The organism is Nostoc sp. UIC 10890, from assembly GCF_054786515.1.
This window is the reverse complement of record NZ_JBSGKF010000009.1, coordinates 1-42,771: the sequence shown is the minus strand read 5'-3', so window position 1 is coordinate 42,771 and position 42,771 is coordinate 1. Positions and strand designations below refer to the sequence as shown.

Sequence of the window (42,771 nt, the reverse complement as noted above, 5' to 3'; positions counted from 1 at the left end):
CGTACATACTTCCCGATGTTGATTGCTGAATCAGAATCATCACCAGAAGATGCCTTAGAACACGTCGCTGAAGTTGCCACAATCTTTACTAATACTGCACTGCGGCGAGTTTTTAACTTCTGCACGCCGATAGTTTTGGCTGACTTGCTGATGATTATCTTGCGTTGTTTACCTACTGAAGTTTACTCAGACTTTGCCCCAATGCAAGCCGTAACTAACCCGACAGTGACCTGATAAAATTTATCAGAAATCATTTCTACCGACCTACCAGTAGTAAAAGATTCTCACAATCATGATTGTCTACTTAATCATTGAGTGAGCGTCTCGTTCACTATGCCTTGAAACGCCCCACCAGAGCTTTGTACAGCATGAGTGCATTAGGATTACTGCTTTCTATGGTAAAGAGCAAGGTGCTTTGAAGGCGAGTTAGGGTGCAAGTACTAAAGTAGGATAAATGTCAGGTAGGAAATTTTTATTTAATTTCTTTTCTTTTATTAAACTTTAAGATTGCATTTTTATAAGCTGTATCAATGAACTCAAAAGCTTTAATTAGGTTTTCTCCTTGCGGATTGTTGATAGCTACCCATCCCAGCCAACCATATATAGGATGCGGGGTTAGTACATTTAACTGAGAAAAATCCCAGTCTCCATCAATTATCTTGCCTTTAGCGGGTCTTTTTGGTCTTTGCCCAAATAATTTAAGATATTCTTGATCTCCAATACCGATACTAAGTCTAAAAACCGCATCTCTATTAAGATTTGAACTTTTATCATTTGGCCCATCTACTTCTTTAATTGTTGCAAAGTAAACCCCTCTGGGTAACTTCATCTCAGGGTTATAAAAGAAAGTTGTTTCTAAGTAGGCTTCTGTTACATTCAGTCCTTGATACTTACAACTAATATATTTTCTAATTTCGTCTTTAGTCATACTGATTTTCATATTTAATTTTCATTTTATTATTAATATACTTTTGTTCTTATTTCAAAGATTTCCTATCTTTAAATGCTAAAGCTTTGAGAATTGTAATGCTTCTAGGGCTGGGCTACGGAAAGAAAAAATATTACTCCTGCTATTAGATAGTCTTAATAGCGGTAGTAATAAAAATTTGGCTGACTTAGACGACGATGAAAAGTGGTTAGCCCGTAAATACTTCCCGATGTTGATCACTGAATCGGAGTCATCACCAGATCACCTGTTAGAGTCAGTGGCAGAAGTTGCCCAAGTTGTTGGTACTAGGGCGATGCGCCGGGTTTTGCATTTTTGTGACATAAGAGTGAGGGTTGACCTGCCGATGACTTTCTTTCGTTGTTTGCCCACCGAAGTTTACTCAAATGAATCCATTCTAAGAGCCGTTGCCTCAATGCAACAGAGTTGTAACTTGACAGTGACGTTATAAAATTTATCGGTTTTCAATTACTACTGAACTAATTAGTAACAAAATACAGTCCAGTAACCAACTACAATTCTGGTTATATTAGACGAGACTGTTCAAAATTTTTTTGTTCTTGATTATCGAGCAAGCAGATTATCTATATGTCTGAACTTACAGACGGACTTGAATATATTTTAGATTGGTTAGAATCTACAAATCTGGAATTTTTTGATTGTTATAACCCCGGTTTAACTCGGCAGCAGATTGAGAAAATAGTCAAAGATTTACCCTTTAAGTTATCTGAGGAAATCTATGAACTTTATCAATGGCGAAATGGAATAGCCGACCTTGGTTTTAACAATTATTATCCCCCAGTCGAATTTCTATTTCCCAATCAGTTATTTAGTAGTTTGCCCACTTCATTCAGTACTTTACAAGGCTCTGTTTCAAATTATTATGATTTCTGGCAGTTTGAGCAATCAATCATGATGAATAAGCCATTTGATGATTATAAAGGCTGGGATCAGACATGGTTTCCTATTGCTTTGTTTGAGAACAAAAGAATACTATATGTAGTTGGCGATATTGAGCCATCCCCAGTTTATTTTATTGATTTCATTTTTATTGAGAATCCATTAAGAGTCTATAAAAGTCTCACAAGTATGATATCTGTAATTGCAGAATGTTGTGAGTTGGGTTTATATCAACTCATACCAGATGAATCTGGAGAAGAAGATGACATGATAATACGAATAGATGAAGAAAAGCTGGAACTTGAAAAAGAGATATATCAAAAATATAACTCCTAATTACACGGAGTCAGCACCTGGAGAATTTTACTCTGTTGTTTAGAAATTTGACTATTCCATAACGATTTAATTAGGTGGGCTATATGTCTTTTTCTGGCGACGGCTGCTTTTCTTCACTTCACCTAATAAATACTTAATCCGACCACCACTCAAGTTAATGCCCAGTCCTTTCAACATCTCTGACACTTCATCGTAAGTATAGCCATACTTATCAGAGGTCAGCTTCTCAATATACCGTCTCATTTTCCGAACAGCTTCTCTGTCTGAGATATCCTCTCGCTCTTTCGGCTTCTGTTCCTTAAGCGCTTTGATAGCCTCATCAATTTTCTCTTTCGTAATTACTTCTAAATTCTGATGTTCACTCATGGTTATCTCGTGAATCCCGATTAACTGATAATTATCGGCTATTTGAAATAATTTGCAGCAATTTATTTTCAAAATGCTAAAAAAATCGGCGATTGCGGCTACGCCGAATTACTTTTTCGTATTACGGCTACGCCTTATATTTTTTAGCGTGGCAGCTTCGCTGGTCTTCTTATTCAAGCTAATGCTAAAAAATCTGACTATTACAGCTACGCTGAATCTAGACTTTTACTTAAAACAGCTACGCTGAATTATTTTTTAGTATTCCGGCTACGCCGGACTATTATATTGTGTGCCAGCTTCGCTGAATCAGAGAATTTTCATATAGCGGCTACGCCGTTTCTATCTCCTCTATTGTGGCTACGCCGAACCAGAATTTACCGACTGCTTGATTTGATAAAATTCCGGCTACGCCGTTGCTATCCTCCCTTGTAAGTTGTAGGATGATCAGCAGCACGGCTACGCCTTTGTATTCCCGCCTTCAGCCCCCTGCTGTGTCCTCCGTACCTACGTAGCACTTGACACCTCGCTCTCCCCGAAAATGGGCTAGAAGCAAGCCGTGCCTTTTGCCTACGGCAAACCTCGCTCCGCTCGGACGACAGGCTTGCCAAAGTGGGAAGCATCCCCCTTTGGATACCCCCTCTCATACCTCCCTCGGTTATGCGCCCAAAACTGTCAAAAAACCTGCTTCGTACTAAGACATTAGAAGCTCGTGTTAACGCAATCGAACACGAGATGATTAAGCTCAAAGCACAAGACGCGGGACTAAGCATAGCTGAATTAACTAGACGCAGTGTTTTACTAAAACCACTGCCCAAACGACTGAGCAAAATAACTCTAGCTACTTATAGAGAATTAGTACGCATTGGCAACAATATTAATCAACTTAGCAGAGCTACTAACACAGCTATTAAAATGGGACTGCGACCACCCGCAGATTCAGAACAATTAAAACAACTACAAAACCTCTTACAACAGATAGGGCGGGAACTGTCCCAAATTGAAACTGAAATTACTGATGAGGATGACGTTGACGACAACGAAGATCCAGAAGACTGGGAGTAAAAATGATTGGCAACCAAACCAAGGGTAAAAGCTTTCGTGGACTCCTTGACTATCTTGAAAACAAAGAGGAGTCATCCTTAATTGGCGGCAATATGTTTGGCACAAATGCCAGAGAACTGGCTAGAGAATTTCGACTGTCTCGACAACTTAACCCAGAAGCAGAAAAAGTAGTTCATCATGTTTCGCTCTCACTAAGCCCAGGCGAACAGCTAGACAATGATACTTGGTGCGAGATTGCCGACAAGTATATGTCAGAAATGGGCTACACAGCTAACCAATATGCCATCTACCGCCACAGCGATCGCAACCACGACCACATTCACATTTGCGCTAGTAGAATCAGTTTGGATGACGGCAGGATTACCCGCGATAGCTGGGAGTATGTGCGCTCTGAAAAAATCATTCGCCAGCTAGAACTAGAATATGGGTTACAGCAAGCGAATAGTAGTAAAGAGAAACTGAGCCGCGCTCCGAGTTCCGGGCAACAGCAACGATTTGAGAGAGAACAATTGGAGTATGAGCAGGGTAAAAGAAACACGCCGCCACAACAGCCAATCAAAACTCAACTAATTGAATTAATCGACCGCGCCACAGTAGATAAACCGACCATGCCCCAACTGATTGAACGATTGCAACTGTTGGGTGTGGAAGTGCGTCATGGGCTAACACGCAACGGTAAGAGTAAAGGCATCTCGTATTCCTGGAATGACCAGAAATTTAGCGGTACTTCCTTGGGGCCTGCCTACACCTTCCCAGGATTGCAGAAGCATTTTGAAATTGACTACCAGCCAGAACGTGATGATGAACCTATTAATGAATTGCTGCTCAAACCTGCTAAACCACTCCCAATTGAGCAGTTAGAAAAGTTTCTTCAAGAGATTGAACGCAAACAGCGACAGCCTCAGTTCACCCCACCACCAGAGGATAAAGTTGTTTGGCAAGTATTGCACAAGTATTTGAACGAGAAACGCTACATACCAGATTATATTTCGCAAGGATTACATGGTAATCAGTTGCTTTACATGGATGAGCAACGAAATATTTTGTTTATCAAGCGTGATTTAGATGGTGAAAAAACTGGCGCATTAGTTTGGTCAAAGCCTAGAGAAAATCATCGCACTGTGGAGTACGACCAAAACACTTCTACAGCAAATGGTTGGTTTTATCTGAGATTGGGAGGGCAACCAACGGACAAGGTAGAAAATGTCTTTTTGTGTTCTACACCAATTGATGCGATGTCAGCAGCCACCTACCTGATCTCAAGTTGCAAGGGGCTACCACCAACTAGAACCATGTTGATAGTAGCTGATGACCCGAATAACCTACCTATGGAATTTCTTAAGAGTTTCAATAGGGTTGTCGTAGCATTCAATAATGATGAACAAGGGAATCTTGCGGCTAGTGCAGTATTAGAATTGTTGCCACAGGGTAAAAGGCTCAAAACCCATAATCCTGATTGGAGTCAGGAACTAGAAGCTCATCTCAGGGAGGAGCAACAAAAGCTCAGACAGCAAGACCGTGGTTTTAGCTTGTGAGCCACGCCGAGTAGACCGAACTCGTGACCGCTACGCTCTCGGAGTCGGTGGCTCTTACGGGCAGAAAGATTACTGGTTGGGACAACTAGATCCTGCAAGCCCGCAAGAGCCACTCCGCTGACGCCGACTCCGAGCCACGAGTTCTTAAATCTGGAATCCAGATGCTTTAAACTTGGCGCAACTAAGAAAACACCTAAGAAAAAATCTGATTACTTAGCTTAAAAACTGTATTGATCAGGCTTTCAGCATCCACGACAGCGTAACTTCCTTGCTCCGTCGCGGTTTCCCAAATTCATTAATGTACAAAAAACCGGATTTATTTAAACTTTCGGTTGCGGATAATAATATCGCTCAAAGTTTAGTTGCTCGATTTTCACTAAAGTATATCTTTAGAAAGTTTTATTTAAAGTGTAGTTAGATAAGTTGATTATTATCAGGGTTCAATTAATCCTTACTTAAAAAATAACCAGTATAAAATTATTCAACATAAAAAATCTTTAAAATTGACGGATCACACAGGGGGGAGCATGACAAGTGAATCCACTGTTAAACTCACTATTACCTTAAACGAACCGGACTCAGACGAAGAGAGACTTGACCAGATAACGCGAAATCTGCTGCGAGAAATCAAAGAATTCGATGGTGTCGAACAAGCTGGTTTAGCAGTAGTTGGAGAAATACCAGAAGGTGCTAAGAGTATTGGAAGCATTCTCGTAGGTATTCTAAATGCTGAGGTGAGTTTAACAAGTTTCAAAACTTTCGTGGGGTTTTTGTGGGAGCGTCTTGCAGGCAACCCCGTGGAACTAGAAGTTGAAGCTAACGGTAAAAAACTGAAAGTAAAAGCTGGTAGCCGACAAGAATTATTAGTAGCAATTCAGGCAGCAGAACAATTTGTAGCAGGCTATAAGGTTATTTATGGTAAAGGTGGCGCTGCTGATAGGGGTGAGTGATTACGGTTCGGGTTTGACTCCTCTCCCAGGAGCAGTAAAAGACGTAGAGGCATTACAGCGAGTTTTGCAACACCCAGAAATAAGCGGTTTTGATGACGTGAAAACGTTAATCAATCCCGAACCACTGGTTATGCAGGAAGCCATTCAGACTTTATTTGCAGATAATCGCACAAAAGATGACCTCGTGCTATTTTTTTTCTCCGGTCATGGAATTAAAGATCAGAGAGGTGAACTTTACTTTGCAACTCGCATAACTCGCAAAAATCCTCACGGTGAACTTATCAAAGCAACAGCCGTTCCAGCCCGTTTTGTGCAGGAGATGATGAGCGATAGTCGCTCAAAGCGAGAGGTGGTGATTCTTGATTGTTGCTTTAGTGGGGCTTTTCCTGTGGGCTGGACTGCAAAAGATGATGGTTCTGTGGATATCCAGACTCAACTAGGCGGTGAAGGGCGTGCTATCCTCACATCTTCTAATTCAACCCAGTATTCTTTTGAGCAACAGGGGTCAGATTTCTCGATTTACACCCATTACCTAATTGAAGGGATTGAGACTGGTGCAGCAGATTTAGATAATGATGGCGAAATTTTGGTTGAGGAATTGCATGAGTACGCCAAAAAGAGAGTCCGAGAGGCTTCTCCTGCCATGAAACCAGAAATCTATGCCGTTAAGGAAGGCTACAAGATTCTGCTGTTCAATACACCATATCCAGACGATCCAAAACTTAGATATCGAAAAGAAGTTGAACGTTGTGCAAGACAGGACAATATTTCGATTGTTGGTCGCAGAATATTAGACGATCTAGCAGATACTTTAGGACTACTGCCTGAAGAAACTGCTGCAATTGAAGCTGAAGTTCTTAAACCTTACCGACAATACAAGAAAAAATTGACGATATATGAGCAGGCGTTAGTTGATGCAATTCAAAGGGAGCATTTTCCTCTCAGTCAAAGTACTCGTGATGAGTTAAAACATTTTCAGCAAGTTTTGGGTCTGAGAAAAGAAGATATAGCTCCAATTGAAGCTAAAGTTGAGCCTTGTATAATCAGGATCACTAGGAATGCTCCTAATTTTGCCTCTTTAATTAGAAAACCCAAAATCCTTATCGGAGCAGGTATTAGCACTGTTCTAATATTGTATTTTCTGGTTAATACAATTTTCAACGTAATCACACCTTCTGAATTATACAAAAAGGGATTAAATAAGTCTAATCAAGGAGACTGTAAAGGTGCGCTAGCAGATTACAACCAAGCGTTAAGGCAAGATCCTAATTACACGCTTGCTCTGATTGAGCGGGGTTATTGTCGCGCTCAAGTTGCAGATTATAAAGGAGCAATTGAGGATCTTGACAAGTATATTCGAGTCAATTCCAATGATTCTAGAGCATACCTTAACCGTGGTTTTGCTCATGCTAGTTTAGGTAACTATGAGCAGGCAATCGCTGATTACAACAAAGCCATTGAAATTAATCCCCAAAACGCCCTAGCCTATAATAATCGGGGACTTGCTTATGCCAATTTAGGTAACTATGAGCAGGCAATCGCCGATTATAACAAAGCCATTGAATATAATAATGACCCCCTTACATGGCCTTACAACAATCGAGGCTGGGGATACTACAAACAAAATAATTATGAACAAGCGATCGCTGATTTGAATAAAGCGATTGAAATTGATCCGAACTATGCGCCCGCCTATTACAACCGGGGTGTTGTTCGCTCTAGTCAAGGAGATAGGCAAGGAGCAATTGAGGATTATCAAAAAGCAGCATATTTATATCAGAAACAAGGACAGACAAGCTACTCTCAAGATGTATTGAATCAAATTGAAAAACTTCAAATACTCCCTAGCAGTCCTACAGTTTCCACCCCATCTACCACGATGACAGCAAAGGAATTATACGATAGGGGACTCGATAAATCTAATAAAGGAGACTATAAAGGCGCAATCGATGATTTTACCCAATCGCTACAACTCGATCCCAATTATGTACTTGCCTACTTCCAACGTGGCTATGCCCTTAATGAAATTGAAGACTACAAAGGAGCAATAGAGAATTACAACCAGTATCTTCAGCTTAACCCCAACGATGCTGCTGCCTACAATAACAGATGCCTTGTATACAATAACTTAGATAAGTATCAGCAGGCAATTTCCGATTGTAACAAGGCGATCCGTATCAATCCCAACAATGCCAATGCTTTCTACAATCGAGGTAATACCCGTTCTAAATTAGGAGAGAAGCAGGCAGCAATACAGGATTTTCAAAAAGCTGCACAACTGTATCAAAAACAACGTAAGACAAAAGATTACCAAGATGCATTAAGTCGGATCAAAAAGCTTCAGCAGTAGTCAAAGCGGTTCCGGGGGTGAAATGAACAGTGATTCCGAAAGTTACGCTAAGGAATTGATGCGCCTGTAAGGGGATAAAATTTATTGCTACCCTGCCTTTTTTAGCATCCTCAATTCCTTTTAAGTCTTTTAGTTCCAAGGCTGTCAAGTAAAAAGGTTCTTCTCCTATTTTTTCAGACACCTCTAAACCAAAATCAGGTAGAAAACCGGATGGCAGCAGCACATCATTTTTTTTATTGGCAATTTGTATTGTCTGGTTTACAGTTCCTGATGTACCGTAGGTATCACCTAAAATCTTTTTGACGTTGTTTTGCTTCTCCCATTTGGCTATAACCTATATCATCAAAATTTTAAATCAAACAATAGCCCCATCCCCAAATAAATAACACCAACTGACCCATCACCAGTTATCTTTAATGGTAACGGGGCAGGTAAACAAACTCACTTATGAGCCGAATCATCGCAGTTTTTAATCAGGCGGGAGGTGTTGCCAAAACCACCCTTACCCAAAATCTGGGCTACCAAATAGCGCAATTGGGTCATCGTGTTCTGCTCATCGACATAGACCCCCAAGCCAGCTTAACTATTTTTATGGGCTTGGTTCCACGGGAAATAGAGCAAACTGTCAACAATGCCATTGTGGATGAACAACCCCTGCCAATTCATGAGGGGATTCACGGCATGGATTTAGCCCCTGCTAACATCTCTCTCAGTACGGCAGAAATGCAATTGGTTAGTGCTTCCATGCGCGATTTCCGCCTGAAAGAAGCCATCGAACCAATCCAAGAGAATTACGATTTCATCCTTATAGATTGCCCTCCCAGCTTAGGGCTACTAAGTTACATCTCCCTTGTAGCCGCCACTCATGTTCTCGTACCTTTGGAAACTCATTTCAAAGCCTTTGAGGGAACAGGCGAACTCTTAAAAACGGTTGCCACAGTACGTAACAAACCCAACCGCAAATTGCAAATTGCCGGATTTGTGCCGACAAAATACGATGCCCGGAACTCCCAGGACACTCGTACCCTAGCAGCCATCACCGAACAACTAGCCAGCGCCGGAACTGTCTTTGCCCCGATTCCTCGCTCCACTGCTTTTGTTGATGCTTCAGAAGAACGAATGCCCCTTGCAGTTTACGAACCCAAGCACCCATCTGTCGCCATCTTGAAAAAAATAGCCGTTAGTTTAGAATCTTTAAAATGAGACGCACTACTAAAGCCAGCCAGCCCCTTAAAAGCAAAATTGATGTACCTTGGGACACTACAGGCGTTATTAATGCCGATTCTCAAGTGACTATCCCATTAGACCAGATTATTCTACCGCCGAATCAACCACGCCGTTACTTTGATTCTGAAGCATTAAAGCAGTTAACTGAATCCATCAAACAGCATGGCATCTTGCAGCCCTTGTTGGTACGCCCTCTTGATGGAGAGAAACACGAATTAGTCGCAGGAGAACGCCGCTATCGTGCTGCCTTAAGTATTGGGCTAAAAGTTGTCCCCGTCGTCATTAGAGAGTTAGATGACAACGCAGCTTTTCAATTTGCACTTATAGAAAACTTACTTCGAGAAGACCTGAATCCAGTTGAAGAAACTGAAGGTATCCTTCAACTGCTGTCTCTCAAACTAGGTCGAAGTGTTGAGGAGATACCCCCATTACTGTATCGTCTACAACGCCTACAAAACAAAGCATCTACAGTTACCCATAACGTTATGGGCGCACACGAGAGCGAAGGAGATGAACCTACCCATAACGTTATGGGCGGAGTTGAAACTGAGTCCACTAATAACGTTGTCAGCGACGATAAAGGCGATATTGAATTATCTACCCATAACGTTATGGGCGAAACCGAAACGGATGATTCAGCCCTTAATCATGAGCCTGCTGTAAACCAAGACCTCAAAATCGTTGAATCTGTGTTTGAAGGCTTAGGCTTAATGACCTGGGAATCTTTCGTTAAGAACCGTCTACCCTTGCTCAACCTCCCAGAAGATATCCTTGATGCGCTAAGGGAAGGTTCACTTGAGTACACCAAAGCCAAAGCCATCGCCCAAATTCAGAAATTAGATGAGCGTGTTGAGTTTTTAGAACAAGCTATTGCTCAAAACTGGTCTTTAAGCGAAATCAGACAGCGCATTAGTGAAAAGAAAGCCGCAGCATCTACCGAAAACACCGAGTCTAACGATTACAAAGAGCGCTTTACTGCTGCGACTACTAAACTAAGAAAGTCCCGTATTTGGTCAGACCCTAAGAAGTGCAAACAGATAGAAAAACTACTTGCACAACTGGAGACGCTGACAAAAGTTGAGTAACCTGACATACCAAAACCAGGACGTAAAAGGCAGAAGGCTCAAATATTTTTTATACTTAGCTTGTGTTCCTTTTTAAGTTTAAGTCCCCATGCTAGAGTCAGAAAAACTTATCCAGATAGTACAATCCTGGCTAGGCTATATCAGGTTAGAAGAACTGACTCAAGCTGAGGTCGAGCGTTCTTCAGATATCTATTCAAAAGTAGTAGATAAGGGAGTGCAGCTTGTTGGCAACAAGCTACTGTTAGATAGCGAAGTATTTACGCAATTCCAGCAACAGCAACAGGCAGCCAAAAGAGGGAACAAAAATGATGTTCAGATGGCTGTTGCTTTCCCACAAATCTATAGAATCAACGGCAAGGGCAAAGACCAAAAGCTGAAATACCTGCCTTTATTCACAATTGATATTTCACCCATCTTTAAAGGTAATTACCGCAAATCGGGCTGGGACTTGACCGAGTACGAGTTTCAGCCAGTGGTTGTTAATTTGATGCGGCTGTACGGATTAGAGGAGGAGCAAACCGAATCACTGATTGTTGCGTCAGGAATTTTGAAATTTTTAGAAGATACATTTAAAGGAAGATTCCCAACGCTTCGAGACTTTCTTGATCTGGTGGACTTACCCGAAGGAAAATACAAAACCTCTCGGCAACCTTATTTGCTACGCTGCGACTTTACGCCCTACAATGCCCTCCTCAAGCTTGATCTGCAAGAAATCCTCAAGGAACTTCAACAACCTGACTCTAAGACTGAATGGCTAACTGAAACTCACCCAGCAATGCAGTACTTATGGGGAGAGCCACAATCACCCAGACATGAGGTAATGTTCTGGGGGGCTTTCCCTGACCATCCGCCTGATGAATTTCAAGCGTCTGTCCTGAAACATGCCCAAGAGAACTTACTAACTGCTGTTTGTGGGCCGCCAGGGACTGGAAAAACAGAAGTGTTTCTGCACCTTATAGCCCAGCAAGTAGTAAATCGAGCGTTACGACTTGTTCAGGGTCTTGATGATGTAAATAATTTAATATTCTTTGTCGGCGCTAATAACAGCACCGTTAAAAAATTCCAACAACGACTGACTATAAATTCTCCTGCTCAACAGTTTTATCTTCCAGGCGGGAACCAAGCTAATATCCGTAAGGAAACTCTACCCAAACTGCAATCAACCCAAGATTGGCTGCGTAATACTGAATTTGATCAGGATTCTTGGCAACAAGCCAAACTTGAATTGCTGCAAGCCGAGAGTGAAATTCAGCAACTCCAAGAGCAAGACCGCTTGAATACTGCTCAAAAAGTTATTGACATTGAACAGCGATCGCAATTGGATATAGAGATCCAATCTCTCAATAACGATATTTCTGCTAAATCTGCCGAGTTACAAGCCCTAGCTGAACAGCTATCAAGTTTGTCTGATTATGCAAATTTTCCCCTTGATGCCTACCAGCAAATACGAGAAGAGTTATCCCAGGCAGAACGAGAACTACCAAAAGAGTCTGACTCCATCACCAAACGCGCCTTGAACTGGCTTAATGCTACTACCGATCAACGAATTTTTCGCCGCTTGGCTTTGCGAATCAACGCAGCTGTGTTAAACACCTTGGCGACAGGGCATCCTTTTCAGACCCCCCTTGACCACCCTAGTTTAACCACAGCCCAGGCTTCTGTTAACCAAAAACTAGATTTATCACAACAATGGCAGAATCTTCACCAAAAAGTCACTGAAATTCAAACCCAACTAACAGCTTTAAATAATGAACTAGAGCTAAAACAAGCAGAACATCAACAAATTCAGCAACAAATCGATAGTTACCCACAAGGGGATTTCTATAATCTTTTTTACCGCGACCACCACCAATTACAGCTAGAACTGTTTCAACGTGCCTGGGCGTTTCTGTTGCAAGAAGTTCTCCGACGCAAGGAGAGCGTTATGAGGGCTTTAGAAACTTACGGCAGCGTATTAGCAGGGGATGGAGAGGCATTGCTAAAACTGTCAACTGATAGTGATGCCATCTACCGTGACTTGAGCTTGATTTTCCCTGTTATTACCTCCACCCTCCAATCAATGCGTAATATGTCGCCAATTCTTCAGCCTAATATCATCAAGCTGGCACTGGTGGATGAAGCGGGGACAACTCTTATACATCAATTATTTCCTTTGCTAGTGCGATCGCAACAGGCAGTAGTGGCTGGCGACCCGCAACAAATTGAGCCAATCGTTAACATGAGCGACGATACTATCAAGCAATATCTGAAAACTGCCTTTCTGGATCGGGGCATGGGCAATGAAGACTACTATCGCTATGCCCCCACTGCCAAATACACAGCTACCGCTTATCATCGCGCTGCTGGCTCTAGTAGCGCAGAAGGCGACTTAGGCAATGGCATTATTCTCTCTAATCATTACCGTTGCACCCCACCCATTATTCAGTTTTGCAGCCCCAATTATCCTGGTGGTTTGCAAATCCTTTCAAGTTATGACCAGACTGCAACAGTCAAGCATCTGTTGGCTTACCACATCGAGGGAAGCCATTTAAATCATACTAATCCAGAAGAAATTGATGCTGTAGAAACTATAATTGCGTCCTTGCTAAAACATGGGTATTCTACTAACTCGGATGACAACTCAAAAACAATTGGGGTGATGTCGCCGTTTTCGCAGCAAGCTAACGCGCTCAAGTATCGACTCTCTAACCGTTGGCGAAACTTTTCTTGGGATGATATTGGCACAGTTCACACTTTCCAAGGAGGAGAAAAAGCAGCTATCATCTTCTCTCCTTACCAGTGCCACCAAGAGCATAGTTTTTGGTTTCTCAACCGCAAACCCAATTTACTAAATACAGCCGTTAGTAGAGCAAGGGAATTGTTTATTTTGGTGGGCAATCTTAGGGAACTAGAATTAGCAGGCGGTGAAACCAAGCGGTTAGTTGAACATATTCGGCAACATGGAGAGATTCGCTATGAGTGAGCCTTGAATGTGTAATTACGCTGAGGCTGTAATCCTTGCTAGATAAGCATTCTGCCAATCAATATTTTTAGTAATTCTCAATGTACCAAATAATCTATAGATTATTTGGTGCAGCAATTTAATACGGCACAATAAGGCTTTGAAGCTTCTAAGTTTCAGAGACTTCAATTGGTACAGCTTGATTCTTGGCGATCACAGTATTGAAAGTGGCTCATCAAGTCCTTAGCGTAACTTTCGGCATCACTGCTCATCTGACCCCGATCTCAAATAAAGTTTGCTGGTCACATACTCCTTGAGTTTCAATCGAAAAATTTTCTACTAAACACTTAATAACTTCATCAAGGGTTTCTGAGTCTGTTAAAATTGGTTCTTCTGTAGACTCGCTCCTCTTGGCTTTTCGTCGAGATAAAACAGTCAATTTTTTCAGCCAATATACGACATACTACTTTGATCATTTCATATTTTGAAGTGCTGTAAAATATGATAACTATTTTTTATGTAATGAGTATTTTATAATACTTGCTTCTCTGTACTCATTTATTGGTGATATCTCCTGTATCCCTAGTGATTCGCCCTTTTTGGAAAACTTTTTGGTTTACTGATAATGTGGCCATCTTTTCCTTTAAGTTACAAAAATGCGCTTTGGCTACTTTTACCCCAAATTATGATTCAAAGGACACTAATAAACTTGTCTAATTAATACCCAGTAGCTCTTTAGTGGCGGTAGCATTGCCAGCCATACGAGAATCGCTGAAAATTTGATTGAGAAATTCCTTGGTAGCCTCAACAGCCAAAGTGCGTGCAATCGAAAATCCCTGTCGGCTATCATCATCTTTATTTAGTCCTGCGGGACAGACAACTGGGACGCCATGACGGCATTTGCCTGTAGGAACTCCACATAAACCTTGGCTGATGAGGAAATACCCAGAAGTTAATTGATTTAAACCTGCACCGCCGAGTTTGCTGGGATCTTGAGGACAAGTTGGTGTATTTTTATCGGCTCCGGAGAATTCTTCCCGTCCTAATTTAGTGTTAATGTTAGGACTGCTATGTCCCATTTCTACCCAATTACTGTGAGCGTAAAAGTCTTGGAGAGTATGCAAGGCTCCGCCTAAATCCTTACGTGCTGAAGATGCTTCTGGATCTGAGTCAATAACTTTAGTAATGGTTCTTTCTTTGAGGCGGATCAAGCGTTTACTGCCACCAAGAAAATCTTCACCATCAAAATGCTTCTCTGTATCAGCCTGGTTGACTGGTTGATCCGTATCTTTATTAGCATCAACAATTTGCTGGATAGCTCGCTGGGAAAATTGTAATTTCTCACCATTAATCACAGGTTGAGTAGCAGCAAGTGCCTCTCTTGTGATTGCTTCATGTATAGGAACCTTAAAAGCTAAAGCCGATTTGGGTATCCATAAAATTAGTGCTACTGTAAATAGCACAGCCATAGTAATTTTTTTCAAACTTTCCATGCCTTAATCTCTCCAAAGTACATAGGAAAACATTGAATCTGTCGGAAATGAACTTTGCCGAATTCTGTCAAAATTGGATATCCATTTTTGGATTCTATCATTGCCTGATTAAACTTTTCTGTGTTAACAATCTCACTCAAATTGCGAGTTTTAATTTCCGAAAAGTCCGCTAGAGAAATAGCCTCTACCATTTCGCTCATTTGGGGAGTTTTATAATAATAAATCTCATTAAATTCTGCGATCGCCTGCTGTTCTTGTTCCGTCAAAGGAGGCTCATTTCTGAAAATATCTTTGATGTATAACCTGCCGCCAGGACGCATTACTTGATGTACTTTAGTAAACAATTGTTGATAGTCGTAGGAGTATCCTACAGATTCCAAAAACAACACAACGTCAAAAGTTTCGTTGGCAAAAGGGAGATGATGATAATCACCGACGTGAACCTGAATCCGATCAGCAAGCTCTTTTTGCTCCACCAGCTTTCTAGCTGTATTGGCTTGAACCTCAGACAAAGTAATGCAGTCAATTTTTACTTCTTGAATGTTGCTGCAAATGTCAATACTAGGTCCACATATACCGCAGCCAGCATCAAGAACATGATGTCCTGGTTGAATACCTGCTTGTGAAGCAAAGTAAAGATTACTAGCACAATCTGAAAAATTTTCTGAGTCTGCGATCAATAGACCAGCTTGGTAAGTTTTACCCACATACTGCATATACAGTTGGTTCATTGTGTCGTAGTAGCTACGAACTTGTTGCAAGTAATCAGAGGTATCTAATTCAATTTCATGTACAGAATCTTTCATTGCAAAATTCCCCAATCCAACTTTTGAGTAAAAATAGTCTTCTTTAACAAAGCTCTACCTTAATTGGCTGATAAAAACAGCAAAAAAGAATGCTATGCTCAACTCGAATCGTAATGATAATCTGAAGCTAAAACCAACCGCCAACTAGTATCTTGCGTGAGTTCTAGAGCGTATTGATGATAATTTAATAAGGTAGATCTGTGACCAACGCTGATAAAAGTTGTTTCAGTTTGTCGCAATTGTTGGTAGAGATTTTCCTCATTTTGTAAATCTAAGGCACTAGTTGCTTCATCCAAAATAACGTAACGCGGACGTGTCACTAATATGCGTGCAAAAGCGAGACGTTGTTGTTCTCCTAAAGACAATATATTTTCCCAATACACTTCTGCATCCAAACCACCAACTCTTGCAAGTAAGTTTTGGAGATTGACTTGTTCTAAAACTTGTTCGAGTTCCCGATCTGTAACTACAAGATTTCTATTGGGGTATAATAGCTGTTCTCGCAGAGTTCCCAAAATTAGATAGGGACTTTGGGGTAAAAACATCATTTCTGCTAAATTTGGTCGTACTAAACGACCTGTACCAGTGTTCCACAAACCAGCAATTAGCCGTAGCAGAGAACTTTTACCAGATCCGCTAGAACCGACAATTAACAACCCACCAGGTTCAACTGATACTGATAAATTTTGAACTAAAACCCTCTCATAGTTAGGAGTTTGTAAGGTGACTTGTTCGAGGGCAATACGCTCTGCCTCTACTGTCTCAATAGTACTACCAGAAACTTGTGTCTTTGCTACTAAAGCATCTAAAAAAGTAGCTGCGCGATCTATCAAACTTGCAAGTGAACCGAAAGAGCCAAACTGAGAGATAATAACTGAAAATGCACCAGCGACTTGAGCGCAAGCTATAGTCGCTTGGGAAATTTCTCCTAGCTCTATTTGACCGACAAAATATAAAGGTGCCACCGTTAAGAACGGAACTACATAGAGAAACGATTGATACCCATTGATAAATAATTGAAGATTCCGCTGCCAGTCTAGAATATTATTTGAGCTTTCAATTAGTTTAGCAAATCTTCTACTTAGAATACTTGATTCCTGAGCTTCGCCTTGGAAAAAAGCAATAGATTCAGTATTGTTGCGAACGTGAGTTAAAGCATAGCGGTAATCTGCTTCTGCTTTGAATTTATCAGTATTCATATTACTCAGTTCGCGACCAAGAAAAATCGTTACAACATTGCCAATAATGGCATAAATAATCAAAACAATTACTATTAGTTTGGAAATAGACCAAAGAATTCCTATAAAAGCAATGATTACAAGAGTTTTTTCCAAAACAATGAACAAAAAATTTAGCAATCCGTTAGGAATTGGTTCAATCTCTTGAGATATGCGTTGGTCTGGATTTTCAATTTCTGGCTGAAAGGTAATTTGATAGTAAGCCTGATCGCGAAAATATTTATCCAGGATATATGTGTTTAGCCACTGATACCAATCGAGAGCTAGCTTTTTTCTTAGGTAATCCGAGAATACTATTAGCGGCGTAATTACCGCAAAAGTCCCAATATAAAGAAATAATAGGCGAAAAAAATTTGGTGCATCTTTTTGTTCCAATACATCAAACAAGTCTCGATTGATATAGCTGTTATATGCGTTGAGACTATTGGAAGTTAGCAGCAATAACAGCAGTAAAGCTAACATAAACCAAGACCACAAAATTTGTGGAATCGTCCTGAATCTTTCCTCAGAGGGATACCAGTAAAGTTTAGCAATAGTCAAAATTTGGTTCCACAAATGACTGTCAAATATATTCATTTTGCTTCTCTAGCTTCGACCATCTGAAATTTGAATCTTTCGCTAAGTTAAGTGTGGATATTTTTGCATATCAATGTAGACTGACTACGATTTTCCTTGCACGTAAATTATATTTTGGACTTATCTATAAGGTTGCAATCTTGTCAAAATCCTATATTACTCCTAAAGTCATCTGGTAATACAGGTTTAAATTTTCTACCTTTCCTGCTAGTAATTCTCGTTCTCTAAAAGCGACGATTGTTCCTCTTATAGGTTGTTTTTGATAATAAGCATGTACTTTATCTGCTACATGATTGCGTAAGTTACCAATAAAATTATCCGGATCGGGAGTGGGACAATATAGGATTGTCTCTGGGTTAGCTTTAGAGAAACCAAACCCAAATGCCCAGCATTTATCTAAAAGCTCTAAAGCTACTGGAGACAAAAGTTGTGTTAGTAGCTGTTGTAAGTGAACTGCTGCTTGTAATTCCTGTTTGAGGATTCTCGTATACACTTCAATGGTGCTATAACCTTTTAAGAAAAAATCAAAACCTACTACCACTAGACTGCTATTTAAAATTAGTGTTTGCATCTCTTGTGGTGGGTTCCCCAAAGCAATAGCTTTTTCTATTTTTTCTGGATAATCTTGCATCACAAACCAGAGTTTCAGACGTGAAGCTAATAGTTCGGGACGCAGATCGACTCCCACTAGTATTTGTGTGAGTTTGCGAGGATCGAAATCATTACCTAAAAATTGATGCAATAAACCATAATCTAATTGCACTTCATTTTTTGCTTCTACTTGGTTAAAGAAATTGAGTACAGCATTGAATTGTCCCCAACCTGGGTGATTGCGAAATAGGTTAAATCTAGCGGGATATAGCTTGTCTTTCTCAATCTTGCAGGAACACTCCAGCCCCCAATCTTTTGCTTGTTGAGCAAAATTTTCAAAGATATCTAATGGATAAAAGGATTCAACTTGGAATACACGTTTATGTTCACTAATATAGTGTAGGTTTTGACGGCTATCGAGCAAGGTGTTATCGCCAGTAATCATTATTTGCAAAAGACCTAATTTGATAGGATATTGCCTTAACTAACATCTAGATCCGCTAAATTTTTCATGGACTATAGCGCGGATGAGCCAATTAGCATTATTTGTGTTAATGCTGCTTTGAAAGCTGAATGGGATGCTCGTAAGTTAGGTGCATTATTGATTATGAGACAACCACTCAGAATATAAACTTTATCTAATTATGCTTGTGGCTTGTTAGGGCCAGGCAAACCAGCAGGTGTGTAGACAGGGGATTCACTCGCCAGCCTTCCGATAATGGTTAAGGTTGTAGTTGCTAACAACATGGTGATATTTAAGATGCTACCAGGATCGATTCTCCCCGTTATATATCTAATGATAGATGTGTTGATTTTAACAGTTTAATTAAGCTGAGAATTCAGTTAAGAGGTAATTTATGTCTACCAATACTGTTACGCAATCCTCTGCTAATAACTACTTAGAGCAGTTATTGCAGCGATCTGCGGTTGATGCAACATTTCGGGATGAATTAGCGGCTAATCCTGAATCTTTTGGTATTTCCTCTGATAGTAACCTTGTACTGCCAGCCGCAGTTCTAGAGCAAGAACAGTCTGGCATCGAATTGACTGATGATATTGCAGATAGGCTAATAGTTGCAGCATGTCAAACCAGCTGCACTGGTGGCCCATACACTATCATTTGTGATGGTTCAACCAAGTAAGTAATGCAATAATTTCATATTTCACAGTTGCATCCTGCTAAACCATCTGTAAACTCTGGTTTTTGCATAAATGGGTGCAAAGAAAATTTCAAGTTTAGTAGCACTTATTTCCCACAGGAGCTAACTAAGCTGTATTTTCTCGTGAAAGAAAATCATTTTTTAGGCTAGCGTCGCAATATTTCTCATGTGGCGCTAGTTTAATTCACTCAAACTCTCATCTGGCACCTACATCCTGATAGAGTATAGATCGCAATGCTTGATAGCTATTCACTCATTGAATTTGCCAGCCGCGCTAGCAATCTATCTGAGCGCACTTCGATTGTTAAGGAATTAGCTGAACACGATCTACAGGTAGAGTGTATTAATCAAATTAATCCTCTTGATACCTGGATTGTGAACAAATTAGCAGGAAAATTGGCTATAAAGTCTATTAAGAAAAACACTAATCAGAATCAGCAGGAATTTGATCTGGCTACAAAAACTGCTGAACTCAAACAAATACTAAGTAACTATAAATTCTATGAATTAAATTTAGCTAATTTACCTGAATCATATAGGTGGGAATTTATTAAACTCCATAGGAAATGGTTAGATACATACCAAGCGGCTTTAGCAACATTAGATTTACAAATAAAGGATTTTAATACTAGTTACTGGTATCAGCCTGATATTTACTACGGAAAATTTGCTAAAGTTTGCGAGCCATTTCTGCGACTATTACAGCAAAAATTACATCTATCTACAGCTAGCAGCTATCAAATTAATCCGCAAGTTTTAACTGACATTCAGATGCACCTGCTAAAGCGCTTTGAACTTTCTTTAGCTTGGGCATTGGAAGCGGATATAAATGTTTACTGTGCTAAAAATAATATCGCTAAAACAGCTGACTCTCTTGATGCTTACATCGCTTATTTGGAAAATACATTTAGTAGCGAGGAAGATTACCATCGCTTTTATAGCAAGTTTCCTGTACTCGGGCGTTGGTTAGCTCAAATCACAAATTTTCTTTACACTATTGCTGAGAAACTGATACAGCGTTTGACTTTGGATTTAGAAGAAATTAGTTCCACATTCTTTGATGGTAGACAAATTTTACAAATCAAATCCTTAAAGTTAGGTCAGTCTGACCATCATGCTGAGGGCAATAGTGTCATCATTATTGAACTAGAGTTAATTAACGGTGAAACTGTAACTCTTGTTTATAAGCCTCGCTGTTTACAATCTGAAGCAGCAATGCAAGGGCTTCTAGAAACTTTAAACCAAGCAAAAGTTATCGAATTTGCTACTTATCGACTGCTTTGTCAGGATGGTTACGGTTATGCAGAGTTTATTCCCTCTGGAAAAAACCATGTTCAAAGCGAAAAAGACATTGAGCAGTTTTACAACCAACTTGGTGGATATTTAGCGATATTTTATATTCTAGGCGGCGGCGATATGCATTATGAAAATATTCTTGTCGCCAATAGTAATGCATTTATTTGTGACTGCGAAACAGTTTTAGAAGTCATACCCCAGAGATTAGATAAGTTACCCAATACGGTATTTGATTCTGTATTTAAAACTGTAATGCTGGATTGGCCTCGCCCGAAAGCTGCGGGAAAAAATATCAGCATAACTGGTTATAGTGGTGGTGAATCTTATGAGTCTCCATTTACTGTGACTAAAATTAATGACCATCGGATGTCATTAGCTTTAGCAGTAGAATCCAAGGTTGGGGAAGAGGTTAAGGTAGAAGCAACCAATCGTATCTATTATCAAGGAAAGCTAGTCAAACCGCAGAATTATCAAGACTACATTGTTGGTGGATTTAACAAAGTTTATAGTTGGTTTCAAAATAATAAAACCCTAGCAATAGAGCAGATAAAACAACTATTTACACCTTCATCAGTACGTTTCATTAATGTAGGGACACAAGCTTATGTTAAGTTGATTGCTGCCGCCCAACATCCTAAATGTTTGGCAGAGCCATTAGAAGTAGATGTAATATTCAATAGTTTAATTGAGCGTAGTAAGGAGTGGGATGAAAATAATCAGATAGCTGAATGTGAAGTTGCGGCTTTATGGCAATTAGATGTTCCTTTGTTTACAGCTAAAGCAAATAATGCCGAGCAACTAATTTATAACTATCAACATTCGCTCTCATGTAATTTAGTAAGTTCGCCCTTGGATAATGCTGCCAAGCGTATCCAGAAGTTAACTCGAGAAAACCAAATTAGACAAAATCAATATATTTATGCCAGCTTGTCTACTGAGGATATTAATAATAAATTTTTCATTGCTTCGGCTGTTAATTATGCACAACAAATAGGCTGGCAATTGTGCGACTTACTAGAGCCACCCATGAGCAATGCTCCGTGGAAAAATTATGAATTCACAGGTACTAGTAAAAACTTAGTAGATATTAGGTCTGATTTATATGCTGGGACGGCAGGAATTTGCCTATTTTTAGCTTACCTAGATTATGTACAACCACAGCCTGAATTTCGCCAAGCGGCAGAAAGAGCTTTAGATTATTCTATTAAGCGACGTGATACTACGACAATTGGCGTATTTCAAGGAGCAACTGGTTTAATTTATCTGTTAACACACCTTGCTCAACTATGGAATAGACCAGAACTACTCGATTTAGCTGTTAACTTGATTGATGAACTAATTCCTAGCATTAATCAAGACAAATACTTTGACGTTCTTCATGGTGTTGCCGGGATTATTCCTGTGATGTTAAGTTTAGCAGAAGCCGGATATGAGCAAGCGTTCAATTGTGCTAACAAGTGTGCAGAACACTTGCTCAAACATGGAATTTGTGAAAACGATACGCTGAGTTGGCCTTGTCATCCACCAGATTTAGCACAAGCAAATTTAACTGGCTTTTCTCACGGGGCTAGTGGTATTGGCTGGGCATTAATTTTGCTAGGTTGCTATCTGCAAAAAGATGAATACGTTCAAGCCGGACGCCAAGCTTTTGCTTATGAAACTACTAAATTTGATGTAGCCGAAAGAGATTGGTATGACTTGCGGACATCAATGATGAAAGCGAATTCAAATATGCCACATTTTGCTAACGCTTGGTGTAACGGTGCATCTGGAATTGGTTTAAGTCGTATTGCTAGTTGGGCTGCTTTAGGCAAAGTTGATGAGGATTTATTGCGCGATGCTTATACAGCATTGAGTGCAACATTACGCAATTTTCAGCAGTTGGGAAATGATTCATTATGTCATGGTAGAGCAGGCAATGCGGAATTGCTATTACGGTTTGCCGAGTTGAGGGATGAGCCTTATTTACAGATGGAAGCGAATATACAAGCACAAGCACAATGGCGAAATTTTGAGAATACACGTCATTGGATTTGTGGTACTGGTGGGAGCGATGTTGTCCCCGATTTAATGTTGGGATTAGCAGGTATTGGCATACACTTTTTACGTTTAGCCTATCCAAAAGATATTCCTTCACCCCTGTTATTAGATCCGCCATCTAAGAGTGTATTGATGAAATCTTAACAAAGAATATTTAAAGATGTCAGAGCAAGCTATTTTAGATTTCCACAAAAAAATCTCCAAAAGTGAGGAGATGCAGCAGCAAATCAGGGCAATTACAACTTATCAAGAATTAATCAAGTTTGGGGAAAAGTATGGCTATTCCTTTACAAAGGAAGATATTAGAAATGCGAGTAATGCTATCAGTGAAAATAAAAAAGAAGCTTCTGTAATACAAGCTGTTTCTAATTCAAGTAAAATTTCTCAGCAGAAGTATCATCATGAATTCAAATGTTTAGATATTCCCCAAATAGCAAAAATTGCTCCAGAATTTGATAAGTTAAAAATTAAGCCAAGTACGGTAGAGATTAACCACTTTGACAGTTATTTTAGAAAGAATGATTTTAACTTTCTTTCTCTCTCTCCGGCTGCACAAGAATTCAATTCTCGTCATAATGAGATTGTTACGTCAGAGAGTAATTCCGCAGTTCTAGAACCTGATCCTGAATACACTAAACGTTCGTTTCACTTAATAAATTTGGATTTACATGTCGCTCACTCAGTTTATGAACAGTATTTTCTGACTAAATTGAAAATAATTAAATATCTAGAAAATCTTTTTGAAACTGAAGTTAGATTTTCGGGTAGCTTATGGTATCCGCCCAATTCCTATAGATTATGGCATACCAATGAAACTCAGCCTGGTTGGAGAATGTATTGGATCGATTACGATGGTTTTGAGCGAGATACTCATGATCGCCCATTTTTTCGCTATATGAATCCTGAGACTAAGGAGTTGGTAACACTTGAGGAACAACCTAAGATAGTCAGGTTTTTTAGGGTCGAAAATGATGCCAATAAATTATTCTGGCATTGTATAGCTAACCCAACAAAATTTAATCGCTGGAGTTTTGGATTTGTTGTCTCTGACAATTGGATGGATAAATTATTTTCTGGCTGAGAAAATCACAGGTAATAAATTGAAGAGAGAGGTAGTTTGGCGTGAATAGCAATGTATTAGAGTCTTCTCCCATCGCTTCACGAAACTGGCAATCAGTATTAGAAGTATATCAAGCTTCTGCGCCATTTAATTATGCAGTGATGGATAATTTTCTCCATCCTGATATTTGCCATAAACTTCATCAAGAACTGCTAAATCATTGGGGATGGAGCTATCAAGAGCATCTGGAACACCCTGTAATTAGTAATACGGCACCAGAAATTGAGACCATTTTTATGATTGCAGAATCGCTTAAAGCTCATTGTTCTTCTTTATTGTTAGGCTATGAATTAGTTGAATACTGGGCATTAATATATCCGAAAAACGCTCCCGGTAAAGTGCATTCTGATATTGGCGCTATTACTTTAAATATTTGGTTGACACCGGAGCAGTACAACTTAGATTCTAGCAGTGGCGGCTTGATTTTTTTTGATGTCAAGCGGCAATCTGAAGCTGCCTCGAATCAGTCTGTATCTTATCTTTGGTCAGAGCAGTACTTGAAAGATTTTACACAAGGACAAAAAGCCACTGTCAATTATAAATGGAATCGTGCATTGCTATTTGACGCTAAAACCTTTCATCAAACTGATACTTTTTGCTTTGCCAATTTGAAACCGGATTCTCACCGCATTAATCTTTCTTTAGCATTCGACAATCCTGAACTTTATGGCGATCGCGTTGACTCGTTTAAAAAAGTGTTGAAGAGTTCTCAATCCAGTTAGGGCATAACCCCTGGCTGTCTAATCAGTATAAACCGAAATTGTTCAAAAATCCAAAGCAGAGATCGCGTTTTGCTTCTGCTTCTCAGTTACCCCCAAATATCGCTCCAAAGCTGCCAAAGTCCGATGCCCCGATATCTCCTGTATGTGGCGCAACGGTATCCCGGCATCGCTCATCCTGGTTAACGCAGTCCTCCTGAAACTGTGAGTACTAACGCCCTCAATCCCCAGCCGCACACAGGTATCTCTAAGGATTTTGTCAGCACTGACCTTGTGAATATGTAAGAGTCCATGCCGACCGGGAAACAAGAACTCCTTGCGGCGGTTGGGGTTGTACTCTTCTAAATACTGCTTGAGCTTGGGATGCACTTGGATTTCCCTAGTGTCTCGCTTGCCTTTGGTGTTGACGCTCCGTAGTACTAACACGCCTCTGACACCGTTGCTGCCAAACACATCTTTCACCGCCAAAGTGCAGGCTTCGTTGATTCGGCAAGCAGCATAAAGGCACACGCCGAACAGAGCGCGATCGCGTGGGTTGACAAAGCCCTCGCTAAATAGGACATTGATTTGGTTGGGTGTGAGAATTTCTGCTCTGCCGAAGCGGTTGATTTTCATTGAAGATTGCAGATTGAAGATTGCAGATTGTTTTTGGAGATTGTAGAAGGAAGATTGAAGCAAGAGATTGATTAATTGGGGTTATAAATTCGAGAATCTTTCGGTTTTGACCGCAAGGTTTTGAGAGAGGACACCAGCATTGATACAATTTCGTTAGCTTCCTGCATCAAGCTCTGAAGTTTGTTAGAGTCCACTAATTTCGCTTTGACAATCAGGGACTTCCAGTAAAGTGATTCATCAGCTTCCTCTAATGTAATATTGAGCTTGGTGATCAGTTCAGCCGTTGATTTGGCGCGACACGCTGCCCGATAATTGGCTCCTACTGACGTTCCTGAGCGGAGTAATTGTTTGCCTATGACTTGTGAGGTTGTTTGGTCTTTCGGTAAAGCTTCAACTAAATTAATTACTCGTAGAGCAAACGATTGGGTTCTCTCCTTAAACTGCTCCTTGTCCATAACTCTCCCAATCTGCAATCTCCAATCTCCAATCTCCAATCCTACATTGTCTAACAGTAGAAACACAATGTAAGCGACCAAAAAGCCTAATGTTTCGTGAGCGATGACACCCGATTAACCCAGACTTATGAATCAGCACGAAACCACGAACGCTACAACCCGCATTCCTTCGTTGGCTGATTAAACTTGCTTATGATTGTAGCGCTGTAACTCTTTACAGGTATAATCCGCTTTGACTCCCGTTACAGTTACAGGACTTAAGGTGATATCAATATTGCTATCAATATTGTCTGTACTTGCCCCTACTTGCATGACTCATGACTGATGCGATCGCGCTCTTGGGTGTCAGGCTGATTTTTAAATTGGTGGTCAACCAGAAACGGCAGTCTGCACCAATGTCTACATGGCAGTACCGAAACCCAAAACTTTACTCAGTGCGATCATCTTGGACTGTGTGGGTTTGAGAATTTACTACCTCTGTTGTGACTTCCTCAACGGATAAATCAACTGCTTTTGCCACTTCGGAGATGCTGTAGCCCATGCTCAAAAGGCGTGCTGCTGCTTTTAATTTAGTTTGACGTTCCAAATCTTGGTAGATTCGTGTTTCTTCAATGTTCAGTCCCAACATGGCTTCCACCTCTTCACGGCTTAACTGAGTAAACTTGTAAACGGCGATAGTGGTAATAATATCTATTATTTCGTTTTTCGCCAGTGTTCCTGTTTCTTCTAATTGTACCCGCTCAATTAACAGACGAGCTTGCTCCGCCATCGCTTTCTCTGAGGCGATTGTCAACTGCATTAAATTGATGCCTATTGGCTGCTGATTAGAAGTGCCTAACTCATCCAGATAAATTCGCTGCACTTGGTCGCTGTTTAAAAACATTCGATGAATTCTTGTATTGCTTGGTTCCAAACTGCGATTTGGGAAAATTACCACACAGTACCAGTCATCGTATTCAGACCGATTCCGGTTCAAATACATCATTGATTCGGTAAAAAACCGATGATACAAACCTTCATCGCTCTGGAATTGAACTTCTGCAAAAAAGATAGTTCTCGGTGTTGCAGCTTCTGGAGGTAAAAAGACCCCATCAATGCGAAAGGCGGTTTCTTTCACCTCAACCGACTCAAATCGATAGTTATGCGCCTGTTCAGGACGGTAATCAACGAGTTCAAAAAGTAACCCAGGAAAGCGCTTAAAAATTTGGTAATAAATAGAGTCGCGTTTCACTAAAATATCCGAAAGATGCTGGTTATTAACTATTAATTTATCGTTAATTAGCATCGTTAATTCAATTATTTACGTAGATACACCATTAACAATAGTCGGATAATGATTATACACTGAAACTAAGTGTAACAAAATTATTTCACATATAAAATTTTAAATCTATTTATATAAAGTACCAATATGTCAAATCAAAATGTATCAACTACACCCCCAGAAGACGAATCAGATGAGCGCGTAATTCCTCAAGAAACTCTAGATGAAGTAACAGAAGGTTTTATTGGTAATAAAACTCGTCAAGAAGCTCTAGATGAAGTAATAGAAGAGTTTGGGGGAAGGCTAAGTAATGCTGAAATTAGAAAACTTTTTGATTAAATAAATTCTTCTTTATAAAAATAATAAATTATGTGTAATGCATGGAATCACTCACCAAGTTGCAATTGTGGTTGGGGAGGTGGATCTTATGGGAGTAGAGGCAGAGTAAGTACAAGCTTAAGTAACAGTATAGCTAACGAAATCAAAGATGCTGAGACTTACCCAACAACATGTTGGTGGTGTGGAGAAACAGTTTTTTATCACACCAATGGTTTTGGTGATTCAGTTTTATTTGATAGTTTAGGGTCTCCGTGGCGAGTACATTCTTGTTGGAAAAACTATTGGGATAAAGAGAGATTTCAGAGACAAGATAAAAAACATAGTAATACTGTAGAAAACTCGGTAATTCTCCGAACTTTAGATGGAAAGCAAAAAAAACGCTTAATATTAGCAGGTGCTATTCAATCTGTAAGCAAAACACAATTTTGTGTTACAGAAGAACAAGTAGCCAATCGTCTAGGAATATCGCTGGAAAATCTTAGGGCAGGATATTCTCACCTTTACTTTTATTCAGGGAGTTTGGGTGCTTCACTTTTTATACGAATGAAACTAGACTAACTTATTATGGACACTTACCTGTAGCGACCTGCAATTATAAACAGTAAAATGCTCACAACTATATCTATTTTTAATAGTTAATTTGAGAATTTAAATATGAGCTAATAATTAATTATTACTTGCTTTTATAAATAAAGCTCCTTAATTATTACGGTACATAAAAAGGAACTTTCCAATACCAAAACCATTATCCAGCACTTGGGGGTCACAGTGTTGGGGTTTTTCTCGTAGGTTATCGTTTTATCCAGCAGAAGTTCTATTGAAGATGGAACACCATCCGAATAGCTGTGAAGTGATCTGCTGGATTATAAGGTTTGTCATCGATTCTAATTTCAACAATGCTCGAGATCCACTGGTAAATTGACCGAGTGAATCGGATTGCCTCGCCCAAATTATGTAATTCTTCATTATAGATATAACAAAGGTCTTCCAAGAACTGCCCTGTTTGCATGTTCAATGCAATTCCAGGAACTGAGCGCTCTCGTCCCACATCGTTAAATGACACAAGGTATTGCTCATTCTGCTTTGTCCAGCAAATCGACCCCAACAGCGGCCCTGTGTAATTGTTCTCTATATCGTTGTTGATATGCTGGATTTGGTTTCTGGCATTTTTCAGATTCCCCATCGCTCGATTGTAAGCGACAAGTTCGGGCGATTTTTGACTGATCTTAGGGACAACATTGGCAATTTTTTGGAATCTTACAAGATTGTCGATCAGGGAATAGGTGTACTCGTAAACTTGATACACATGAAAAATTGATTGGCTATTTTGTTCGATGGCTTTCTCCAGCGACTCAAGGACTAGGGACTGTCTATGACTAACTAAATGCTCGATTAACTCAAACTGTCGATTCAATAGAATCATAGTTTGAATTAGACGGCTGTTTATTTTGTCCATGATCTGAAAATAATATTACGGTTGCGTGGAGTGCGATCGCACTCCGTAAACTTTGTAATAGGCGTAAATAGTTCGTAGGTATAATAGTTTTTTTAGCAAGCCAAAACCCAAACCACGTTCCTTAAATCGCCATTAGTTCTAAACTTCTCACACAACCTCCATGATTGTAGGCAAATTGTATGATTCAACAGGATAGTTGGTGATGAACAGTTCCTTGCCTTTGCCCGCCTTCTGCTGTTTGTAGTTGTTCATCCCGTATTGCAACTCCCATTCATAAATGTAGGCAAAAGAAAAGTGATGCCGCACTTCTTCACAGTTATCGTAAGTGATCAACCATTTGTGTGAACACTCCGACATCAGTTTGGCAAAGCGAGAATGGTCAAAACAGGTATGCAAATCACCTTTCTTACCATAAAGCTTAGATTTAGTCTTGCTGAGATAAGGTGGATCTAGAAAGATAAATACATCTTCTCCCGGTTCGGTAAGTAGGGTGCTGTAGTCGAAGTTACTCACACGGGTATTAACAAAGCAACCATTCAAAGCCGCTAGTCGCTCAATCGAAGAGTCTGTAAACCGACCTTTGAAGGAAGCACTACTATAACCGCCACTCTCAATGGTTCCCGAAAAGCTGATCCGGTTAAGAACAAAAAACCGCACACCCCGCTCTAGTGGACTCATGGTACTAGTATCTGCGGCTGCGAGAGATTTAAACAAGGCACGTCCATCTGTGTAAGAGCGTTTTACTTTCCAGACCTCCTCAACTAGCTCTCTTTGATTGGTTTTGACTTGATGCCAGAAGTAGTAGAGTTCAAGGTTTAAATCATTGACCCAGCAAGGCATACTGGGGTACTTCTGTAAAACATGAAAAAATACAGAACCTCCGCCAACAAAAGGTTCACGGAATTCCTTAAATGTAGGAGGTAGATAGTGAGCAATTTGAGGAATTGCCTTTTGCTTTCCGCCGGGATAACGTAATGGACTTTTAAACATAAGGAATTATAGTAGCAGTAAGGGGATTTTTTAGTGCCTTAGTATCAAATTTCAAACTAGGAGAGTTTTTCAGTTGGCTTGATGCGGTATGTAAGCGCATAGAAATTTCCCATCCGTTGTCAAAACTCAAAAAAACATACTGTTTGTTAACCGTTGCTATCACGTTAGTAGGCATTTGGATTTCTGCAAACTGCTGAATATTCAGGGTTCGGGCGTGGGTATCAACAATAATTTTGTAGTAATTCACATTACCAACAAGGTATTGAAATAGCTTGGTGGCGCAAGTGTCAGCATGGCTATTGATAAATTGGCTAACCAAATTACAGACTTGAGTATACAAATGCTGTTCAATCAAAGCAGGCGGTAGTTCTGCAAAAAGCTTTGCCTGTCCAATATGTTGCATGAACTCCTGTGTGATTACTCGGTATTGTTGTTTAAAATGCTGCATCTGTGGGTCATTTTTAGCGTAACCGCAGTGAACTGGAGTTGTCCCAGGACGTTGGTGCCTGAGTGCGGTATGGTTATGTTTGAGTGACAGATTAACTGTCCATGCTTTTGAAGTTAAACAAATGTCAGTAACATCATTCTGATTCTGATCTGGTAGTCTATCTATCGTGATTGATGGTTGCTTGGACAACTGAAATTGAGGATTCAACCACAGTAGCAGCAGCGCATTAGCCGCTAGTCTCAATTCATTTAAGAGTAATGAATTTAACTCTGTTAACTTGCTGGCATCTCTAAGTTGAGCATTGTTAGCTCTAACTGTTAGGCTGACCTCTGGGTGAGTTATAATTATTACTTCCGTTATCAGGTACTCTAATACACGACCATGCAGGTTTGAACGGGGTGTCATATTTGTAGAACATTATGTTGTTCCACAGAGTAACCGATGACCTGTCAAAGTAATGTGATTTGAAAGCATCGTAAAATTATGCAAAAGCAGACGCATAAATTATGTAAGTTTTATTACTTGCCCTGCTGTGCTTCTGCGTGATACAGCCTGTTTCTGGTTGCAGAACGCCCTCATGTTTGCAGGTATGCTCCTCAGCAAGCGCATAAATTTACGCATCAAAATCAATTGGCTGACCGTTAAAATGCTTGTGAATGCTTTCGGGAGTCAACCAAGCTGGAATTGTCACCTTTTTATCTACTTCTGCATCCCCATCTGAATTATTTAACCCGTTAATCGTTGCCACCTTTAAAGGTGTCTTACCATCGGCGGTTTTGCGGTCAATTTGAATAGTTCCTCTGCTTCTACCTTTAGCAGTTCCATCACTTCCACCAACGGCGGTATTAGTGAAGAAATGGGCAATACAGACTAATCTTTCTTCAGCTTTTCTAGGGTCACTCAGAGATGCTTTAACAAACTTTTTAGCAGGTTCCTTGGTAATGTCTGACTCAGAATAGTTAGTGAATTCATCAACTAGTAACTGTTGCGGTTGCTTCTCAGGTTGATTATTAATTCTGTCTAGCCATCGTTCACGAGCATCATCAAAAGCTTGACCAATCTCTTCTTCTGTTTTAGCTATCAACTGAGGGCTTAAATATCTCCAGGCGTTTCTGAGATTCTCCCCGGCGTGTGCATCTATCAGCTGATACAAAGGCATATCAAACAGATTTTCTCTAAGCATGACAATCGAAGCTGCTAGAGTTGATTTACCGCTTCCGGCTTCTCCTAGCACCCAAACGGGCTTTTGATTGTCGATAATCTTCCACAACCAGCCATCCTCATGAGCTTTGAGCGCTTCTATCAGTTGGTTTGCTCGTTGTTGATCAACTGATTGCTGATTGTCACTGTCTGCGATCGCTCCCTTAGTTTTACCCTCAATCTTGCCGCGTTCCTGGTCAGCTTTCGCCCTGTCTCGCAAATTCTCCGCAATAGTTTTATCCATCACAGAATGATTAACAGCACGGGCTTTCATAAAATCCTCTAGCTGGATACGTGCCTTAGCGCGTTCGTTTTCCTCATCGGTTAGCCCCAATTCTTTACGAGAATGAACGTCTAGGTCAGTTAATCCATCTTTCAGGCGCTCAGTATAAAGCTGGGTCGAATGCTGCTTAATCTCACGTTTGTACTTATTATGCTGCCAAGTTGCATAGTCGCCAGTCTTTTCCAGTTCCCCCAATTCGTAATCTGTGCGCTTGAGGCGTTGCGAACGCACGAGCAAACAACCCACGACACCCCATAGCCCAATAACCGCAATCCCATATCCTTGCAACTGATTAGGGTTATCTGTGGGCAAATCACGCACCCATTGAATAGCATCACCCTTGTAGGGAATGATGCTGCCATATAATCCGTAGCGCTGCCATTCTTCAGTCAGGACAAAACGCGGCTGGTTGCAAAAACGCTTATCCAAAGCTATTTGACTGTGTACGCCGTTTGCTGACCTTGGGCAAAATTGAATTTGTGTCAGGTCGTAGGGCTGACGTGTTTGCGATGTTGCTAGCCCGATGATTGCGGCTACACCACACACACCAGCCAGTGCTAACTCGAAAACACCTTGTTTCATTCCCGCCCCTTAAAAATAATTGCAATAGAGCCAATGAATAAAGCCAACGCGACTGCAATACTTACCCAAGGGTCTGATTGCGGGTTCTGTTTTTCAATGGTTTGGATATCTTGGCTAATCTGCGTGACTGTTTCTTTAGTCAAATTCTCAAAATATTGATGGTCTTTGACTGCTAACCAAGTTGTGATACCTGCAAACACCAAGCCCCCAGCAGTTTTTATAAGATTTTGCATATTATCTACCTCTAATCCATCACTGTTGTAATTAACTCTCAAGCCCGTTAGCCCAGCGAGAGAGCCAACGCTGCATATAGAAAACGAGAGCGAAATTGCCAGCCAGAGATTAACGCCGCCGCCAGTTATTAAGAGATATTTAGCTATAAAGAATCCCGTAGAATTTAGCGACCAGCCGACAAAGAATCTCGTCAATTTTTCAGTTGTATTGATAACATCTTGACGGTGCTGCTTGCGCGACTCTAAATGTGATATTAAGTCTTTTGGTAACGGCGTATCTGGGGCGATTTCGCTTACTAATTCCTCTTGACTATCATCAATGTCGTATGTCATATCTTTAAGAAGGATGTAGGGTTTAGGGTGTAGTGGTAATAAACATTCAATTCTTGATGTGAACAAAGAATGTCTTTAAGAAGGGGATAGGGAGTAGTAAGAAACATTAAGTAACAGGTTGTGATATTAAAACTTCTCTTCCCCGACACCCCACACCCTACCCCCTAGTTCTAGTCAAAAACCTATTAAGGCATCCTTGATTTTTTGTACAATCGAGCGCCCGGCATATTGTTTTTTCGGCTTGAAATCATCACGAGCGTTATCACCCATTTCTAAGTAATACTTGCCCAGTTCTCTATCATGTTGTAGGTCAATTGTTTGTTGTCTAATGTCTGTCTGCAATTCTGTCTGCAACATTTTATATTCGCCATCAACTTGCATCATGTGTTTATCTACCCATGCTTTGAGCAATAGATGGTCTGTTGATTGTTGATGGCGCAGCGCTTCTTTCTCCTTGGATGAAGTAAAATCAAGCTTCATCTCTTCTAGGATGTTAGCTAGATGAGTATCAGCTAAAATTGCTGACTGTACTGCTCTTTCAATCTTTTCGCCGCTAACACCTGCTTGTTTGTAGATGTCGCTAAGGACTATGTTTAAGTCCTCAGTCCCCTTGATAGCAGCTAACATCTGCTCTCTAACCTGTGGGGCAAATTCACTAATCTTCGCCCCGTCATTACCCATTTGCCCTATTAGCTTCAGGGCTGATTTATCACCTGTTAGCGCTCTAACTACTAAGTTAGTAGAGGCATTGAATTTAGTTTTTAACTGGCGCTCTAGGTGGCGTGATTTGGAAGTTACCAGATTTTTTAGCTTCATTGAACTTTTCACAGCGATATTCCTTCTCTGGGGTAAAGATTTGATTGCAGTGATATTCCATTCGCCTTACATATTGCTCAATAGCTAACTTCCGTTTGAGATATTGCTGATAGCTTGATTGCTCTAGCATTGGCCAATACAAGCAGTTGTACAAGGGTAAAATCACAGCAGCGAGTGCAGTTAAACTAACAGCAATTCTTGAGAAGTAGCTCATTCTCATCCACCGAATACCCAAGCACTCAAGCAGCGTCAAGTTATCGCTATTGAGCCGCCTTGAGCCTTGCGAGAATTGAGAATTGGGTGCTTTTAATGTTTTGGCGGATGACTCCCATATCCGCTTTGATGTCTCCTGAGAAGTTATTAACCTTTTGGTTTAATCTAGAAGCCCTGTTGCTTACGTGTTCTCGCAAGTCTTGGGCATTAGTCTCAAATGATTGCTCAATGACATCAAATTTCTGATCAACGTAGTTCTTGATTGCAGCCGTTACAGTACTGATAAATTGGCTGTAGTCGGTAAAAGTGTCGTCAACGTTAAGAGCAATGCTCAATGTTTCTTGTTCGGTTAACTCAAACCCCAGCGCGGATGATTGGGCTGTTACAAAGGAACGCTTATCTGAGCTAGTTACAGTGATGCTGTTAATCTCTTGGGAAGCGACCGTAATCTGACTGTTATCAAATTCAGCGTCAGGTTGTGCATCTTCTGCCCCTACTAAAAACGTTTCTTCAACGGGTTCATCAGTTACAGATAATTGGCTTGTCGATTTGACTTTGAGATAGTCAACGGCTTGACTCAATTGCTCTTTGGTGGGATTGTCAAGGTCATCGCACTCGACGGCGATCGCTGCTGAGGTGTAATCGTCCTTAGTGAATCCTTGATAACCCTGTTTGTACAAACGAGCGCGGACATTGTTAGTAAACTTGTCAGACATGATGATTGCTCCTTATAGGGCTAGTGTTAAAACTGAGATGGTTGCGGATTTCATCGGTTGTGAACGCTTGTTAATTGCCCATTTAGCAGCAATAAACGCAACAAGGGCTAAATCCTTGCAGTGGTAAATATTTTCAGCGCTGAAAGATAGTCCGGCTTTCTCAAACCAGTAGTAACGAGTGCTGCGTGGTACATCGTCAAGATTGATTTTTAGATAGTCTGCAAGAAGCTTTAAGAACTCTCCCCCCTGATATTGAGCGTCTATTTCATAGAAATGTCTAAATGCCTGCCAGCGTTCCGTAAACCCCTCACCACGACCCGTAAAACTGCCGTAGCGCCGTTTTAGTCCAGCGAAACCTTCAACTATCTTTTGAGCATCAACTGCCTGTACTTCAAAACTGAAGTGTTGCTTTAAGGTTGCTACCACTCGATACCAAGTAATATCAGCAATCTGTTTGTTTAACTCGCGCTCGTAAATCTGTTTCAACTGGCGATACTTAGCTATATATTCTTTCGTCGCCACATTTTCTCCTGGTTAATGCTTAAGTGTGTATAAAATTAACTGCCATTCCAGAGAAGTCCAAGGTATTTGATGTATGTAATTAGCTGAATCCAGTTATCTGATATCAGCAGTTAGCTGACGACTATCAATAACCTTGGAAAATAAATCTGACAAATCACGAAGAACTTACTTTTTCGAGGCTATAACCACGTAATAACAAGGTTTGTCAGCTTTGATGACATACTGACACTTTCTCGTTTACCCCCACGAATACGCCCCTTTTGGACTAGTTGACGCGCTTATACCAAAGCCTTTGTCCGCGACGCGCGGTAGTATCTGTTACCAATGGTTAGAACAAACTCAACTGTATTGAGTTGTTAGTTATCTCTGCTGTGTGCTGTTTATATAAGCTCGGCACTTCGTAGCAACGCCTTAGCACCTTGTCACGATTGAGCTTTAAGTCAGCGCTCTTAGACTGACGCGGTAAAGGACGGAAATAATATTGTGTGTGTCTGATACTGTCATTGCTATAGAGATAGCGATAGAGAGCGCCATCGATACTGTAGGTTTTGGATTTGCTTAGGAGGGTTACGCATCCTACAAGCTGTTTATCGATCATCATTCTTGTCTCCCGCAACACACGCGCCCGTTAAGCTTGCACCCAGGAAGACGGCGATAGATGCGATCGCACTTCCTTCAAAAATTTTGGCGTTGTAAATCCATGTGGGTTGATATTCCTCCCCTCTACTTTCTTCAATCCGGTCAAACCCGTGACATAATATTGAACCAACTACCATAAAACTAGTAGTTACCAAGCTCACAATTGCTACTGATGACGCTCCATTTAGTATGAATGAGTTAATCTTTTCACGCCAAGTTTTCACACGGCGAATGTGCATTACTGGCTTTTGTTCTAGATATGAATGCCACTGGTCATCAGTAAAATTCGTGGGCTTGTAATCATAGGGAACGTGAAAATCAAGTAGTTCGCCTACTGCTTGAATTGCATCCCCTAGCATCACATCTGGGGAGTATTCCAGTTGGCTGAATTCTTCAGAATCTCGGATTTCTCTGAGCCAGCGATCTACTGCTTCTAACCTTCGTAATTGATTTTGATTAAGCATTGTTTTCTCAAAAGGTAGTTCGTTGATTGCTTCTATCGGTGGTGGGTAGCTTACAATCTGCTAATTGGTTCATCAAAAGTGAAATCTTCTGCTGGTAAAGATATTTGCGTAACTACTGTGGGCACTGATTTTGCCAAAGAATCGCGTTCATCTATATCAAAGGCTGGTAAAACTTCCCAAGTAGCTTCTAAATGCCTGCCGTACCTGGAAAACATCACATTAATTAGCTCTGTTAAACTTGCTAATTTGGTAGTTTTCAAAAGATGTTCGCCCATTTCCAGCGCCGCACCCCTAATCACAACTCGCGCTTGAGCCATATTTTTGAGTCCTTAAGTAAGACATTTGCAGACATAACTGTGAGCATGGTTGCATAAACTTGCCACCATACTAAACTGCGCCTTATTGAGTCAACAAGTAACTAATCAGTTACTTGTTGACGCTTTATGCGTCATTGATGCTAATATAACACCATAAGTAACTTATTGACGCTAATTAGTTACTAAATTGTTACTTTTTATTACTTTGAGAGCGAGAAATGTACGATGGAGGCGAAAGACAGAATATTCAAATAGAACCAAACGTGAGTAAAAGAGTTAATTTAACCCTTCCTGATGTAATTTACGAAGATTTAGAGGCTTGGGCTGAGTATCAAGGTCGTCCAACAGCAAACCTTGCTGCTTACCTAGTCGAATCTGCAATCAGAGAGGCAAAAGAAAAAGGAGAGTTTCGCATATTGGAGAAAAGCAATAAAGAAACTCAAAACGAAACCTCATCATCCAGCAAAGACAAAAAGGACAAATGAATACAAACAGTAATTCTGCCATCCCTGCCATTACTAAAGCGATCGGCTTGAAATAGCTGACACACTTAATTGGCAGAGAAAACTTTTCCTTGCTGGCGTTAGATGGCGGCTAACTTATACACCAATCGATGAAATCCGCCTGCTGTTGCCCATGCAGTCTTAGAAGATAAATTCCATTCGATGAGAGTTTTCTTATGGCAGCAAATGATTTAAATCCGCAACTTCCATTAATAGTAAATCTCAACTTGATTAATCAAGAAGGTCAGGAAAACATTGACCTCAGTAAATTAATCATAGAAATTGATTCAACTCTATTTCCTAACCAGGAACAATTTCTAAAAGCTTTACGCAGTCATTTGTTACAGTCTTTCAAAGAAATTCCTGTAACAACTTCCATCAATCTGAGAGAAATAGAAAACAATTCTTTTGAAAATGCCGAAGATGAATTATATCCTCCGGTTCCAAAATCTAAAACAGATAAAAGTCAAAATAGTATTCAGAAAAACGAAAGTTATTTTGAAACTCCAGCTAATTCCATCCCAAATACTTCAATCACAGTTAGACAATCAAAATTATTTAAGTCCCAAGACTTTGAAGCTATTCCAACAGCAGCACTTATGTTTTCCAGTATTGACTCTCAAATCAAAAAAGAATTGTGGAAACAGAATGAAGATGGTATAGCCTACTTACAACATAGAGCTAAGGGCGATTCTCAAAACTTCATTGAGCATTATATTGCCAACCCCGGTGATATTTCCATGCTCCCTTGGGATGAAGCACTACAAATCATTGATAAATTTGGGTTTAACAGCGCCAAACTGCACTTAATCTTTGCTGCCTATGCAATGAAACAGGAAAGACCGTGGGAAAGCTTATTTATTCTCAATGCCAGCGACTTGATAAAAGATATGGGTTGGGATCAGCGAACAGATTTACCCAAACATAAAAAACTCTCAGAAATAGCCAAAACTGCGTTTGCATTAGATTGTTTGTTAGTTAAAGCAGTATGGATAGAAGGTAGGAACAAAAAAGGTGGAATAAATGCTAGTACCCCTGTAGGTCGAATGTGGAACATTACAGTTGTGCCCTATGGTCAGATAAATTTACAAGGGAAAATAGAAGAGCCTAATGAAGTTCAGTTAATTATTCAACCCGGTGCTTGGACTCAACATTTTTTGAACAGAGCCGGAGCAAAATCAAGGGACGCTTTATATCAGTTTGGCTACTTAGCCCAACAAGTTTTGAAAATTGATCCCTACCATGATGAACTCGCACTAAGGCTGGCTATATATCTAACATTAGATAGTCGAATTCGCCTTGATGGAAATTACAAAGTACAGGAGCTATTAGAAATTGCATTTGTCAAACCGATTATAGATAAAGCTCGATTAGATCGCCGCCGAGCCTATGACTTAAAACAACACTGGGATAGTGCCATAAAGCTACTACTAAAACTGGGCTGGCAGATTGCATTTGACCCCGAAACTTACCCCGAAGAGCTAAGACCAGACTCCAAGGATAAGAAACCTAAAGGCTACCTTGATAAGCTGTTGGATGCAAAACTCACCATCAAACCTCCAACCCCTATCCCGGAACTTATAGCATCCAAGGCAAAACTCACGGTTGAACGATCGCAATTGAAAGTTAAACCCAAAGTAGAACAGTTACAGCCCAAAGCCAAGCCCACACAGGAACAACACATCAGCTTGACTAGCAGTCAAGTTAAAGAAGCACGTATTGCTAAAGGCTGGTCTCAAGCTAAACTGGCTGGTTTTATCGGCGTATCTCAAAACCTTATTTCCCTGATTGAACGGGGTGAGCGCACCTTCAATCCACAGCTAGCCACCCAGATCCAAACGCTTCTAGATATCCAAGACTAAGTATTATTACTCTAGATTTCCCAACTACGAGTTGATGATCAGCTGTGGTTGGCTGGTTTTCTGTTGCAGTCTTGTTTTAAAAAAAATAATTCAAAAAATTGGCTTTAAAGCTTTGCCCTGTAAGGCTTTGGTTTTTAAAACAAAGGCTCTAGAATCCCCGGACAAAAACTCTAGAATCCCCGGACAAAAACTCTAGAATCCCCGGACAATCCATTTTTGAAATCTTTGCTGCATAAGGGTTGTAGCCTCTTAAAACAGCCCTGATTAATTAGATTAATTAGATCAGTTTTGCCTAGTGGTTTTGGCCAATCTGGCATTATTTCCTGGTGTCCAAAAATGTCAAAAACTTTTTTGGCTACTGAAAACCTTAAGCTGCCCTCAAACCTTACTTCCCACAATAAGCACCCTGGCGTGTACCAACAGAGGGGTAATGGCTGATAAGCGGCGGTTTCCTAGAAGGAGTGACTAATAAATGACAAACCCCGTAGTTGAGAGCAGAAGAACGGCGCTATCAGGGAAAAAATCTATTTACGATAGCGCGTTTTTACCCCCAGTCATACCTAGTAATAAAATCAAGTTTGCGTTTAATGCCACAGGCAGAAATAAAGACTGGGACTTTAAGAAACTTGCCGCCAACTTTCAAGATACAGAAGGCACTCTAGAAGATGTGCAGCAACACATTAAAGCAGGTCACGCTATCTGTGCTGGCTTATTGGGTGGGAAATGGCGCAGTAAGGCTAATGTCATCGGTTCTCAATGGTTGCTCCTCGACATTGATAATTCCGATGTCGCCCGTGATGAGGACGGCAAACCAATCAAGGACGAAAACGGAAATTCTATCAAAGTTTACGATCCGCAACTAACCATTGAGGAAGCCCTAGCCCATTCCTTCATTCAAAAGCACTGCGCTTTAATGTACACCACTGCCAGTCATAAACCAGACTGGCATAAATTCCGGTTGATTTTCCCTTTACCGCAATATGTTGAAGGTGCTGATACTGTAGAAGCTTGTACGCGCTTCCTCATGCAGCAGTTGCCCCATGACCCAGCTTGTAAAGACGCTTCCCGTGTATTTTACGGCAGTACTGAAGCAGAATTCCCGCTAGTCAACCCTGAAGCCACTTTACCAGCAGAATGGATAAGTGAAGCGATCGCGATCGCACTGCATGAACGGGAGGAGTATCAGCTACGAATTCAAGAAATTGAGTCACGGCGTAAAGAGTGGCGTGAGATTTCCCTCAATGAAGGCTGGGACATTGACCAGCTAATCCAGAATGCGCTTTCATTCATCCCACCACGTACCCCAGGAAGCGGTAACTATGACGAATGCCGTCAGGTGTTGATGGCTTTGGTTAATCACTACGGGCCAACGGATGCCGAAATCATCGCTGAGAAGTGGTCGCCCAGCATCAAGGGTTCAACTTGGAACATCCACGCTAAGATTCGCAGTTTTAGGCGTGGGGGAATCTCAATCGGAACACTGTTTCACATTGCCAAACAGTATGGTTTTCGGTTTCCGCAACGGCAGTACCAAGCATACCAGCCCAAAGGAGTAATTAGCCGTGAACAGTGGGAACTTGGGCGAGTCAGAGAGGACTTGAGCAGCTTCCAAAATTTATTAAAGCAAGCGTTGTTTACCGCCGTAGGCATCGCTCCTTTTGCTTCAATATTTAAAGGATTTAAAGCCCCACCACAACCATTGCCCTTACCCGAAATTGACACGCCTTCGCCCAATGTAATTATTTACAAGCCCGGCAATATCCCGTTCCAAAGCGAAATTACAGGCAATATCTCTATCTCCTGCCAGCCAGAGGAACATATCACCGCATGGGTAGAAGCTGTTTCTAAGGGCTGGACGCAAATTTTAGATAATTCTCACCCTGGACTGGGTAAGTCTTACAACGCTGGACAACTGACGGCGGGGCTATTCGGCGTTGATAAACTAATTTACCAGGATGCCAACCACAGAAACCCATCTACACTGCCCATTGAGACGAATTTTGTTGACTTACCAGTGCGGCACAACGGCTTTAAACTAGATCCCACCCGCAAAACTCCTACAGGTGAGGACTTTAAACTGTGGACTAAAGCGGGTGAGACTGCCGATACTGACGGCAATTGTCACAGAACTTACTTATTTAACGCCTTCCGCAACAAAAATTTTAGCAGCCTTGATTTTGAAGAGAGCGGCATCAGCCCCATCTGTGGCGGTTGTTCCCTTAAAAATCAGTGCCGTTTTGCTTACGGGGACGGTTTTGGATTCCGCTTTCAAAAGCGCAGTGCAATTCAAAATTATTCTGAACTCAGAGCGCACCCCGACTCTACACCAGTTACCTTAACTAATGCTGCTGACCAAACTTTCACCATTGGGCGGTTATGGGAAGAAGCAGGTACACTCATCAAGCCCGTGCGTTCGGTTGATGTGAACCGAGGCGATTTTGAAACCACTGTGGGCAAGCTGCTACTGTTAGAACCAAATCTTCTATCACAGCTGCAACCTGCACTCTTAGTTTTACACGAACTGTTAACTCAGCAACTTAAGCCCACTGACCGCTACGGGTTTGATGATGCCAGCATCCGAGCGCTGCTGCCCCCTTTCCCCACAGGCTTAGATATCGAAGCGATTCAGCAAACTGTAGAACCTGATTTGACTTTTTTAGAAGACTTAGACTCAATTGATATTACCCAAGATAAACAACTCAAAAAAAGCTCTGCGGCTCGTTATGCTGCCAAAAAGGTAGTTAAAGACAGCGCACGAACGGCAGGCAGAGAGTTTCTTGACTTGCCTAATTACTGGTTGCCTGACTTTCTAGAAGCTTGGAAGGGTGATGGTAGTTTTCAGTCTCAATGGGGTGTACTCAGCATTTACCGCCGAAACCCCAAACATACTGAATTGGCCCACTCTGCAAAATTTAATATTTACCTTGATGCCACTTTCAAATCCCAGGATTTGAGATTGAAACTGGGCATCAGTGACCCTGTATTAATTATTGAGCAACAACGCCCAGACTACGACAATTTAAAAGTCGTCAACGTTACTGGGCTGGGTAAGCTGCCTAAAAATCGCTCCGATACACTTAGCAACCGTGTTAATGCCCTCAAAGAAACCTTGAAAAAACTCTGCCCCACCCTTGGGATTATCGATTGGAAACAGATTGCATCCCAAACCGAGGGCCGCACAGAATACGGTCACTTTGTCGATGGGCGTGGTGTTAATCGCTTTAGTGAGTGTGATGCGATCGCTTCTTTTGGCATTCCCTACCAGAACATAGGTGTTTTAGCCGCACAATATCAGGTGATGACTGGGGAAAGGGTTAACCTGGAAGATAAAAACAGCACTTTCCAAAAGTATCTCACAGACCTGATCCGTGCAGAAATCATCCAAGAGATTGGGCGATTACGCGCTCATCGTCGCTCCAATGTGGAGCTAACATTCTACTTCTGCGCTGACTATGACATAAAATTCCTCGATCGTGAATTACCAGGAGTTAAATTAGAGAGCGTTGATGCTTTCCAACTCTGCCCCGAAGCTGGTAACGCCAGTGAGCAAACAGGACACGCTATAGTCAATGCTCTAACCCAACTTTGGCAGTCAAAACAGAAAATTACTCAACCAGCGATCGCCAATATTGCTGAAATCTCCCAAGCTTGGGTGAGCCGATTTACCCAGCGTTGGGGGGGCTGGCAGCACTTTAAAAAATTATTACTCTTGCTATTAGATAGTCTTAATAGCGGTAGTAATAAAAATTTGGCTGACTTAGACGACGATGAAAAGTGGCTAGCC

43 protein-coding genes and 1 pseudogene are annotated in these 42,771 nt (G+C 40.8%); 20 read left to right on the top strand and 24 right to left on the bottom strand.

The window, feature by feature from the left end; translation table 11 throughout:
- Positions 1–234, top strand: a 234-nt coding sequence (locus tag ACWATR_RS36060) for a hypothetical protein (protein WP_460343912.1), incomplete at its 5' end; no start/stop codon positions are given.
- Positions 235–472: 238 nt separating this feature from the next.
- Here ACWATR_RS36060 and ACWATR_RS36055 read toward each other — a convergent pair.
- Positions 473–928 carry a DUF6194 family protein gene (locus tag ACWATR_RS36055; protein ID WP_460343909.1) on the bottom strand — a complete coding sequence of 152 codons (456 nt, stop codon included), beginning with the start codon at positions 926–928 and terminating at the stop codon, positions 473–475.
- 178 nt (positions 929–1,106) lie between these two features.
- Between ACWATR_RS36055 and ACWATR_RS36050 the strand changes: the two genes are divergently transcribed.
- Positions 1,107–1,397 (top strand): hypothetical protein, encoded by a 291-nt coding sequence (locus ACWATR_RS36050; RefSeq protein ID WP_460343906.1) that lies wholly within the window; start codon positions 1,107–1,109, stop codon positions 1,395–1,397.
- Between the two features lie 137 nt (positions 1,398–1,534).
- Positions 1,535–2,182, top strand: coding sequence for an SMI1/KNR4 family protein (locus ACWATR_RS36045; protein ID WP_460343903.1), 648 nt, complete (start codon positions 1,535–1,537; stop codon positions 2,180–2,182).
- A gap of 66 nt (positions 2,183–2,248) precedes the next feature.
- Here the strand turns inward: ACWATR_RS36045 and ACWATR_RS36040 are convergent, their stop codons facing one another.
- Together ACWATR_RS36040 and ACWATR_RS36035 are read right to left on the bottom strand one after the other, a co-directional pair.
- The gene (locus tag ACWATR_RS36040; protein ID WP_460343900.1) at positions 2,249–2,548 is read right to left on the bottom strand and encodes a hypothetical protein; all 300 of its coding nucleotides are present in this window, start codon (positions 2,546–2,548) and stop codon (positions 2,249–2,251) included.
- Positions 2,549–2,876: 328 nt separating this feature from the next.
- The gene (locus ACWATR_RS36035) at positions 2,877–3,002 is read right to left on the bottom strand and encodes a hypothetical protein (protein WP_460343898.1); all 126 of its coding nucleotides are present in this window, start codon (positions 3,000–3,002) and stop codon (positions 2,877–2,879) included.
- A gap of 203 nt (positions 3,003–3,205) precedes the next feature.
- Here ACWATR_RS36035 and ACWATR_RS36030 point away from each other — a divergent pair, with 203 nt between their 5' ends.
- From ACWATR_RS36030 to ACWATR_RS36010, 5 genes are all read left to right on the top strand, one after another.
- Positions 3,206–3,610: a plasmid mobilization protein gene (locus ACWATR_RS36030; RefSeq protein WP_460343896.1), complete on the top strand. Its 405-nt coding sequence runs from the start codon at positions 3,206–3,208 to the stop codon at positions 3,608–3,610.
- A 2-nt stretch (positions 3,611–3,612) separates the two neighbouring features.
- Positions 3,613–5,145, top strand: coding sequence for a relaxase/mobilization nuclease domain-containing protein (locus ACWATR_RS36025; protein WP_460343893.1), 1,533 nt, complete (start codon positions 3,613–3,615; stop codon positions 5,143–5,145).
- Positions 5,129–5,266 carry a hypothetical protein gene (locus ACWATR_RS36020; protein ID WP_460343890.1) on the top strand — a complete coding sequence of 46 codons (138 nt, stop codon included), beginning with the start codon at positions 5,129–5,131 and terminating at the stop codon, positions 5,264–5,266. The genes ACWATR_RS36025 and ACWATR_RS36020 overlap by 17 nt, the downstream gene beginning before the upstream one ends.
- Positions 5,267–5,672: 406 nt before the next feature.
- The gene (locus tag ACWATR_RS36015; protein ID WP_460343887.1) at positions 5,673–6,095 is read left to right on the top strand and encodes a hypothetical protein; all 423 of its coding nucleotides are present in this window, start codon (positions 5,673–5,675) and stop codon (positions 6,093–6,095) included.
- The gene (locus ACWATR_RS36010) at positions 6,061–8,445 is read left to right on the top strand and encodes a caspase, EACC1-associated type (RefSeq protein ID WP_460343884.1); all 2,385 of its coding nucleotides are present in this window, start codon (positions 6,061–6,063) and stop codon (positions 8,443–8,445) included. The genes ACWATR_RS36015 and ACWATR_RS36010 overlap by 35 nt, the downstream gene beginning before the upstream one ends.
- Here ACWATR_RS36010 and ACWATR_RS36005 read toward each other — a convergent pair.
- On the bottom strand, positions 8,426–8,668 hold the full coding sequence (locus ACWATR_RS36005) for a hypothetical protein (RefSeq protein WP_460343881.1): 243 nt from the start codon (positions 8,666–8,668) through the stop codon (positions 8,426–8,428). The two genes, ACWATR_RS36010 and ACWATR_RS36005, sit on opposite strands and share 20 nt — an antisense overlap.
- 224 nt (positions 8,669–8,892) lie before the next feature.
- On the opposite strand from ACWATR_RS36005, the gene ACWATR_RS36000 reads away from it, so the two are divergent.
- From ACWATR_RS36000 to ACWATR_RS35990, 3 genes are all read left to right on the top strand, one after another.
- Positions 8,893–9,648, top strand: a complete 756-nt coding sequence (locus tag ACWATR_RS36000) for a ParA family protein (RefSeq protein WP_460343878.1) — start codon at positions 8,893–8,895, stop codon at positions 9,646–9,648.
- Positions 9,645–10,757, top strand: a complete 1,113-nt coding sequence (locus ACWATR_RS35995; RefSeq protein ID WP_460343875.1) for a ParB/RepB/Spo0J family partition protein — start codon at positions 9,645–9,647, stop codon at positions 10,755–10,757. The genes ACWATR_RS36000 and ACWATR_RS35995 overlap by 4 nt, the downstream gene beginning before the upstream one ends.
- An 88-nt stretch (positions 10,758–10,845) precedes the next feature.
- On the top strand, positions 10,846–13,719 hold the full coding sequence (locus tag ACWATR_RS35990) for a DEAD/DEAH box helicase (protein ID WP_460343872.1): 2,874 nt from the start codon (positions 10,846–10,848) through the stop codon (positions 13,717–13,719).
- Positions 13,720–13,978: 259 nt separating this feature from the next.
- Here the strand turns inward: ACWATR_RS35990 and ACWATR_RS35985 are convergent.
- The 5 genes and pseudogenes from ACWATR_RS35985 to ACWATR_RS35965 all read right to left on the bottom strand — a co-directional run.
- Positions 13,979–14,137 (bottom strand): annotated as a pseudogene (locus ACWATR_RS35985) (ISH3 family transposase); the annotation flags it as partial.
- Positions 14,138–14,411: 274 nt separating this feature from the next.
- Complete coding sequence (locus ACWATR_RS35980; protein WP_460343870.1) at positions 14,412–15,191, bottom strand: HET-C-related protein; 780 nt, start codon at positions 15,189–15,191, stop codon at positions 14,412–14,414.
- The gene (locus tag ACWATR_RS35975) at positions 15,179–15,997 is read right to left on the bottom strand and encodes an SAM-dependent methyltransferase (protein ID WP_460343867.1); all 819 of its coding nucleotides are present in this window, start codon (positions 15,995–15,997) and stop codon (positions 15,179–15,181) included. The genes ACWATR_RS35980 and ACWATR_RS35975 overlap by 13 nt, the downstream gene beginning before the upstream one ends.
- A gap of 98 nt (positions 15,998–16,095) precedes the next feature.
- Complete coding sequence (locus tag ACWATR_RS35970) at positions 16,096–17,811, bottom strand: ABC transporter ATP-binding protein/permease (RefSeq protein ID WP_460343864.1); 1,716 nt, start codon at positions 17,809–17,811, stop codon at positions 16,096–16,098.
- 151 nt (positions 17,812–17,962) lie between these two features.
- On the bottom strand, positions 17,963–18,847 hold the full coding sequence (locus ACWATR_RS35965; protein WP_460343861.1) for a LynF/TruF/PatF family peptide O-prenyltransferase: 885 nt from the start codon (positions 18,845–18,847) through the stop codon (positions 17,963–17,965).
- Between the two features lie 412 nt (positions 18,848–19,259).
- Between ACWATR_RS35965 and ACWATR_RS35960 the strand changes: the two genes are divergently transcribed.
- The 4 genes from ACWATR_RS35960 to ACWATR_RS35945 all read left to right on the top strand — a co-directional run bounded on the left by ACWATR_RS35960 (position 19,260) and on the right by ACWATR_RS35945 (position 24,740).
- Positions 19,260–19,544, top strand: coding sequence for a cinnamycin family lantibiotic (locus ACWATR_RS35960; RefSeq protein ID WP_460343858.1), 285 nt, complete (start codon positions 19,260–19,262; stop codon positions 19,542–19,544).
- Between the two features lie 252 nt (positions 19,545–19,796).
- Positions 19,797–23,042: a type 2 lanthipeptide synthetase LanM family protein gene (locus ACWATR_RS35955; protein WP_460343855.1), complete on the top strand. Its 3,246-nt coding sequence runs from the start codon at positions 19,797–19,799 to the stop codon at positions 23,040–23,042.
- Positions 23,043–23,058: 16 nt separating this feature from the next.
- The gene (locus tag ACWATR_RS35950) at positions 23,059–23,979 is read left to right on the top strand and encodes a Nif11-like leader peptide family RiPP precursor (protein WP_460343852.1); all 921 of its coding nucleotides are present in this window, start codon (positions 23,059–23,061) and stop codon (positions 23,977–23,979) included.
- Positions 23,980–24,020: 41 nt separating this feature from the next.
- Positions 24,021–24,740 carry a hypothetical protein gene (locus tag ACWATR_RS35945; protein ID WP_460343849.1) on the top strand — a complete coding sequence of 240 codons (720 nt, stop codon included), beginning with the start codon at positions 24,021–24,023 and terminating at the stop codon, positions 24,738–24,740.
- Between the two features lie 42 nt (positions 24,741–24,782).
- Here ACWATR_RS35945 and ACWATR_RS35940 read toward each other — a convergent pair whose 3' ends face one another.
- The 3 genes from ACWATR_RS35940 to ACWATR_RS35930 all read right to left on the bottom strand — a co-directional run bounded on the left by ACWATR_RS35940 (position 24,783) and on the right by ACWATR_RS35930 (position 27,038).
- On the bottom strand, positions 24,783–25,352 hold the full coding sequence (locus tag ACWATR_RS35940; protein WP_460343846.1) for a tyrosine-type recombinase/integrase: 570 nt from the start codon (positions 25,350–25,352) through the stop codon (positions 24,783–24,785).
- Positions 25,353–25,423: 71 nt separating this feature from the next.
- Positions 25,424–25,807: a four helix bundle protein gene (locus tag ACWATR_RS35935; RefSeq protein ID WP_460343843.1), complete on the bottom strand. Its 384-nt coding sequence runs from the start codon at positions 25,805–25,807 to the stop codon at positions 25,424–25,426.
- 427 nt (positions 25,808–26,234) lie between these two features.
- Entirely contained in the window at positions 26,235–27,038 is an 804-nt protein-coding gene (locus ACWATR_RS35930) for an Rpn family recombination-promoting nuclease/putative transposase (protein WP_460343915.1), read from the bottom strand.
- A 180-nt stretch (positions 27,039–27,218) separates the two neighbouring features.
- Here ACWATR_RS35930 and ACWATR_RS35925 point away from each other — a divergent pair, with 180 nt between their 5' ends.
- Both ACWATR_RS35925 and ACWATR_RS35920 read left to right on the top strand, forming a co-directional pair.
- Positions 27,219–27,410, top strand: a complete 192-nt coding sequence (locus tag ACWATR_RS35925) for a hypothetical protein (protein WP_460343840.1) — start codon at positions 27,219–27,221, stop codon at positions 27,408–27,410.
- A 30-nt stretch (positions 27,411–27,440) separates the two neighbouring features.
- Positions 27,441–27,968 carry a hypothetical protein gene (locus ACWATR_RS35920; RefSeq protein ID WP_460343837.1) on the top strand — a complete coding sequence of 176 codons (528 nt, stop codon included), beginning with the start codon at positions 27,441–27,443 and terminating at the stop codon, positions 27,966–27,968.
- A 256-nt stretch (positions 27,969–28,224) separates the two neighbouring features.
- On the opposite strand, the gene ACWATR_RS35915 is transcribed toward ACWATR_RS35920, so the two are convergent.
- The 12 genes from ACWATR_RS35915 to ACWATR_RS35860 form a co-directional block, all read right to left on the bottom strand.
- On the bottom strand, positions 28,225–28,866 hold the full coding sequence (locus tag ACWATR_RS35915) for a hypothetical protein (RefSeq protein WP_460343834.1): 642 nt from the start codon (positions 28,864–28,866) through the stop codon (positions 28,225–28,227).
- A 147-nt stretch (positions 28,867–29,013) separates the two neighbouring features.
- Positions 29,014–29,856, bottom strand: coding sequence for a DNA adenine methylase (locus ACWATR_RS35910; RefSeq protein ID WP_460343831.1), 843 nt, complete (start codon positions 29,854–29,856; stop codon positions 29,014–29,016).
- Positions 29,849–30,709, bottom strand: coding sequence for a HaeIII family restriction endonuclease (locus ACWATR_RS35905; RefSeq protein WP_229557622.1), 861 nt, complete (start codon positions 30,707–30,709; stop codon positions 29,849–29,851). The genes ACWATR_RS35910 and ACWATR_RS35905 overlap by 8 nt, the downstream gene beginning before the upstream one ends.
- Before the next feature lie 208 nt (positions 30,710–30,917).
- Positions 30,918–32,369 carry a hypothetical protein gene (locus ACWATR_RS35900; RefSeq protein ID WP_460343828.1) on the bottom strand — a complete coding sequence of 484 codons (1,452 nt, stop codon included), beginning with the start codon at positions 32,367–32,369 and terminating at the stop codon, positions 30,918–30,920.
- On the bottom strand, positions 32,366–32,935 hold the full coding sequence (locus ACWATR_RS35895; RefSeq protein ID WP_460343825.1) for a hypothetical protein: 570 nt from the start codon (positions 32,933–32,935) through the stop codon (positions 32,366–32,368). Before ACWATR_RS35895 ends, ACWATR_RS35900 begins: the two co-directional genes overlap by 4 nt.
- A gap of 174 nt (positions 32,936–33,109) precedes the next feature.
- Positions 33,110–33,751: a hypothetical protein gene (locus ACWATR_RS35890; RefSeq protein WP_460343822.1), complete on the bottom strand. Its 642-nt coding sequence runs from the start codon at positions 33,749–33,751 to the stop codon at positions 33,110–33,112.
- Entirely contained in the window at positions 33,690–33,965 is a 276-nt protein-coding gene (locus ACWATR_RS35885; RefSeq protein WP_460343819.1) for a hypothetical protein, read from the bottom strand. Before ACWATR_RS35885 ends, ACWATR_RS35890 begins: the two co-directional genes overlap by 62 nt.
- Before the next feature lie 46 nt (positions 33,966–34,011).
- Positions 34,012–34,680, bottom strand: coding sequence for a hypothetical protein (locus tag ACWATR_RS35880; RefSeq protein WP_460343816.1), 669 nt, complete (start codon positions 34,678–34,680; stop codon positions 34,012–34,014).
- Positions 34,681–34,692: 12 nt separating this feature from the next.
- Positions 34,693–35,202, bottom strand: coding sequence for a hypothetical protein (locus ACWATR_RS35875; protein ID WP_179076196.1), 510 nt, complete (start codon positions 35,200–35,202; stop codon positions 34,693–34,695).
- A gap of 328 nt (positions 35,203–35,530) precedes the next feature.
- The gene (locus ACWATR_RS35870; protein WP_256874686.1) at positions 35,531–35,803 is read right to left on the bottom strand and encodes a hypothetical protein; all 273 of its coding nucleotides are present in this window, start codon (positions 35,801–35,803) and stop codon (positions 35,531–35,533) included.
- On the bottom strand, positions 35,790–36,305 hold the full coding sequence (locus ACWATR_RS35865) for a hypothetical protein (RefSeq protein ID WP_460343812.1): 516 nt from the start codon (positions 36,303–36,305) through the stop codon (positions 35,790–35,792). Before ACWATR_RS35865 ends, ACWATR_RS35870 begins: the two co-directional genes overlap by 14 nt.
- Positions 36,306–36,355: 50 nt before the next feature.
- Positions 36,356–36,622: a hypothetical protein gene (locus ACWATR_RS35860; RefSeq protein ID WP_229475283.1), complete on the bottom strand. Its 267-nt coding sequence runs from the start codon at positions 36,620–36,622 to the stop codon at positions 36,356–36,358.
- Between the two features lie 218 nt (positions 36,623–36,840).
- On the opposite strand from ACWATR_RS35860, the gene ACWATR_RS35855 reads away from it, so the two are divergent.
- The 3 genes from ACWATR_RS35855 to ACWATR_RS35845 form a co-directional block, all read left to right on the top strand.
- Positions 36,841–37,107 (top strand): ribbon-helix-helix domain-containing protein, encoded by a 267-nt coding sequence (locus ACWATR_RS35855; protein WP_460343809.1) that lies wholly within the window; start codon positions 36,841–36,843, stop codon positions 37,105–37,107.
- A gap of 194 nt (positions 37,108–37,301) precedes the next feature.
- A complete protein-coding gene (locus ACWATR_RS35850) occupies positions 37,302–38,987 on the top strand; it encodes a helix-turn-helix domain-containing protein (protein WP_460343806.1) in 1,686 nt (561 codons plus the stop codon).
- Positions 38,988–39,459: 472 nt separating this feature from the next.
- Positions 39,460–42,771 (top strand): PriCT-2 domain-containing protein (locus ACWATR_RS35845; RefSeq protein ID WP_460343803.1); only part of this gene is annotated, 3,312 nt, incomplete at its 3' end.

What these genes read in the sequence shown, in the direction of transcription:
- ACWATR_RS36055 (WP_460343909.1), bottom strand. Translation starts at nt 928, where the DNA reads ATGACTAAAGACGAAATTAGAAAATATATTAGTTGTAAGTATCAAGGA.
- ACWATR_RS36045 (WP_460343903.1), top strand. Translation starts at nt 1,535, where the DNA reads ATGTCTGAACTTACAGACGGACTTGAATATATTTTAGATTGGTTAGAA.
- ACWATR_RS36040 (WP_460343900.1), bottom strand. Translation starts at nt 2,548, where the DNA reads ATGAGTGAACATCAGAATTTAGAAGTAATTACGAAAGAGAAAATTGAT.
- ACWATR_RS36030 (WP_460343896.1), top strand. Translation starts at nt 3,206, where the DNA reads ATGCGCCCAAAACTGTCAAAAAACCTGCTTCGTACTAAGACATTAGAA.
- ACWATR_RS36025 (WP_460343893.1), top strand. Translation starts at nt 3,613, where the DNA reads ATGATTGGCAACCAAACCAAGGGTAAAAGCTTTCGTGGACTCCTTGAC.
- ACWATR_RS36015 (WP_460343887.1), top strand. Translation starts at nt 5,673, where the DNA reads ATGACAAGTGAATCCACTGTTAAACTCACTATTACCTTAAACGAACCG.
- ACWATR_RS36010 (WP_460343884.1), top strand. Translation starts at nt 6,061, where the DNA reads ATGGTAAAGGTGGCGCTGCTGATAGGGGTGAGTGATTACGGTTCGGGT.
- ACWATR_RS36000 (WP_460343878.1), top strand. Translation starts at nt 8,893, where the DNA reads ATGAGCCGAATCATCGCAGTTTTTAATCAGGCGGGAGGTGTTGCCAAA.
- ACWATR_RS35995 (WP_460343875.1), top strand. Translation starts at nt 9,645, where the DNA reads ATGAGACGCACTACTAAAGCCAGCCAGCCCCTTAAAAGCAAAATTGAT.
- ACWATR_RS35990 (WP_460343872.1), top strand. Translation starts at nt 10,846, where the DNA reads ATGCTAGAGTCAGAAAAACTTATCCAGATAGTACAATCCTGGCTAGGC.
- ACWATR_RS35980 (WP_460343870.1), bottom strand. Translation starts at nt 15,191, where the DNA reads ATGGAAAGTTTGAAAAAAATTACTATGGCTGTGCTATTTACAGTAGCA.
- ACWATR_RS35975 (WP_460343867.1), bottom strand. Translation starts at nt 15,997, where the DNA reads ATGAAAGATTCTGTACATGAAATTGAATTAGATACCTCTGATTACTTG.
- ACWATR_RS35970 (WP_460343864.1), bottom strand. Translation starts at nt 17,811, where the DNA reads ATGAATATATTTGACAGTCATTTGTGGAACCAAATTTTGACTATTGCT.
- ACWATR_RS35965 (WP_460343861.1), bottom strand. Translation starts at nt 18,847, where the DNA reads ATGATTACTGGCGATAACACCTTGCTCGATAGCCGTCAAAACCTACAC.
- ACWATR_RS35960 (WP_460343858.1), top strand. Translation starts at nt 19,260, where the DNA reads ATGTCTACCAATACTGTTACGCAATCCTCTGCTAATAACTACTTAGAG.
- ACWATR_RS35955 (WP_460343855.1), top strand. Translation starts at nt 19,797, where the DNA reads ATGCTTGATAGCTATTCACTCATTGAATTTGCCAGCCGCGCTAGCAAT.
- ACWATR_RS35950 (WP_460343852.1), top strand. Translation starts at nt 23,059, where the DNA reads ATGTCAGAGCAAGCTATTTTAGATTTCCACAAAAAAATCTCCAAAAGT.
- ACWATR_RS35940 (WP_460343846.1), bottom strand. Translation starts at nt 25,352, where the DNA reads ATGAAAATCAACCGCTTCGGCAGAGCAGAAATTCTCACACCCAACCAA.
- ACWATR_RS35935 (WP_460343843.1), bottom strand. Translation starts at nt 25,807, where the DNA reads ATGGACAAGGAGCAGTTTAAGGAGAGAACCCAATCGTTTGCTCTACGA.
- ACWATR_RS35925 (WP_460343840.1), top strand. Translation starts at nt 27,219, where the DNA reads ATGTCAAATCAAAATGTATCAACTACACCCCCAGAAGACGAATCAGAT.
- ACWATR_RS35920 (WP_460343837.1), top strand. Translation starts at nt 27,441, where the DNA reads ATGTGTAATGCATGGAATCACTCACCAAGTTGCAATTGTGGTTGGGGA.
- ACWATR_RS35915 (WP_460343834.1), bottom strand. Translation starts at nt 28,866, where the DNA reads ATGGACAAAATAAACAGCCGTCTAATTCAAACTATGATTCTATTGAAT.
- ACWATR_RS35910 (WP_460343831.1), bottom strand. Translation starts at nt 29,856, where the DNA reads ATGTTTAAAAGTCCATTACGTTATCCCGGCGGAAAGCAAAAGGCAATT.
- ACWATR_RS35905 (WP_229557622.1), bottom strand. Translation starts at nt 30,709, where the DNA reads ATGACACCCCGTTCAAACCTGCATGGTCGTGTATTAGAGTACCTGATA.
- ACWATR_RS35900 (WP_460343828.1), bottom strand. Translation starts at nt 32,369, where the DNA reads ATGAAACAAGGTGTTTTCGAGTTAGCACTGGCTGGTGTGTGTGGTGTA.
- ACWATR_RS35895 (WP_460343825.1), bottom strand. Translation starts at nt 32,935, where the DNA reads ATGACATACGACATTGATGATAGTCAAGAGGAATTAGTAAGCGAAATC.
- ACWATR_RS35890 (WP_460343822.1), bottom strand. Translation starts at nt 33,751, where the DNA reads ATGAAGCTAAAAAATCTGGTAACTTCCAAATCACGCCACCTAGAGCGC.
- ACWATR_RS35885 (WP_460343819.1), bottom strand. Translation starts at nt 33,965, where the DNA reads ATGAGCTACTTCTCAAGAATTGCTGTTAGTTTAACTGCACTCGCTGCT.
- ACWATR_RS35880 (WP_460343816.1), bottom strand. Translation starts at nt 34,680, where the DNA reads ATGTCTGACAAGTTTACTAACAATGTCCGCGCTCGTTTGTACAAACAG.
- ACWATR_RS35870 (WP_256874686.1), bottom strand. Translation starts at nt 35,803, where the DNA reads ATGATGATCGATAAACAGCTTGTAGGATGCGTAACCCTCCTAAGCAAA.
- ACWATR_RS35865 (WP_460343812.1), bottom strand. Translation starts at nt 36,305, where the DNA reads ATGCTTAATCAAAATCAATTACGAAGGTTAGAAGCAGTAGATCGCTGG.
- ACWATR_RS35860 (WP_229475283.1), bottom strand. Translation starts at nt 36,622, where the DNA reads ATGGCTCAAGCGCGAGTTGTGATTAGGGGTGCGGCGCTGGAAATGGGC.
- ACWATR_RS35855 (WP_460343809.1), top strand. Translation starts at nt 36,841, where the DNA reads ATGTACGATGGAGGCGAAAGACAGAATATTCAAATAGAACCAAACGTG.
- ACWATR_RS35850 (WP_460343806.1), top strand. Translation starts at nt 37,302, where the DNA reads ATGGCAGCAAATGATTTAAATCCGCAACTTCCATTAATAGTAAATCTC.